The organism is Caballeronia sp. INML3B (assembly GCF_023631305.1).
In the GTDB taxonomy this organism is placed as follows: Bacteria; Pseudomonadota; Gammaproteobacteria; order Burkholderiales; family Burkholderiaceae; genus Caballeronia; species Caballeronia turbans.
In genome coordinates, this window is the sequence record NZ_JALQDI010000041.1 from 1 (window position 1) to 56983 (window position 56983).

The following is a 56983-nucleotide window of genomic DNA, read 5'->3' on the forward strand; positions in this document are numbered from 1 at the left end:
GTGCTTCGATCAGATAAGTGAGGTGGTCGGCAAGCATCGCACCGGAAAGTTAACAGCCCGGCGCTCCGTTTACAACCACTTCTCACCCCATAAACAAAAATGCCGTTCAGCGCTAACTGAACGGCATTAGGGCCTCGCGGCCCTTTTGTCATTTATGCGCCGAAGCCATTGCCGGGCGCATCTGGCCCGCTGCCCTCGCGGATCTTGCCCTGCGACACGTTGCTCCCCGGCGGCACGCTGTGCGTGAGCCACACGTTGCCGCCGATCACCGAGCCTTTGCCGATGGTCACGCGCCCGAGAATCGTCGCGCCCGCGTAGATGACGACATCGTCCTCGACGATCGGATGCCGCGCGTTGCCCTTGACGAGCGAGCCATCGCTCATCGATGGAAAGCTCTTCGCGCCGAGCGTCACGGCCTGATAGACGCGCACATGTTGCCCGATCACCGCTGTCTCGCCGATCACCACGCCCGTGCCGTGATCGATGAAGAAACTCGGCCCGATAGTGGCGCCCGGATGAATGTCGATGCCCGTCAGCGAATGCGCGATCTCGTTGATGAAGCGTGCCAGCAGCGGCACGCCGAGCTTGTGCAACGCGTGCGCGAGGCGATGATGCGTCATCGCCCACACGCCCGGATAGCACAGCAGAATCTCGGTGACGTGCTGCGCGGCCGGATCGCCCGTGAAGGCGGCCTGAATATCGCTGACCAGTAACGCGCGGATCTGCGGCAACTGCGAGCCGAATTCACGCGCGATCGCAAAGGCTTGCGCGGAGAGCGTGGCATCGTCGGTATCGCGATGCTCGGGCAGGAAGCGCAGCGCGCGGCGAATCTGTTCGTGCAGCAGGCGCAAGGTGCTTTCGAGCGTCTGGCCGACGTAGTAATCGACGCTTTCGTCGGTCAGATCCGGCGCGCCGTAATGCGTGGGAAAGAGCGCCGAGCGCAAGCCGTTGACGATCTTCACGATCGCCTCGCGCGACGGCAACTCGCGTATGCCGAGCGGATGCCGTGTGCGATGCAGTTCTTCGCGCGACTGGCGCAGATCCGCGACGATGTGAGCGAGACCCCACTCCTGAGCCGTGTCACGTGTATTGTCTCGGGATGTTTCGAGGGGCGGTACGATGCCGGGCGTGGGCGTGTTCTGCATGTCGGCCATGAAGCAAGAGAAGCGGCCGTCGCACTCGCGCACGACGGGGGAAACTTCAAGAGTAACCGGTTTTGCAGAAGCCTGCCGCCCGGCGGCCCGTGCGTTTGCGTGCACGCGGTTTCATCGGGACATCGCTCAGACGGTTACGTTGCTTGCGTCGATCCAGCGCACGGCCCAGTCGCGCGCGTGCGCGATGGCATCGCCCTCGTTGCAAAATCGCAAGTCGGACGGAAAGAAGCGGTTCGCGACGAGCTCGCCATCGCTCGATCGCGAGATCACCACATACGGCTGGTAGCTGCCATCTCCGGCCCGGGCGGGCGCGCAGTTTAGAAGGTAGCCTCGATGTGAAAAGGCTGCATCGTGTTGCATGAGTCACCTGTGTGAAAGTGCCCTGCTCGTTCGAATCGCATTGCTCTTCTTCGACGGCAACGAAACGCGCCCTCCTTGTTGCTCGCGTCTCCACAGTTGCACTTTGCCGCCGACAGGTTCCAAATAATACTTGCAGGAAATAGGCTTGGGGACGAAAAAAAAACCCGAAATTTTGGGTGTCCGTTAAGGCGCCCTCCGGCAAGGCTCGCGGTTCCGTCGCCAAATATCCGGAACGAGTCTTGCATCGGGGCTTGTCAGTTCATGTCCAACGGAGCAACGCGATGAACAACGCTGAATCGAACCAGACGCAGACGCAGGAGAAGCAAAAGGATCAGGTCGCCGAGAGCCCGATCAAAACGCCCGCTGCCGAAACCGCGCACGTCAAGATGAGCGACGCGACGAAGGCCGCGTCGGGCGGAGAGGCCCACGCGGGCGCGGGCGCGGCCGTGAAAACGGAAAGGACGAAGGAAGGCATGCATGTGGGTCCGCAGGGTTTCTATGAAAAGCCCCCGCGCGGCGTCGATGTCGCCAACGATGACGGGCTCGACGACACCGTCGATGCCGACGCGAAGAGCATTCATGCAAGGCGCGAAGGGGAAATGCTCGCACGCGAGCCAGACACAGTAATCAATTCGAATGCGACGACGGTGAACTTCGTGCCCGAACCCGGCGACGGACTCGGCGGTTTCGACAGCCGTCCGGGGCGCAACGGCGTGCTGCTCGCGCTCGAGCGCGGCTATCACCTGATCGATCGCGGCATGGTTGCGCCGACTGTGCCCGAGGTCGAAGACAAGGTCCGCTTCGAAGCACGCGACGCGCACGGCCATACACTGCGCGGCCGCAAGCACTATGCGCTCAATCACTTGCGCCCCTCGCGGCTATTCGAACTCAAGCGCGGCTGAGGTGTATGAGGGCCGCGCATACATCAAGCAAAGAGCCGCATGGAATATGCGGCTCTTTTTTGTTCAAAGTGCTTTCAGTCTTGCTTTCAGCCTTCCTTCTTTTCGTCCTTGTCCTGATCGGGTTCGATGCGCGTCACGCCGCCCGTCGCGGGCGGATCGCTTGCGGGAAAGGTATCTTCGACAGCCTTGTCGACATCGTCTTCGTCACGTTCCGAATGAGGATGCTGTTCCTTCACGTTGCTCATTGTCGCTCCTGTGGTTGTGCGCCCCGTTCACATGATGCGCAGCAATACGCGTTCCCCGACCTGGCACGGCGTATGCGCATAGGCACCGCCAGCGAAGCGCCGCATTGCGGCACAAGCGATTGCGGGCGACAAGACGACCGACCAAGGTCTCGAATCGATAAAAGGGGAAAGACAAAATGACGACCATTCACGCGTACGACGCCTGTCCGTCAGAATCCGATGAAGGCGCGCCGCTTCCGACCACGACCCGCCACATCGTCACGCCCGAACAGCGCTTCACATCCGCAATCGCATGTCTCGGTGCGGCCTACGCGCTCTCCTGGGCGGAGTTTGCGCTGACGCTCGCGATTGGCCTTCCCGGCGATGCGTCGAGTCATCCGCTCGCGGCATCGATTGCGTCGCGCGTGCTGGTCGGCCTGCTTTACGTGTGCGTCGCGTCGCGGCTGCAATGGGCGCGCTGGCTTGCCATCGCGATCGGTTTCGTTTCGGTCGCGCTCGTTGCGCCCACGCTCGCGTTGCAATGGCATGTGTTCCCGGCGGCCGCGTTCGTGTCCGGCGCGGGACTCGTCTGCAAGTTCGCGGCATCGCTGTATCTCCTTTCGCCGATGCCACCGCGCCTCGCGCCCCGATAGCAATACCGCAGCGTTTCGCTGGCAATTCGAAACGCCCCGTTTGCAATCCTTGAAGCGGGCGCGCCTTTTTCGCGCGTCCGCTCGCTCGCACAATGCAAAGTTCATCAACCGTTGCGAGTCCAGTCATGAAAATCGCTGTCATCGGTGCAACCGGCACGGTCGGCCGGGCGGTCGCCGCCGAACTCAAAGCCCGTCACGAAGTCTTCGAAATCGGCGCCACGCGCGGTGCGCATCGCGTCGATCTGCTCGATCTCGTCAGCATCAAGCGGCTCTTCGATGAAATCGGCCACGTGGATGCGATCGTCGCGACCGCCGGTCACGTGCATTTCGGCCCGCTGATGAAGATGACGCCCGAGCAGTTCCGGCTCGGCCTCGACGACAAGCTGATGGGTCAGGTCAATCTCGTGCTCACCGCGCGCGACTATCTGAACGACGGCGGCTCGTTTACGCTTACGAGCGGCATCGTCGGCGCGGCGCCGATCCGTGAAGGCGCGAGCGCGGCGGCCGTGAACGGCGCGATCGAAGGCTTCGTCCGCGGCGCGGCGATCGAGCTGCCGCGCGGCCTGCGTATCAACGCCGTGAGCCCGACGATGCTCGAAGAAGCGCGCGAAAGCTTCGGTCCGTATTTCCGCGGCTTCGAGGCGGCGAGCGGCGCGCGCGTGGCGCTGGCGTACAGCCGCAGCGTCGAGGGCGCGGAGACCGGGCGTATCTACAACGTGCACTGACACTGACAGACGCGAAGTGTGCATGGAGCGCGGCGCGTCGATCGCTTATGCTCGGCGGATCACGAAGGCCTTGGAGCGGCGCGATGCAGTGGACCCGGGACGAATATCGACTGAGCACGGACATCGACGAGTTCGACTTCGATGTCGTGCACCGTTACCTGAGCGAAGTGGCGTATTGGTCGCCGGGCATCGCGCGTGAGAAGGTCGAGCGCGCCGCGCGTCATTCGCTCGCGTTCGGGCTTTTTCGCGGCGGCGCGCAGATCGGCTACGCGCGCATGATCACCGACACCGCGACCTTCGCCTATCTCGCCGACGTCTTCGTGCTGCCCGAGCATCAGGGCGCGGGCCTCGGAAAGTGGATGATGCAGTGCGTGATGGCGCATCCCGACCTGCAGGGACTGCGCCGCATGATGCTCGTCACATCCGACGCGCACGGGCTCTACGCGCGGCACGGATTCGCCGCGAGCAGGCATCCCGAACGCATCATGGAAAAGATCGCGAAGGCTTAGCCGCCCCTCACGCCCTGTGTGTTGACGTAAAGCGAATAGAGCCCATGGCTCGCCGCCATGAACAGGCGATTGCGATGCCGCCCGCCGAAGCACACGTTCGCGCAGCGCTCCGGTAAATCGATATGGCCGATCGCCTCGCCTTGCGGGGTGAACACGCGCACGCCGTCCAGCTCGGCGTCGCCCATGCCCCAGCCGCACCACAGATTGCCGTGAATGTCGAGGCGAAAGCCATCGGGGGTGCCCGCTCCCGCATCGATCAGCGCACGCGGCTCGCCGAGTTTTCGGCCGCCGTCGAGCACGTCGAACGCGTAGATCTTGCGCGGCGTCGCGCGCGATTCGACGACGTACAGCACCGATTCGTCCGGCGAGAACGCGAGTCCGTTCGGACCGACGAAAGCGTCGATCATCATCGTGATTTCGCCGCTTCGGCCATCGACGCGATACACGCACGGCTTCAACTGCGCTTCGTGCTTCTCGCCTTCATAAAAGCCGTCGATGCCGAAGGTCGGATCGGTGAACCAGATCGAGCCATCCGACTTCACGACGACATCGTTCGGCGAATTCAACGGCTTGCCGTCGTAGCTGTCGGCGATCACGGTGATGGAGCCGTCGTATTCGGTACGCGTCACGCGCCGCGCCAGATGCTCGCAGGTCACGAGCCGGCCTTCGCGGTCGCGCGTGTTGCCGTTCGCGTTGTTCGACGGCTTGCGAAACACGCCGACCTGACCGCTTTCCTCGTCCCATCGCAGGATGCGGTTGTTCGGGATGTCGCTCCAGAGCAGATAGCGGCCGTCGCCGAACCAGACCGGCCCTTCCGACCAGCGCGCGCCCTGATAAAGACATTCCACCGACGCCGATGCGATGCGCAGCGCATTGAAGCGCGGGTCCAGCACGCGCACTGAGGGGTCGGGGTAGCGGCGCGAGTCGCTTGTCATGTGGGTTCATCTCCTTTTATGGATTTTTTGCAAACGCATTCTATTCGCTGCGCGGATCAATTCGGTCCGAGCTGGCCATCGCGCAAGCGCCAGAGCGACAGTGGATTGTCATCTGCCAGCGCCTCGGGCAACAGCGCCGCCGGCAAATCCTGATAACACACCGGCCGCAGAAAGCGTTCGATCGCCATCGCGCCGACCGAGGTCGAGCGGCTGTCGGAGGTCGCCGGATAGGGGCCGCCGTGCACCATTGCGTAGGACACTTCGACGCCCGTCGGAAAGCCGTTCGCGAGAATCCGCCCGGCCTTGCGCTCGAGCACCGGCAAGAGCCGCCGCGCGAGCTCTACATCGTCTTGCTCCATCAGGAGCGTGGCCGTCAGTTGACCCTCGAGACCGCGCGCGACGAGAATCATCTCGTCCTCGTCGCGGCATACGACGATCACCGAGGTCGGCCCGAAAATCTCCTCCGCCAGTTGCGGCTTCGCCAGAAACTCCTCCGCGCTCACGCGATACAGCGCCGGCAGCGCGCCGCTCGACGCCTCGCTCTTTTCACCCGTCGCAATGCGCTTCGCGGACGCATCGCGTTGCTTGACGCCGTCCTCGTAGGCCGCGGCGATGCCCGCCGTGAGCATCGTCTGCGTGCTCTTCTTTTCGATCGCCGCCGCGGCGTTGTCGATGAAGTCATCGAGATCCGGATCCGCGAGCCCGATCACGAGGCCCGGATTCGTGCAAAACTGGCCGACGCCGAGCGTGACCGAATCGATATAGCCCGCCGCCAGCGTATCGCCGCGCGCCGCCAGCGCGCCCGGCAGCGCGAATACCGGATTGACACTGCTCATCTCGGCGAAAACGGGTATCGGCACAGGGCGCTTCGCCGCGATATCGACGAGCGCCAGCCCGCCGCGCCGCGAACCGGTGAAGCCGACCGCCTGGATCGCCGGATGCGCGACGAGCGCCTCGCCGATTGCATTGCCCGCGCCGACGACGAGCGAAAACGTCCCCTCTGGCAAACCGCTGTCCGCGACCGCCTTCTGCACCGCGCGACCGACGAGTTCCGATGTGCCCAGATGGGCCGGATGCGATTTCACGACGACGGGACACCCCGCCGCGAACGCCGACGCCGTATCGCCGCCCGCCACCGAAAACGCCAGCGGAAAGTTGCTCGCGCCGAACACCGCGACCGGCCCGACGGGAATCTTTTGCAAACGCAGGTCCGAACGCGGCAGCGGCTTTCTGTCCGGCTGCGCGGAATCGAGGGTGGCGCAGAGCCATCGGCCCTCGCGCACGAGCGACGCGAACAGGCGCAATTGCCCGACCGTGCGGGCGCGCTCGCCTTCGAGCCGCGCCTTCGGCAGTGCGGATTCGGCCATCGCGCGCTCGATCAGCGTGTCGCCGAGCGCGGTGATGTTGTCGGCGATCGCTTCGAGAAACTGCGCGCGGGTTTCCAACGGTGCGTGGCGATAGTCGTCGAACGCCGCTTCGGCGAGCTCGCACGCGCGCGCGACTTCCGCCGCGCCGCCGCCGCCGAACGCGGGTTCGAGATCGGCATTGCGCGCGGGGTCGAACGCGCGGAGCGTGGCATCGGTGCCCCGCACGGCCGATGCGCCGATCAGCATGTCTCCGGTGATCTTCATGTCAGCTCCTCATCTCTGTTGGCGATGGGCGGCAAGCGCGTCGCGCGGCCGCCCGCACAAGCGAGTGACCCGCGGCCCGCGCAAGCGTTCCGCGCAGGACGTGCGAACCGCCGTCGAGGGAAGTGAAGCAAACGCGGTGCGCGGTCGCGGACAAGGCAGCTTCAGGCTCGAAGCTGTCCGTCCGGCGACGCAAAAACTATAGGCGCGACAAACCGCTTGTCAAAGAACCCGCGTCACGACTTCGGGACGGGCGTCGCGTGCTTCCTGAAGGTAATGTGCGCGATGCGCCGCACCAGCAGCGCGGCCGCGAGCGCCGCGACCGCCGTCAGCATCACGCCGATGTGGATCGACTGCACGAGCGCGTCGCGGGCGGCGTCGAGGAGCGCGGGCGCGTCGAGCCCGGCCGCGTTCAGTTCGGCGAGGATGCGCTCGCGCAGCGCTTCGTCGACGAGAATGCGCGGGTCGGAGAGGCGCGGCAGCCATTGCGTGGACGCCGACGCGCCGAGCACGCTGACCGTGCGCTGCACGACGCTCGCATAGTGATGCGCGACGATCGTCCCGACGATGCTCGTGCCCATCATGCCGCCGACCATGCGCGTCGATTGCAAGAGCGCCGTCGTGATGCCGAAGCGCTCGCGGCCCGCGATTTCCTGCCCGAAGATGTTCATGTTGTTCAGGACGAAGCCGAGGCCGATGCCGGTCGCGGCCATCGGCAGCTCGATCCACAGATGCGGCGTCGTCTCGCGTGCGAACGCCAGCGCGACCGACGCGAACAGGAGCAGCGTGAAGCCGATTGAAAGGATATTCACCGGCTTGCGCATATGAATGACGATGCGCGTATTGATGAAGCTGCCGAGCGCGATGCACGCGGCGATCGGCGTCGCGAGCAGCCCCGCGGCCTGCGGCGAAAGGCCGAAGCCGCCCTGCAGCAGGAGCGGCGCAAAGAAGATCAGCGAGAACATCACGAAGCCCGCCAGGAACGACAGCGTGAAAAGCGTGTTGAGCTGCGCGTCGCGGAAGATGTCGAGCGGGATGATCGGATGCGTCGCACGCCGCTCGCATATCAGGAGTGCCACGGCGCACACCGCCACGCCCGCGCCGAGCGCGAGATTGGCGGTCGTCAGGCCATCCTTCGGCAACGCCTCGATCAGCGCCTGAAAGCCGCCGAGGACCAGCGCGACGAGCGCAGCGCCCGTCCAGTCGATCTTCACGGCGCCTTCGCGCGGCCGGTGCAGGTTGGGCAGATGCGCCCATATGAAGTAGAGGGCGGCCGCGCCGACCGGCAGATTCACGAGGAAGGTCGAACGCCAGCCCCAGTGCTGGCTCATCCACCCGCCGAGCGACGGCCCCGCCGCCGTGCCGATGCCGTACGCCGCCGCGAGCACGACCTGCCAGCGCACGCGGGTGCGCGGATCGGGGAACATATCAGGAATCGCCGCGAACGCGGTGCCAACCATCATTCCCCCGCCGATGCCTTGCAGCCCGCGCGCGAGCACGAGGAACAACATGCTGGGCGCGAGCCCGCACAGCACCGACGCGACCGTGAACGTGATCACCGCCGCGAGCACGAAGGGCTTGCGCCCGAAATAATCGCCGAGCCGCCCGAATACCGGAACCGTGACGACCGACGCCAGCAGATAGGCGCTCGCGATCCACGCGTAGAACTCGAAGCCGTGCAACTCCGCGACGATCGAGGGCAGCGCGGTGCTGACCACCGTCTGGTCGAGGGCGACGAGCATGTTGACGAGACCGATGCCAAGCATCGCGTAGAGCGCTGTTCTGAACGGTAAAGCAGGCGGCGTTTGAGTCACGGTCGGTCGGGCGGGCTGGGTGGAGAAGTGCTAAAAAGAGGTCGCGCCGCCAATTTTTAAGCGGACGCTGATGTCGAAGAACCACGAATTGTACGGCCTGCCTTGCGCCGGATCGACTTATCGCCAAAGAGCGGCGCGGCGATGCAAGGCCCGGGCTCTATCATGCAAACGCATGAATGACAGCGCATGCCGCGCGCCAATCGATCGTTTCATGGGGAAAACCGACATGTTCAAACGCATTTTCGTCGCCATCGACGGCAGCCGGACTTCCGGGCGCGCCTTCACCGCCGCGTTGGATCTCGCCGTCACGCATCAGGCGATCGTGCAGCCGTATTACGTCGTCGAGTCCGGACCGATGTACTTCGACCTGCCCGGCTACGATCCTTCGTCGCTGCATGCGAGCCTGATGGAGCAAGGCGCCTCGCTCGCGCGCGAAGCCGCCGCGCAGATGAAGGCGCGCGGCGTGACGGGCGAAGTCGTGACCGTCGAGGCAACCGCGAGCGACGACGTCGCGACGCTCATCATCGACGCCGCCAACGCCTTCAACGCCGATTTGCTGATCATGGGCACGCATGGGCGCAAAGGCTTCCAGCGCCTGATTCTCGGCAGTGTCGCCGAGCGGTGTCTTCGTCAGGCCACACTGCCGGTGCTGTTGATTCCATCGGCAGCCGGCGAGGCCGTGGAAAAATCAACCCGATAAGGTAAAAAAGCTTGACGGATGCCCTGGCCGCGTCAATTTTTCACGCGGCCGGGCCGAGGGGCTATGGGACAATCGTTTTGTCATTCATCAACAAAACGAAGCCCAAATGACCGCCTTGTCTGACAACTCCCGCGCGCGTCGCAACTCGGCACATTGCTCGACGTGTGCGATGCGGCATCTCTGCATGCCCGAAGGCCTGTGCGCCAACGACATCGCCAAGCTGGAGAACATCATCTCCGTGACGCGCAAGGTCAAGCGCGGCGACGCCCTCTTTCGCGCCGGCGACCGCTTCGATTCCCTGTTCGCCGTGCGCTCCGGGTCGATCAAGACGGTCATCACGCACGACGGCGGCCGCGAGCAGGTGACGGGACTGTTGCTCGCCGGCGACGCGCTCGGCTTCGAAGGCATCGAGGAAGGCGAGCATACGTGCGCCGCGATCGCACTGGAAGACAGCTCCGTCTGCGTCGTGCCCTATTCGCTCTTCGAGCGCATGTGCCGCGAAACCGACGCGCTGCAAAGGCGCCTGCATCGCATGATGAGCCACGCCGTGAACCGCGAGGCGAACCATGTCGTGAGGCTCGGCATGTTGCGGGCGGACGAGCGTGTCGCGCGGCTGCTGCTCGATTTGTCGTCGCGCCTATCGAAGCGCGGGTACGCGTCCTCGGAGTTCACGCTGCGCATGACGCGCGACGACATGGGCAGCTACCTCGGCATGACGCTCGAAACGGTCAGCCGCACGCTGTCGCGCTTCGACAAGGCGGGTTTCATCGAAACGCAGGGCAAGTTCATCCGTATCCGCGACTTCGACGCCTTGCACGCCGTCTGAAGGAACAGCGCCCGCGATTATTGCGCGTGCGGAAATAATCGCCCTCCATATTTCGGTTGGCACGCGGTTCGCTAAGGTTTAGTCTCTTTTGTTCGGCCAAACGGGCGCTTCGGCGCCCTTTGATCGAATGCGAAGCCAACAGGCCAGCCACGGAGATTGGGCGACATGAACCGCGAACCTTCCCTGCGTCATCCGCTGCTCGAGCGCCTCGCCGAAGCGCGGCGCGTGACCGACGAACTCTTCGACGTCGTCAAACCCGAGCATCTCTACGACAGGCCGATCGCCGAGCGCCATCGCATCGTCTTCTATATCGGGCATCTCGAAGCCTTCGACCGCAATCTTCTCGATCAGCGCCTCTTCGACCTGCCGAGCCCGAATCCCGCCTACGACGAGCTCTTCGCCTTCGGCATCGATCCGGTGGACGGGGGGTTGCCTACCGATCAGCCGGCCGACTGGCCCTCGCTCGACGAAGTGCGCGCATACAGGGACGCGGTCCGCGCCGAGATCGACGCGCATTTCGATCCGATCAAAGTCGCCGCCGCGCCCGTGCGCGCTGGCGAATCGCCCGCGCAATTGCTGGAAGTGGCGATCGAGCATCGGCTGATGCATGCCGAAACGCTTGCGTACATGCTGCATCAATTGCCGGTCGATAGAAAAATTGCACCATCCGATGCCCGTTCGGAGCGCGCCTCCGATCGCGTGCCGACGCATGGAACCGTGCGCGTGCCGGCCGGCAGCGTGACACTCGGCCTGACGCGCGAAAGCGGCCGGTTCGGCTGGGACAACGAGTTCGGCGAGGAGCGCATCGACGTGCCCGCGTTCGAAATCGACCGCTTCATGGTGACCAACGGCGAGTACCTGCGGTTCATCGATGCGGGCGGCTACTGGAATCGAGATTACTGGGACGCCGCCGACTGGGCGTGGAAGGAAGAGCAGCGCATCGCGCATCCGGCCTTCTGGATTCCCGGCGCCGATGCGCAAGACACGTGGAAGCTGCGCACGATGTTCGATGAAATCGCGCTGCCGCCCGACTGGCCCGTGTACGTGAGCCATGCCGAGGCAAAGGCCTATGCACGCTGGTCAGGCAAGGCGCTGCCGACGGAGGCGCAGTGGCAGCGCGCCGCGCTCGGCACGCCTCACGTGACCGAGGGCAATTTCGATTTCCGCCGATGGGATCCGTCGCCGGTGCAGGCGCATCCGGAGAATCGAAGCGAGTTCGGCGTCGAAGGACAATTCGGCAATGGTTGGGAATGGACGTCGACCGAGTTCGGGCCGCTGCAAGGCTTCGAGCCGTTTCCGTTCTATCTCGGCTACTCGGCAAATTTCTTCGACGGCAAGCACTTCGTGATGAAAGGCGGCTCGCCGCGCACCGCCGCGTGCATGTTGCGGCCGAGTTTCCGCAACTGGTTCCAGGCGCATTATCAGTATGTCTATGCGGGGTTTCGGCTCGTTTCCTCGTCGTGATTTTTTGCCGAAGCGCCGGCCGATACGACATGCGGCCCCGGCGAGGTCGACGTTCGCGATCTCGTCACGACGATAACGATCCTCCGCGAGCCGCGCGCGCGCTCGCAACGGCCGCCGAATGACGGCGCGCGGAACGCTTCCTGAACCAGATGATGAGGCCCGTCGCGCTGAGCACCGCGACCGCGACGCCCAGCGCGCTCACGAGAATGCGCCCGCCGAGACCGACGATCCGCCCCGAGTGCAACGGAAACTGCGCCTGCATGAAGATGTCGCCGGCCGAGCCGCGGCCGGGAATCGACGAGCCCGCGAGCGTGCCCGTCTGCGCGTTGTAATAAAGCCATGCGTTGCCGAGTCCGACGTCGCCGTGATCGTGGCCGGGCGCGAAGAAGCCGACGCCGTAGGCCTTGAACATCGGCGCGTAGTAGAGCGCGCCCATCGGCTCGGTCAGGTTCTGGTGCTTCGCGTCGCGCGCGGCCATCTCCAGAATCTGCTCGCGCGTGGCGAGCGGCCTGCCCGGCGGACCGGCGCGCACGAGCTCCGCGTTATCGAGAAACGAAGGCGAGAGCTTCGAAAACATCGAAACGACCGGGCGCATCACAGGCTCGGAGAGATTCATCGAAATCGACGTGAGCGCCATCACGAGCAGCAGGCCCCAGATCCACACGCCGCCGGAGCGATGCAGGTCGAACGTGAGCGCATAGCCGCCGCGCTTCACGCGGAATGCGAAAGACTTGCGCCATGCCTTCACGCTCGGGAACGACAGGAACAGCGCGATACCGCTGTCGAAGAACCACAGGATGCCGACGATGCCGATCAGCCACGTGCCGATGTCGAAGCCGCCGACAACGGGCAGATGCAGCGTGTAATGCAGCTTGTAGAGGAACGGCATCAGGTCGATGCGCGCGAGCGACACGGCGCCCCACATGCGCCGCGCCTGCACCTGAGCGGTCGCCGGATCGACGGCGATCTGGTTGTACGCCACCTCGTAGGGCGCGTTCGTCGCCGGGTTCGTGCGCGGCATCACCATCATCTGCGCGGTGTGTCCCGGCTCGAAGCCGAGCGGCATATACGTCACTTCGATGCGCGGATCGGCAGCCTCGACGCGTCGCGCGAGTTCGAGCGGCGGCAGCGCGGGACCATCGGTGCGCGCGTGGAAGAAAGACGGATTGAGGAGCGCATCGATTTCATGGTCCCACGCGATGATCGCGCCGGTGAGACCCGAAACGAACAGAAAGAGCGCCGTCGCGACACCGAGCCAGCGATGCAGGCGAACCAAAACCGGCCTCATGCCGCCGATGCCTGGGTGCGACAGTTTTTTGCAACAGCGATCATTTTCTGGATGCCACGTAAATAGGAATTGTTCGCATTCTATCGACGTCTGACCGCACGCACAAGCTTGCCGTAAGCTGCTTACCTACATCACGATTGAGTGAATCGAGCGGCGCGGGGCCCGACTTCCTATAGCGGCCCTCGCGTCTTGTCCGGAAGCCCCGTCTCGAGCCGACATGCCTTGAAACAACTCCCGCGAATCGCCCGCCCCTTACGCCATAAGGCTTTGCGGCCGGCTCGTGACATTCCATGAAATAGTTTGTGCGTGGTTTTTAACCAGGCCGATCGCCACAATGGGCTCATTCGCAACCACCCACCAAGGCGAACCATCATGGAACTGGAACTGCTTGGAAAAATCTCGCTGTACGCGATGGGCATCGTTCTCACCGCGTCGATGATCGAAGCTGTCGTGCTGCATTTCAAAAACAAGGGCACCGACAAGGCATTCGACTGGCACGAGACGTGGATCTCGCTCGTCGATCTCATCGGCCGCAAACTGCTCACGTTCGTGCCGATCTCGCTCGCGACGCCGGTGTTCAACTTCGCGTGGGAGCATCGCGTTCACACTGTCACGACGAATACGGCGCTGACGCTCTTTCTGCTCTTCATCGGACAGGAGTTCTGCTACTACTGGTATCACCGCGCGTCGCACACGATCCGCTTCTTCTGGGCAAATCACGCGGTCCATCACTCGCCGAACCAGTTGACGCTGTCGTCCGCGTACCGTCTCGGCTGGCTGACCAAGATCGCGGGCTCGGCCATCTTCTTCACCCCGCTCGTGTGGTTCGGCGTGAAGCCCGATGTGGTGCTCGCAGTCGTATCGATCAACCTGCTCTATCAATTCTGGCTGCACGCGACGTGGATTCCGAAGCTCGGCTGGCTCGAATATGTGTTCAACACGCCGTCGTCGCACCGTGTGCACCACGCATCGAACGCGACGTATCTCGATGCGAACTTCGGCGGCGTGCTGATCATCTTCGATCGGCTGTTCGGCACCTACGTGGAAGAACGCGCCGAAGAGCCGTGTGTGTACGGTCTGACGACGCCGGTGACCTCGCATAACCCGATCGTCGTCGAGATGGAGCACTGGGTCAGTCTTGCGAAGGACATGGTCAACGCGAAGAGCGTGTCGGATGCCGCCGGCTTCCTGCTGCGTCCGCCGGGCTGGCTGCCGAACGGCGAAGGCCACACGACCGAAGAATTGCAAAAGCGCGCGAAGGCGATCGAACGACAACCGGCACACGCCGGCCAATAAGAAGCGCATCGAAAGCCGTACTTTCCAATCCCGATGACCGGTCTGGCCGGCATCGGGATTTTTTTATTTCTTGCGACGGATGGTTGCCGCGGCGACGCCCGCAGCCGCAAAGGCGCACACGGCGGACAGCGCGGCGACCGCGCGCAGGGCATCGGCGATGGCATCGGCCTGCGCGCGGGCGAGCGGCGTCGAAGGCGCGGCGGACTGTTCATCCGCATCGAGCACGCGCATGCGCTGGTGCGGCAAGTGCAGGCGATCGAGCCGCGCCGACAAGGCCGCATCGTGCGACCACACGAACGCGATGCCGAGCACCGCGACCGCGAGCAGGCTCGCCACGCGCGCAACAGCGTTGTTGATGCCGGACGCGATGCCCGCGCGTTCGCTGCCCACCGACGCCATCACGGTCGTCGTCAGCGGCGCGACGGTGATCGTCATGCCGAGCCCGAGCACGACGAGCGCGGGCAGGAACCCCGCCCAATAGCTGCCCGCGACGAACGGCAGCGCGAGCATCCCGAAGCCGAGACCCGCGACGCACGGCCCGGCGATCAGCAACGCCCGCGCGCCGAAGCGGCTCGTCAACCCTCCCGTGAAGCGCGACAGCAAGCCGATGATGAGCGGCATCGGCAGCACCGCCGCGCCCGCTTCGGTCGCGCTGAAGCCATACGCGCGGATCAACGTGAACGGCAGAAAGAACAGCACGCCGCCGAGTCCGAAATACAGCAGCAACGTGACGAGATTGGCGCCGCTGAAATCGCGCGAGCGGAAGATGTCGAGCGGGATCATCGGATCGCGGGATTTCGCTTCGATCGCGACGAACGCACCGAGCAGCACCACGCCCGCGCCGATCGTGCCGAGCACGAGCGGATCGGCGAAACCGCGCGACGGCGCCTCGGTGAGACCGTAGGTCAGCGCGGCGAGTCCCGCTGCCGCGCTCGCGGCGCCCGGCCAGTCGAGCGTCTGCGGCGCGTCGGCGTTGTGACTGTCGGGCACGGAGGCGACTGCCAGCGCGATCGTCGCGGCCGCGAGCGGCAGATTGAGGAAGAAGATCGCGCGCCAGGAAAATGCATCGACGAGCCAGCCGCCTGCCGCCGGCCCGACCGACGATGTGATCGCGCCGACGCCCGCCCATGTGCCGATCGCGCGTGCGCGTGCTTCGCCCTCGAACACCGCGCCGATGATCGCGAGGCTGCCCGGCACGAGCAGCGCCGCGCCGACGCCCTGCCACGCACGCGCCGCGATGAGCCAGCTCGTATTCGGCGCGAAGCCGCACGCCGCCGACGCGACCGTGAAGAGCGCGATGCCCGCGATGAACACTTTGCGCCGGCCGAGCTTGTCGCCCATCGAGCCGCCGACCAGCACGAGCGCACCCAGAAACAGCAGATACGCGTTGACGACCCATTGCATCGCCGCGATGCTCGCGCCGAGCTCGTTCTGGATCGACGGCAGCGCGACGTTGACGACCGAGCCGTCGATGAACGCCATGCTCGAACCGAGGATCGTCGCCGACAGAGCGAGGCGCTTGCGCCGGCACGGTGCGGCGACGGCGACGGGCTGCGCGCGAATGACGAGCTCATCGCAAGGACTGGCCTGAGCAGCGACGGCATGTGCGCGTTGCTCGTTGTCGAAATATCGGCTGGGCAATGTCGCTTCCTTGTCGTCGACGAAAGGCTTAAGTAGAGGCCAATTGCGTCCGCATGTCCACGCCCGGGACGTGGCAGGCGATCGAATGCCGGCCCGGCGCCCCGGGTCACGCGCACTTCGGGTGCGCGAGTTAAGCCGGACGCTTCCGGTTCGCATCGAGACGACGCAATGAGACCAGCAGACCGACTCGCGCAAAGCCGATGGCTCGCCGATGCGCGCGAGGAAATCGCCGCCGCGATTCGAACGTCCGATGAAACGTGGCTCCATGACATGAGCATGCGCTGGCGATGCCGCCTCGCGATGCTCGTCGCCGATTTCAGCGTGCGCGTGATGCTCCGCGAAGAAGGCATTGTCATGAAGCTGGAGCCGCCATCGGCCATGGATGGCGCGCTCATCGACGGCGACGACGGCAGACCGGATTCCCTTGCCCGCGCCGCCTGGATCAAGCTGTCGAAATTCGAAGAGCACGCGACCGCCGTTCTCGAAGCGAGCGCGCTCATTCAGGGCGACGCGCAATGCAACGCCTGCCACGAAACCGTTCTCGCGTGGCGTCAGATGCTCATTGCGGCGAACGAGTGGCCGAGAGAGGAAGCCGACCCTTACATCAGCCACGCATGCCGGCCGATATTGAAGCGGTTCATGAAGCTCGCTTCGTGCGCGACCGGCGGAAAGCAATTCGATCTCGCACGCGAAGGTGACTACGATGAGGCGTGGCGAGAGTTCGAAAACTTCTGCACCGACGAACGCGCTTTGGCCGTGACAGAATGGGGCCGCAAATATCGGCATCGGCAAGATGCGCCAGTCGAAAGCGCGTCGATGCCGCCTTCATACGCGACTGACAAAGGCATTCGGCCTGCTGCCTGATCGACGGTAAAGCGCCGGCGCTCAGAAGCGATGGCGCAGGCCGACCGTCGCTTCGACCTGGTTGCTCGTGGATGACGGCGCCGTGAGACCGTTGATCCACGCGACGCCCAACGGCGAGTTGCTGCTCGCGCTCACGCCTTGCCAGACACCTTGCACATAGACATCGGTGCGTCGCGAGAAGCTATAGCCCGCCATCGCGCTGACCTGGTTCCAGTGCGGATTGCCCGCGCCCGCGAGGCCGCCCGCGCGCGAATACGTGTAGGCGGCGGACAGTTCGACCGCCGGGGTCAGCGCATAGCGCAAATTGCCTTCGAAGTTTTGAACGTGCGTGCTCAAACCGGTCTGGAACAACTGCGTCAGATTGGTTTGCGTGTAGACGAAGCCCGCCACCGCCGGGCCGAACGCATAGTTCACGCCCGCGCCCCACGTCTGCTGGCGGCTCGACAGCGCGCCCAGCGGTACGGCGGTCGTCGTGAGCGCGCCGATCAGCGAGGAGCCGGTCGTATCGGTGACGGCGCCGTTTGCGTTGAGTTGTCCCGGTGTCGCGGCGTCGCTGTTGAGCTGCAGGAAACCCGCGCCGAAATTGAGCGGTCCCCACAAATACGAAATGCCGAGGCTGTATGCGCGATTGTTCGAAAAACCGCCAGACTGATTGGAGAATCCATATAACGCCCCGAGTTTGAATCCCGCAAAATCCGGGCTCTGATACTTCACGGCGTTGTTGATCTGAAATGAATCGTTGAGATTATCGATATCGAACGGATGCGCGAAGTGCGTGCCGCCATACTCGGTGCCCGTCAATGAAAGCGGCGCGACAAAGTCCACCATGTCGTCGGTCTGGCGGCCGAACGTGAGCACGCCGTAATCGCGGCTCGACAAACCGACATAGGCCTGACGATTGAAGATGCGGTTGCTCGACGTGTACTGGCCATTGTTAAGGTTGAAGCCGCTTTCCAGATTGAAGATGGCTTTCAATCCCGCGCCCAGATCTTCCGCGCCGCGCAAACCCCATCGGCTGTACTGGACCGGGCCGCTTTTCAATTCCCAGTTGCTGTGCCCGCTGCCGGTCGTGTTGATCTGACTGTTCGAATAAGTAATGCCCGCGTCTATGAGACCGTAGAGCGTGACGCTGCTTTGCGCATGGGCCGCGCCGGCGAGCGTGAACATCGTCGTCGCGCCGGATATAAGCAACTTGTTCATTTGCCTGGGCTCCATCGATCACGAGAAAACACGCAGTGCTTCCCCCACTTTATGCGACTGAATCGGCAACCGGCAACCTCAAAATTTCGCGCGGGAAAGTGAAGTATGCGAACGCTCAGAAATCGCGGCGCACGGAAAAAGTCATGGCCTTTTCGTGCTCGTGATTCACACCCAATTGCGGGTTGGCGGAAAAATGCCAGTCGTCGTCAGGCGTGGTGTCGTCGCGCGGACGCACCGGAACAGGAACCGAAGTCGGCGAAGAGGGCAGCGGCGAAACGCGGGCGAGTTGACTCAGATCAGGATGGACGCTTTTGTCGTACTTCGACAACGTTACGGCGTCCAGCGCGTCCTGAGTGCCTTTGAAACCATATCGCGAATGATGAGGCTTGGCGGCAGTATGAGCGCCTGCGGTCGAGACGACGGCCGGATAGGGAAAGAACAGCACATCCGCAGCGACTCGCTGAATAGGGTTCAATCGAGTTTGTTCACTGGCTGATGCAAAGTTGCCGACTAGAAAAGCCACGATGCCGGCGACCCAATATCTACTGATATGGCGTGTCATCGAATGCCTGCAAGACGCTACGGTGGTAAGAAAGCCCAGCGTTGTTAAATCATTTTAATTCATTTGACGGCGTACTGGATGGCAATACTGTCATTGAAGAAATAGTGTCTCGGGAATGAGTCACCTCGATTGCGCGCATACGCACGGCACCGACAAGCCGGAAATCGCGCAATGGCTATGGCCGTTCCGATTCAGGGCGATTCCCGGAGCACACGGAGTTCCGGCTGCACGGCGCCGTCGGTTGCATGTCGGGCTTGCGCCTGAGCGCGCTCGTCGGGGCGTGTGCGCGCGTCGCGTGCGTCCGGCGACGCATGAAGCTGCATCTGCGGCAACAGCATTTCGATGCCTGCTTCATCCATCTTGAGCTTGAGCCTTGCATTGAACGCACGCGCCACGCTCCATTGCTGTAGCGGCCGCGTCTTGATCTGCCCTTTCACCACGATGCAGTTCGCCTCGAAACGATCGAGGCCCCACACGTCGACCGGCGCCAGTATCTCGTTGCGAAAGCGAAAGTCGCTGCTCAGATCGGCGCCAACTTCGGCGATCATGCGCGTGATGTCGTCCAGTTTCGCGGAGAACGGTACGCGGACCTCGAATACCGCATTGGCGAAATCGCGCGACAGGTTCTTCACGATCTTGATCTGCGAGAACGGAATGGTGTGAACCGCGCCTTGCCCGTCGCGCAGGCGAACCGTGCGGATCGTGAGGTCCATCACGGTGCCGGCATGGCCGCCGTCGATATCGATCCAGTCGCCGACCGAGATCGTCTCCTCGACGATGATGAAGAGCCCCGTGATCAGATCGGTGACGAGCGACTTCGCGCCGAAGCCGACCGCGAGACCGATCACGCCCGCGCCGGCGAGCAGCGGCGTCAGATTGATGCCGAGACTCGCGGCCGCGACGATGGCCGCGAGGCTCGCGACCGTCACGAAGATCGCGTTGCGCACGAGCGGCAGCATGGTGCGTGCGCGCACGCCGGGACTGAGCGCCTTGTTGCGCGAGCTATTCGGGCCGAGCGCTTCGAGAATCACCGTGTCGATGATGATCCAGATGAACCACGCGCCGAACACTGTCGCAACGACCGCGATCAGCGCGTGTCTGAAACCGGGTGTCATCGCGCTGTGCTTGATGAGCCGCGCGATCGGTCCGCTCCAGAGTTCCAGTTCGAAACGCAGGTAGGCGAGCCAGATCAGGAGCACGACCAGCGTGCACCCAAAGTGCAGGAGCCGCGTCAGATGCGGCGCGCGGCGGCGCGCACGCGTGTCGCGCCGGCGCGTCAGATGCAGCAGCAGCGCGGAGGCGAACAGCGTGAGCACGAGCAGCGCCGCGCTGAGCAGCGACGGCCGCAGCACGTCGCCTTCGGCACCGCGTCCGTCGATGATCGCGACGACCGACGCGACCGCGATCAGCAGTATCGGGATATGCCACAGCGACGCGAGGATATCGAGCGCTTCGGTTGCGAACTGATGATCGCGTCTGCGTGCATACGGGCGATTGCGAATCAGATGCGTGACGGGCCGCCTGTAAGCGAGCGCGAAATAGCCGGAGAGCAACGCCGCGGCGAGACTGGCGAAGGTCGACACGATGCCCGCGAGATTCGGGCCGAGCTGGCGCATGACATCGGCGTTGGCGGTCGCATCGCCGAGCGCGCCGCATGCGCCGATCACGAAGAGCGGCCAGGTTGTGCGCGCAAGCAGTTGCTGCACGGCGACGCGACGATGCGCCGTGCTGAACACCGAGAATACGATCATGCAGATTGCCGAGAAGATGGCGCCCGCGACGATCGCATAAGCAATGACGAGCCCGAGCGTGCGGCCGAGCGCATCGGGCATCGAGTGCCCGAAGATCAGCACCGCGAGGAATGCGACGAACCACGGCCCGGTCTGTCGCAACGCGAAAGCGAGCAGTTGCGTCGACGTAGGATTCGGCGCAAGCGTGACGTTCCTGCCGAAGCGCGCGAAGATGCGCCGCTGAATGCGAATCAGCACGAACGCGCACAGCCCCCAGCCCGCGAGCGTCGCGCCCATTGCCGCAAGGATCTTGCCGAAGCTCTCGCCTCGCGCACCCGTGACGACGGCCCGCAACTCGCTTGCAGCGGCGCTCGAACGGACCGTCCAGGCACGCAAGGGCGTGAGGCCTCCACTCAGATTCGTTTCGACCGATGCAATGCCCGATGCGATCGCGCCGAGCAGATCGGTATTGGCGGGTGCGGGCGTGGCCGGCGCGGCCTTCTGCGTCGCGTCACGCAGCATCTTCAGTTGCGCGACGAATGCGCTGCGTTGCGCATCGTTGTCGAGCGTGCCGATGAGGCTGTTCAGCGAACGCACCATTTCGGCCTGACTCGCGGGTGAAGGCGCAGAGGCAGCCGGCGCTTCGGAGGCCGGCTGTGGCGAGATGAACTTTTGCATCGCGGCAGGCAGCGGCGCGGCCATTGCGGGCGAGGGGCACGCCGCGCATCCGATGCAGACTCCGAGCGCGATCATCCATGCTCGAGCGCCAGTCAGGACATGCCCCGCTCTTACGCGCCGCGCGAATGCGCTCATGGAGATTCCCTCCAGGATGTCATCCCCGTTCCGCGAGATCGCAAGCGAACTCGAAACACTGCAAGCGCGGCCTCTGCGGCTCTCGCGCAAAGATTAGCGTATCGAGCTCATCCGTGCCACGGGCGATGCATGCTGGCAAAAAGCGCGTTCATCGCGATCTCGCCAGCAAGTCGAGCCGTCTTAGTCGGCTGCGGCGCTCAACACGACGCGCCGGAAGAACTGCGCAAGCACGTCCTCGGCGAATTGCGCCGGCACCGATTGCGGGTCGGAGGAATAGAAGAACTGCACGCCGTCGCACAGCGCGATGAGGCCGAGCGCCATCTGTTCCGGCGGCATCGTGAGCGGCGTGCCCACGCGCTCGGAGAATGCCCTGATGTAATCGGTCGTGGTCTGCCGCAGCTCGCGCATCAGCGCATTGAAGCTCGCGCGGAATTTGGCGTCGCGGCTCGCGTGCAGCTTCGCTTCGACCCACAGCAGGAAACACGCGTTGTTCTGATAGCACTCGCTGTAGTACTGCAGCACGCGCGCTTCCATGTCGGCGCGTGAGGCCTCGCCATCCTCGAAGATCGTGGAGAGGCGCTGCATGATGGTGTCGTGATCGCGCTTGAGCACTTCGAGCAACAACTCGGCCTTGCTCGAAAAGTTCGAATAGAACGCGCCGCGCGTATAGCCCGCGTCGGCAGCCACATCCTCGACGCTCGATGCACCGAATCCTTTCTGCGTGAAAACCGTCTGCGCAGCGTCGAGCAGACGCTGGCGCGTCTGGTCACGGCTCTGCTCGCGAGTGAGACGTACAGGTTTCATGCGCGAAGTGTAGCATCGCGCGCCTTACAAATCCGTCTTTGCATTCGAATACATGGCTGTATTAGAATTCACTTCGTATTCGCGTCCGGGTCTTCGAAACCCTTGCCGGGCGGGGCTTACAAGTCGATGTCTTGAACCGCCCCGCTTCCGCTCGGTTCTCTGAATTATCGCCGGATCACCCTTTCCCTTGCTTCGCCCATGAGCCGCGCGCAGCCGTTTCGAGCTCGCGGCACCATGCCCTTGCGGGCGCCGAGGTTCCTGTGAAGCTCTTGCACTCACCCGCGTCGGCCGTGGCGCGCGCGGCATTCGTTCCTATCGTCTGTGTAATGCTCTTCGCCTGCAAGCGGCATGAAGCGCCCGCACCCGCGCCGCGCCCGGTCGTCGCCGTCGCGGCGCAAGCGGACGGTCACGCGAATGCATCCAGCTTGCCCGGACAGATCCAGTCGCGCTATTCGACGCCGCTTTCCTTTCGCATCAACGGCAAGATTCTCGAGCGGCGCGTGCGCCTCGGCGACAGCGTGAAGGCAGGGCAAGTCGTCGCCCGGCTCGATCCCGCCGACGTCGAGAAGAACAACGCGAGCGCCCGCGCGCAGCTCGACGCCGCCGAACATCAGCTCGTTTATGCGAAGCAGCAACTCGATCGCGATCGCGCACAGGCCGCGGAGCATCTCATCGCGCCCGCGCAGCTCGAACAGACGCAGAACGCCTATGCCTCCGCGCTCGCGCAGCGCAATCAGGCGCAGCAGCAGGCGGGACTGTCCGCCGATCAACTCCGCTACGCGACACTCGCCGCCGATCACGCGGGCGTCATCACCGCCGAGCAGGCCGACACCGGCCAGAACGTCACGGCGGGCCAGGCCATCTACACGCTTGCCTGGAGCGGCGATATCGACGTGATCTGCGACGTGCCCGAAGCCGCGCTCGGCGCGTTCGCCATAGGCAAGGAGGCCAGCGTGCGGCTCGCGGCATTGCCCGGGCAAACCTTCAGGGCGCGCGTGCGCGAGCTCTCGCCCGCCGCCGACACGCAAAGCCGCACCTGGCGCGCGAAGCTCACGCTCGAAGCACCGACACCCGACGTGCGCCTTGGCATGACCGCGGATATCGCGTTCGCCGGGTCCAATGGCGCGAAGGGCGCATTCACCATTCCATCGACGGCGCTGTTCCACGACAACGGCCATCCCGCCGTATGGATCGTCAAACAGCCGGGCGATGCGCTCGAACTGAGGCGCGTCGAAGTCGCGCGCTACGGCGAGCGCACGGTGACGCTCGCGGGCGGCATCGAAGCGGGCGAGCGCATCGTGTGGCAAGGCGTGCATACGGTGTCCGCGGGAGAAAAAGTGCGCGTCGTCGCGCCGCTGCATCCCGAGGACTTCGCGTCATGAGCGACACTCGCGAAGACGACAACGCGCATCGACACGAGGAAGGCCGCTTCAATCTCTCGGCGTGGGCGCTGCGACATCGCGCGCTCGTCGTGTTTCTCATCGCGATGGCGACAATCTTCGGCATCCTCGCCTACACGCGGCTCGCGCAGTCGGAAGATCCGCCCTTCACCTTCCGCGTGATGGTGATCCGCACGTTCTGGCCGGGCGCGACCGCGCGTCAGGTGCAGGAAGAAGTGACGGACCGCATCGCGCGCAAGCTGCAGGAAACGCCGTACACCGATTTCATGCGCAGCTATTCGCGCCCCGGCGAATCGCTCATCTTCTTTCAGATGAAGGATTCCGCGCCCGCGAAGGACGTGCCCGAAGAGTGGTATCAGATCCGCAAGAAAGTGGGCGATATCGCCGCGACCTTGCCGCCCGGCGTGCAAGGCCCGTTCTTCAACGACGAATTCGGCGACGTCTACACCACCATCTACGCGCTCGAAGGCGACGGCTTCTCGCCCGCGCAACTGCACGATTACGCCGATGCCTTGCGCACGGTTCTATTGCGCGTGCCGGGCGTCGCGAAGATCGATTACTTCGGCGATCAGGAAGAGCGCATCTACGTCGAGCTTCCCAACACGACGCTCACGCGCCTGAACATCTCGCCGCAGCAGATCGCGCAGGCCGTCGACGGGCAGAACGCCGTCTCGGCCGCAGGCGTGCTGACGACGCCCAACGACCGCGTGTTCGTGCGCCCGAGCGGGCAATTCAAAAGCGTGGACGCGCTCGCCGATACGCTCATCAACGTGAACGGCCGCTCGTTCCGACTCGGCGACATCGCGACGATCAGGCGCGGCTACATCGATCCGCCCGCCACCCAGATGCGCTCGGCGGGCACGCCCGTGCTCGGCATCGGCATCACGATGCAGCCGGGCGAGGACGTCGTGCGTCTCGGCAAGTCGCTCGACGAAGCGATGATCAAGTTGCGTGCGCAACTACCCGCGGGACTGAAGCTCACCGAAGTCTCCAGCATGCCGCACGCGGTCTCGCATTCCGTCGACGACTTTCTCGAAGCCGTCGCCGAAGCGGTCGTCATCGTGCTGATCGTGAGTCTCGTTTCGCTCGGCGTGCGCACGGGCATGGTGGTCGTGATCTCGATTCCGATCGTGCTCGCCGTCACTGCGCTCTTCATGTATCTGTTCGACATCGGCCTGCACAAGGTCTCCCTCGGCACGCTGATTCTTGCGCTGGGTCTTCTCGTCGATGACGCGATCATCGCCGTCGAGATGATGGCCGTGAAGCTCGAACAAGGCTGGAGCCGCGCGCGCGCCGCCGCGTTCGCCTACACGAGCACCGCGTTCCCGATGCTGACCGGCACGCTCGTCACCGTCGCGGGCTTCCTGCCGATCGCGCTTGCGAAATCGAGCACCGGCGAATACACGCGTTCGATCTTCGAAGTGTCGGCAATCGCGCTGATCGCTTCGTGGCTCGCGGCAGTCGTGCTGATTCCGTTGCTCGGCTACAAGCTCCTGCCCGAACGGAAGAAGGAAGCGCATTTGCCGGACGACCACGAACACGATATCTACGACACGAAGTTCTACGGACGCCTGCGAGGCTGGGTCGGCTGGTGCGTGAAGCGGCGTTTCATCGTGCTCGCGATCACGGTCGTGCTCTTCGTCATCGCGATGGCCGGCTTCACGATCGTGCCTCAACAGTTTTTCCCGAGCTCGGACCGTCCCGAACTGCTGATCGACGTCAGATTGCAGGAAGGCGCATCGTTCGAAGCGACCTTGCGCGAAGCGAAGCGGCTCGAAGAAGCGTTGAAGGGACGCGAAGAAATCGACCATGTCGTGAGCTTCGTCGGCACCGGCGCGCCGCGATTCTATCTGCCGCTCGATCAGCAATTGCCGACGCCGAACTTCGCGCAGTTCGTCGTCACCGCGAAGTCGGTGCAGGCGCGCGAGGCGCTCGCGCGCTGGCTCAATCCGATGTTGCGTGAGCGCTTCCCTGCCGTGCGCACGCGTTTGTCGCGGCTGGAGAACGGTCCGCCCGTCGGCTATCCGGTGCAGTTTCGCGTGAGCGGCGACGATATCGGCACCGTGCGTCACATCGCCGAACAGGTTGCCGCCGACATGCGCGCCGATGCGCGCACGGCCAACGTGCAGTTCGACTGGGACGAGCCTTCGGAGCGTTCGGTGCGCTTCGAGATCGATCAGCAGAAGGCGCGCGATGCGGGCATCTCGTCGCAGGACGTCGCGAGCTTTCTCGCCATGACGCTGACCGGCACCACGGTCACGCAGTATCGCGAGCGCGACAAGCTCATCAGCGTCGATTTGCGTGCGCCGCGTGCCGAGCGCGTCGATCCCGCGCGGCTCGCCACGCTCGCGATGCCGACGCCGCACGGGCCGGTGCCGCTCGGCGCGCTGGGACGCGTCGTCGATACGCTCGAATACGGCGTGATCTGGGAACGCGACCGCCAGCCGACCATCACCGTGCAATCGGACGTGAAGGGCGATGCGCAGGGCATCGACGTGACGCACGCCATCGACACGAAGCTCGACGCGATGCGCCGCGCGCTGCCGGTCGGTTATCGCGTCGAAGTGGGCGGCTCGGTCGAGGAAAGCGGCAAGGGCCAGGCTTCGATCAACGCGCAGATTCCGGTGATGGTGATCGTCGTGCTGACGCTTCTGATGATCCAGTTGCAGAGCTTCTCGCGCGTGATGATGGTCGTGCTCACCGCGCCGCTCGGACTGATCGGCGTCGTGGTGACGCTGCTCGCATTCGGCAAGCCGTTCGGCTTCGTCGCGATGCTCGGCGTGATCGCGATGTTCGGCATCATCATGCGCAACTCGGTGATTCTCGTCGATCAGATCGAGCAGGACATCGCGTCCGGACACAAGCGTTTCGATGCGATCATCGGCGCGACGGTGCGACGTTTCCGGCCCATCACGCTGACGGCCGCGGCCGCCGTGCTCGCGCTGATTCCGCTTCTGCGCAGCAACTTCTTCGGCCCGATGGCGACCGCGCTGATGGGCGGCATCACGAGCGCGACCGTGCTCACCCTCTTCTATCTGCCCGCGCTCTACGCCGCGTGGTTTCGCGTGAAGCTCGACGAACGCGAAGGAGCATCGACATGAATCGCCGGCTTGTGATGACTGCGGCGTGCATCGCGCTCGGCGCATGCGCGTTAAGACCCGATGGCAAGCCGCCCGCGATGCCGCAACCCGCGCATTACGGCGCGCAGCCGCAAGCGCAAGCGAGCGTCACGGCCGAAGGCGCGTCTCAGCGCTTCGTCGCGGGCGCGCCGCCCGTGCCCGCATGGTGGAAGCTGTATCGATCGGATGCGTTGAATGCGCTCGTCGATGAAGGTTTGCGCGCGAGCCCGAATCTCGCGGCGGCCGACAAGAGCCTCGTCGCCGCGCGCGAACAGTTGCGTGCGCAAGTAGGTTCGTCGCTGTTGCCGCAGATCGACGCGGGCGCGCAAGCGACGCGGCAACGCGGCTTCGGCATTCCCGAAGCCGGCCCGCCGACCGTGCTCTACAACCTCTTCGTCGGGCAGATTCAGGCGCAATACACGTTCGATCTCTTCGGCGCAGCGCGTTTTGCGAATGCGGCGCTTGCCGCGCAGGTCGATCAACAGGCCTTTCAGCTCGACGCCGCACGTCGCGCGCTTGCGGCCAACATCGTGACGGGCGCGATCGGCGCGGCGGCGTTGCATGCGCAGATCGACGTGACCGAACGCCTCGTCGCGCTCGCCAACGACGATGCGCATGATGCGCAGCGCCGCTATGCGCTCGGTTCCGCGTCGCGTGCCGAGATGCTCAATGCGCAGCAGAACGCTGCGTCGCTCGCATCGCAATTGCCGGGCTTGCGCGCGCAATGGCTCGCGACGCGCCACGCGCTCGCGGTGCTGCTTGGACGCACGCCCGATCAGGCGCCCGGCGATCTCGATCTCGCGAGCCTCGCCGTGCCGTCCGATGTGCCGGTCGTGCTGCCATCTACGCTGTTGCAGACACGCCCCGACATCCAGGCCGCCGATGCCGCAGTGAAGGCCGCCGCCGCGCAAGTCGGCGTCGCGACCGCGCAGATGTATCCGAGCCTCTCGATATCCGCGTCGATGGGCAAAGGCGGCTTCGACTGGCCGACCGCGCTGTCAGGCGCGGGCGCGTTGTGGAGCGTGGGCGCATCGCTGTCGCAGCCGATTTTTCATGGCGGCGCGCTGCTCGCGCAACGCCGCGCGGCCATCGCCACGTATGACGCTGCCGTCGCGCAATACAAGCAGACCGTGCTCTCGGCGTTTCAAAACGTCGCGAACACGCTGGCGTCGCTCGAAACCGACAGCGAAGCGCTCGCCTTCGCCGACAGCGCGAGCAACGCGGCGCGCGATGCATCGGCGGATGCGGCGGCGCGTGTGCGGCTGGGCGCAATCCCGCCGCGCGCCGCACGCGGCAGCGAGCAGCAGTATCTCGACGCGCGCCTCTCGACGATCCGCGCGAGCAGCGCGCGCCTGAGCGACACCGCCGCGCTCTTTCAGGCGATGGGCTCGTCCGTTGCGCCGGGTGCGAGCGTCGCGCGTGCCGATAACGCGACGCGCGAGTAGAGCTCGGCCATCGCGCCTGGGTTTTGTCACCGCGATATCGAAAGGGCGCTCGTCGGTCACGGTGCCGTGGGCAACGCTGCTCGTCCCGGTCGGTCTGTACATCATCATTCACGTCATGCTCGCCCAATGGCTGCGGCGGCGACCATCCGCAAGGATTTGTTTCGATGCCCGGCATTGGGCGATCAGCACGGCTGCGGTAAATGCCGCAAGGCCCGCCATGACGAGACCGAAGCCGTGCGCATAACCCGCGTCAGTTCTTCTCCGCCACCACCTGATCGAACGTCCCGCCATCGGCGAAATGCGTCTGCTGCGCCTTTTGCCAGCTTCCGAACATCTGCTCGACGGTGAAGGTCTTCATCGGCCTGAACTCGGCCGCATGCCTGGCGAGCACGTCCGCGTTACGCGGCCGCAGATGATGCTGCGCGATGATCTCCTGCCCCGCGGGCGTGAACAGGAAGTCGAGATACGCCTGGGCTTCCTTGCGCGTGCCGCGCTTGTCCACCACCTTGTCGACGATCGATACCGGCGGCTCCGCGAGCAGACTCACCGACGGATACACGGCCTCGAAGTCCTTCGCGCCCGGCCCCGCGCTCATCAGACCGACTTCGTTCTCGAAGGTGACGAGCACATCGCCGATGCCGCGCTGCGTGAAGGTCGTCGTCGCGCCGCGCCCGCCCGTATCGAGCACGGGCACGTTCCTGAAGACGGCCTTCTCGAAGTCCTGCGCCTGCGCGTCCGTTGCGCCCTGCTGCTTCTTGTAGCCCCACGCCGCGAGATACGCGTATCGCCCGTTGCCCGATGTCTTCGGATTGGCGATCACCGCCTGCACGCCGGGCCGCGCGAGATCGCTCCAGTCCTTGATGTTCTTCGGATTGCCCTTGCGCACCAGAAAGACCATCGTCGTCGTGTAAGGCGCGCTGGCATCGGGCAGGCGGCTGCGCCAGTTGGCGGGCACGAGTTGCCCGCGCTCGGCGAGCAGGTCGATGTCGTTGGGCTGGTTCATCGTGACGACGTCGGCCTGCAATCCCTGCGTCACCGACAACGCCTGCGCGCTCGATGCGCCATGCGACTGCCGCACCGATACCGTCTCGCCCGTCTTCTTCTTGTAGTCCGCGACGAAGGCCGCGTCGATGTCCTTGTACAGCTCGCGCGTCACGTCGTAGGACACGTTGAGCAGCGTCGTGTCCGCCTGCGCGATGCTCGCCGCGATGCCGAGTGCAACGGTGATGACCAGCTTGTTATAGACCGCCATTTTTTCTCCAGAGACAGGGTTCGAATCACACCAACGAACAAAGGCCGCCCGAAGGCGGCCATGCATCCTACACACATCCTTGCGCTGCGGTATCAGCCGTAGGCGCGCGCTTCCTCTTCTTCGAATTCGGGCGCGGCACGGCGCGCGAGCGTTTCGACGAAATGCTTCGCGAGCGGCCACGGTCCGAATCCCGCCGATGTATTGATATGCCCCGCGTCGCCGAGATTCACGAACGCGCTGTTCCAGCGCTGCGCGAGCGTGCGCGCGTCGTCGAGCGGCATCCACGGATCGGTCTCGCTGCCGACGACGAGCGAAAGCGTATCGAGGCGGCGCGCGGTGAACGCGCCCGCGAAACGGAACTTCGCGGGGCTCGCGGGCGCAACGAACAGCACGCCCTTCACGTTCGCGGCATGCGCATCGAACGCGCCTGCGTGGGACAGCGCATGCGCCGTCGCGAGACACCCGAAGCTATGCGCCGCGATGACGACAGGACCGTCGATGCTCGCGAGCACGTCGCGAACGGCGTCGCTCCAGATGGCGAGATTCGGCGTACTCCAGTCGCGCTGCTCGACCCGCCGCGCGCCGGGCGTCTCGCGCTCGAGCCAGCTCTGCCAGTGCGCGTCCTCGCTGCCGTGCAGTCCCGGCACGATCACGAGCGTCACCGGCGGCAACGACGAAAAACCTGACGTTCCTGCGTCCCGCGCGTTGCGCTCATTCATCTTCGGTCCTCGCTCGCCTCGAACTAGCCAGACTCCATTCTCGGGCAGCGCAAGGGTGCGGCTAACCAATATTTCGTCATTTGTTTATGGCGATGACGTCGGGGGCGCGCCGCTATAATCGCAACTCGCCGCGACCGCCTCTTGCCCTTCCATTCTCATGTCCACTCGTCGCCCGTCCATTTCGCCCGATTCACACGTTCCGCTCTACACGCAAATCAAGGACGTGTTGCGCACCGGCATTCTCGATGGCCGCTATGAACCGATGAGCCGCATGCCTTCGGAAAGCGAGCTGATGGCGATGTTCGACGTCAGCCGCATCACGATCCGGCAGGCGCTAGGCGACCTGCAAAAGGAAGGGCTGATCTTCAAGGTGCACGGCAAAGGTTCGTTCGTGTCGCAGCCGAAGACGTTCCAAAACGTGACATCGTTGCAGGGTTTCGCCGAGGCGATGTCGGAGAGCGGACACGAGATCATCAACCGCGTCGTGCAACTGCGTTTCGTGCCCGCGCCCGCGGAAGTCGCGGCGCGGCTCGGTCTCGCTGAAGGCAGCAGCGTTGCCGAGATTCATCGTGTGCGTCTGCTCAATCGCTCGCCGGTTTCGTACGAAGTGACGTTTCTGCCCGAAGCCATCGGGAAACGCCTGAAACGCGCGGAGCTGGCGACACGCGATATCTTCCTGATGCTGGAAAACGACTGTGCCGTGCCGCTCGGTCACGCGCAACTCGCAATAGACGCCATCGCAGCCGCACCCGATATCGCCGATGCGCTCGATGTCAAGAAAGGCGCGCCGCTCCTGCGCATCGAGCGTCTCACGCACGATGCAGAGGGCAAACCCATCGACTTCGAGTACCTCTATTTTCGCGGCGATACATTTCAGTACCGGCTGCGCATCGATCGCGAACGAGCGGCCGCCGGCGCGCCGCGCGTTATTCGAAGCAGGCAGAAGCAAAGCAAAAACAATTGATTCCCACGCGGTTCGCGTGCTCCTAGAATCTGATCCTGACTTGTCATAACAAGTAGAGATTCCAGATCATGCAGACTCACGAACTCGAATACGACATCGTCGTCGTTGGGGGCGGCACGGCCGGCCCGATGGCCGCCATCAAGGCGAAGCAGCACGACCCGAGCCTGCGCGTGCTGCTCATCGACAAGGCGCACGTGAAGCGCAGCGGCGCGATCTCGATGGGCATGGACGGCCTGAACAACGCCGTCATTCCCGGCCACGCGACGCCCGAGCAGTACACGAAGGAAATCACCGTGGCGAACGACGGCATCGTCAATCAGGCCACGATCTACGCCTATGCACGCCACAGCTTCACGACGATCGAGGAACTCGACCGCTGGGGTGTGAAGTTCGAGAAGGATCACACCGGCGACTATGCGGTGCGCAAGGTGCATCACATGGGCGCCTACGTGCTGCCGATGCCCGAAGGCCACGATGTCAAGAAGGTGCTCTACCGGCAGTTGAAACGCGCGCGTGTGGACATCACGAATCGCATCGTCGCAACGCGCTTGCTGAATAGCCCCAACGGCGAGATCGCGGGCGTGATGGGTTTCGATTGCCGCAGCGCCGATTTCTACGTGATTCGCGCGAAAGCCGTGATTCTCTGCTGCGGCGCGGCCGGGCGACTGGGCTTGCCCGCATCGGGCTATCTGATGGGCACCTACGAGAATCCGACCAATGCCGGCGACGGCTACGCGATGGCCTATCACGCGGGCGCGGAACTCTCGAACCTCGAATGCTTCCAGATCAATCCGCTCATCAAGGACTACAACGGTCCGGCGTGCGCGTATGTGACGGGCCCGCTCGGCGGCTATACGGCGAACGGCAAGGGCGAGCGCTTCATCGAATGCGATTACTGGAGCGGGCAAATGATGTGGGAGTTCTATCAGGAACTCCAGAGCGGCAACGGCCCGGTGTTCCTGAAGCTCGATCATCTCGCGGAGGAAACGATTCAGACGATCGAGACGATCCTGCACACCAACGAGCGGCCGAGCCGCGGACGCTTTCACGCGCGACGCGGCAACGACTATCGCACGCGCATGATCGAGATGCATATCTCCGAGATCGGCCTTTGCAGCGGACACAGCGCATCGGGCGTATGGGTCGACGAACACGCGCGCACATCCGTGCAAGGGCTTTACGCCGCGGGCGACATGGCCGCCGTGCCGCATAACTACATGCTCGGCGCGTTCACCTACGGCTGGTTCGCAGGTGTCGACGCGGCCTCGCATGTCGCGGGCCGCGCATTGCCCGCGCTCGATGCATCGCAGATCGAGCGCGAACGTGTTCGCATCTTCGCGCCGCTGTCGCGCGCACACGGCCTGCCGCCCGGGCAGGTCGAATACAAGCTGCGCCGCTTCGTCAATGACTATCTGCAGCCGCCGAAGGTCACGCGGCGCATGGAAATAGGCCTGCAGCGTTTCGCCGAAATCCGCGAGGACGTCGATCGTCTCGCCGCCGCCGATGCGCATGAACTGATGCGCGCCGCCGAAGTCGCCGCGATTCTCGATTGCGCCGAAATGGCCGCGCGTGCATCGCTCTTTCGCACCGAGAGCCGCTGGGGTCTTTATCACCATCGCGTCGATTATCCCGAGCGCAACGATGACGAATGGTTCTGCCATGCGCATCTGAAGAAGGATGCAGCCGGGCGCATGATCTCGTTCAAGAAACCCGTGGAACCGTATGTGGTTCCCGTCGACGAGTCCGAGCGCGGCGCGTATTCGCGTTTGCGTGTGGCTCGCGCGTCGCAGCCCGTCGCTGCATAGGAGAAAGAAAATGGCCCTCGTGCCCCGCGAAGCGCGTCTGCGCTCGAGCCTTCCCGTGATGATCGACGAAGAGAAGTGCATCGCCGACAAGGGCTGCACGGTCTGCATCGACGTCTGTCCGATGGACCTGCTCGCGATCGACCCCGAAACCGGCAAGGCGTTCATGAAGTTCGACGAATGCTGGTACTGCATGCCCTGCGAGCGCGATTGTCCGACCAATGCCGTGCATGTCGACATTCCGTATCTTCTTCGATGATGACGCGCCCGCGCGCTTCGACTTCTCATACGGTTTTTTTTCATGACACTTGCCAGCACCCTCTCCGACCGCCTCGCGCATGACGACGCGGCCGTGCGCCGTCTCGCCGTGATCGAAGCCGCCGATCTCGAAGACGAAACGTGGCTGCCCTCGCTTGCCCATGCCTTGCGTCATGACGCGGATGCCAACGTGCGCCGCACGGCCGCGCAACGTCTCGGCGCATGGGATACGAACGAAGCCGTCGATGCGCTGTGCGCCGCGCTCACCGATATCGACACGGACACGCGCGAAGCCGCCGCCGAAAGCCTCGCCGCGCTGAAGGATCCGGCTGCGGGCGCCCGCCTGCTGCCGCATCTCGTTCATGCCGATGCCGATGCATACACGCGCGCAGCGCTTCTGCGTGCACTGCGCGAATTGCGCCTGCCGGAAGCGGCCGGGCCTGCGTTGAAGGCTTTGTCGGATGCGTCGCCGGTCGTAAGGCGCGAAGCTGTCGGCGTCCTCGGCTGGCTGCGTCATGCGCATGCACTGGAGCGATTGACGCAGCTTGCGCGCAGCGATACCTCGGTCGATGTGCGGCATGCCGCCGTCGGCGCGCTCGGCTTAGCCACGGACGACAGCGTGCTCGCCACGTTGACGCACGCGCTATCGGATGAAGCATGGCGCGTGCGGGAAGAAGCCGCCGCGACGCTCGGCAAACTGCGTCTCGTCGGCGCGCGCGATGCGCTCGAACGCGCGCTCGCCGACGACTACTGGCAAGTCGCGCTGCAGGCCGTGCGCGCGCTCGGACGTCTGCGCGATGTGGCGAGCACGCACGCGGTGTCACAGTTGCTCGTCTTCCCGATCAGCAACGTGCGCAAGGAGGCCGCACTCGCGCTCGGCGAACTCGGCAATGCCGATGCGCTGGCCGTCCTCGAAGCCGCGCTTCAGGACGGCGATCCGGAAGTGCGCAAGGCGGTGCGAATTGCGATCGCGCAGATCGGGGAACGATAAGCCGCACATCGCGAACCGACTGATCATTCACGGACGAGCGACTCGCGCGCAATATCAGGGTAAACATCCACTACAAGAACGTATCCAAATAGTTGGTGTACGGAGTATATTCCTCATCACACTGACGCACCGAGGAATGGAGGTCCACACCATGCAATTTCATCTGAACGGTTTCCGCGCTGGCGATCCGATGATCGAGCCCGCCGCCGAGGGCGCACCTCGGATCGGGATGCCCGACGCCGTCGACGTGCTCATCGTCGGAAGCGGGCCGGCCGGGCTCGTGCTGGCAGCGCAACTGTCGCAATTCCCGACGATTCGAACGCGCATCGTCGAACGTCGCAGCGGTCCGTTGCGCATGGGGCAGGCGGATGGCGTCGCGTGCCGCACCGTCGAGATGTTCAATGCATTCGGCCTCAGCGACCGCCTGTTGCGCGAGGCCTACTGGGTCAATGAGACGGTCTTCTGGCGGCCCGATGCGCATGATCGCGACGCAATCAGCCGTACCGGACGCGTTCAGGATACCGAAACAGGTCTCTCGGAGTTTCCGCATGTCATCGTCAATCAGGCGCGCGTGCAGGACTACCTGCTCGATGTGATGCGTCGTTCCGCGGAAAGGATCGAGCCGGACTACGATCTCGAAGCCATCGACATTCAACGCGACGAGACTGGAGAATTCCCGGTGCGGGTCACCTTGCGCCGCACCGATGCATCGCGGCTTGGCGAGCAAGTGACCGTGCGTGCGCGCTATGTCGTCGGTTGCGACGGCGCCCGCAGCGCCGTGCGCACGGCCATCGGACAAACGCTGCGCGGCGATGCCGCCAATCACGCGTGGGGCGTGATGGATGCGCTCGCTGTCACCGACTTTCCCGACATCCGGCTGAAGGCAGCGATCCAGTCCGCGAGCAAAGGCAATCTGCTCATCATTCCGCGTGAAGGCGGATATCTGGTTCGCTTCTATGTCGATCTCGGGGAGGTCACGCCGGAGAACCGCGACGGCATCAAGCAGATTTCCGTCGATCGCATCATCGAGACGGCGCAGCACATTCTGCATCCGTATTCGCTCGATGTGAAAGAAGTCGCGTGGTTCTCGGTTTATGAAGTGGGACAGCGTCTGACCGACCGTTTCGACGATGCGCTCACGGCCGACGGCACCGCTCGCGAACCGCGCGTGTTCATCGCGGGCGATGCGTGCCATACGCATAGCGCGAAAGCCGGCCAGGGCATGAACGTGTCCATGCAGGACGGCTTCAATCTCGGCTGGAAGCTCGGCGCCGTTTTGCAGGGCCAAAGCGACGCAGGCTTGTTGCGCACGTATTCGGATGAGCGCCAGCCCATCGCGAAAGCGTTGATCGACTTCGACAAAGAATGGTCGGCGATGATGGCCGCGCCGCCCAAGGATCCGAACCGGCCGGAAGCGGGCGGCGTCGATCCCGCGGAGCTTCAGGCGTATTTCGTGCGTGCGGGCCGCTACACGGCGGGCCTTGCGACCCATTACCGGCAGGGCGTGCTGACGGGCGCCGCGACTCATCAGGCACTCGCCGGGGGATTCGTGATCGGGACGCGCTTTCACTCATCGCCCGTCGTTCGCATCGCGGATGCCAAGCCGGTCCATCTCGGACACGCGGCCCGTGCGGACGGCCGCTGGCGCCTGTACGCGTTCTCGGATGCGAAGCGCAGTGCGCTTCAGGCGCTGTGCGCGCATCTCGCCACGTCGCCCGATTCCGTCTTGCGGCGCATCACACCAGAGAACGCCGATATCGACAGCGTGCTCGACTTGCGCGCGGTGCTGCAAGAGCCTCATCGTGACGTGCGTCTCGAAGACCTGCCCGCGCTTCTGCTGCCGCGCAAGGGACGGTACGGTCTCATCGACTACGAGAAGGCATTTACGAACGACGCAGCGACTGATATCTTCGGCGAGCGCGCCGTCGATCGCGAACGGGGCGCACTCGTGGTGGTCCGTCCGGATCAATACGTCGCTCATGTTCTTCCGCTGGATGCCTACGACGAACTGGCCGCGTTCTTCCGGCCGATATTCCGCATGCACTAACCCACTCCGACACTGCGAAATTGCCGATTAAAAAAGACGAGCCGCAAGCGCGCTCGACATTCACGGGCAGCCTCGTGCGCCGCGCCCAGCAGCGCCACGTAGCGGTGTGGCTCAGCGAAGTCTCCACCGAGATCACGAGCGTCCAGTACGCGGCGCTCGAAATCCTGCACAGGACGCCCGGCGTCAATCAGCGACAACTCGGCGATGAACTCGACGTGGACCGTTCGACGATCGCCGATCTGGTCGCGCGCATGGTGCGCAACGGCCTGATCGAGCGCTCCGACGATCCCGTCGACAAGCGCAGTTATGTGCTGTTCCTCACCGCAGCCGGCAAGAAACAACTGGCCGCCTTGCGCCCGCGTGTCGAGGAGGTCGAGCGCATCCTCACGGCCAGGCTGACCGCGCGCGAATGTGTGGAGTTGCGACGGTTGCTGTCGGCGCTATTGCCGCCGCGGGAATAGTGCCCGCCGGCGCGTCGCGGCGCCGGCCTCAGGGCCGGCCGTCGTGCTGAGGTGCGCGGACGTTGGCTTTCGTCACCGAACGCGATTCGGTCTTCCGCCAGCGCCGGGACGCGTTGAATTCTCACGCGGACCGGATGATTCGCGAAGATTCGGCCGACCGGCCGGGCCGTGATCCTCGCAGATCGTCGATATCGCGTGCTTGAACAGCACCTGCGACCCGCTGCTCGAATTGAGGTAGACCATGTACGTGTCGAACGACTGAATATGGCCGGTCAGCTTGATGCCGTTGACCAGAAAGATCGCGACGCGTTTGCGCTCTTTTCTGAGTGCGTTCAGAAAATCGCCTTGGATACCGGGAAGACTGTTGGACATTGATGACTCATGTTTGAACCGTACAAGAACCGTTAGCCGACGAAACTTCGTCAGCAGAGCCTGCGTCCTCGTCCGGTTGTATTTGCTCGATGAGCCATTATCGCCTTTCCGACGCGCCCGTCACCGAAAAAGAAAATCTCCGTCGTCACGAAAAGGCAAAGCGGCGCATGGCGTGACATGCGTAGGCGGCCCGTTCGGCCCGATTTTCCGCGTGCAGGCCGACGCGGCCGACACCGCGCCGAAAATCCCGCGCCGAGGCGTCAAACGACTACATTTTGTCGCCAGTCCAGTAAATTTTTCTGACAATCGACGCTTCGCACCACTTTTATCGCAGGCCGATCCGCACTAGAGCCGGTCACTCAATCGGCAGCCGTCAGTTCATCCGCTCTGGACAGAAACATTTTCAACACCGGCGATGTGTTCGACCGGCTATAGCCGATGGCGAGCTCGACGGTCGGCGCTTCGCCTTCCAGCGGGCGGCTCGCCACCGACCACGGCAGCAGATTGTTCGCGTACTCGGGCATCAGCGAAACCCCGCGCGTAGAAGCGACGAGCGACATGGCCATCGCCAGGTTGTCGACGCCATGCGCAGGCTTCGGGTCGATGCCGCTTTCCCGCAGATATTTCACGACCACATCGTGCAGCACGCGCGCCTTGTTCGATGCCATGACGAACGTCTCGCTCCGCAGGTCCGACGGACTGATCGCCGTTTTCGCCGTCAGCCGGTGGTCGCTCGGCATCAGCACGACGAGCTTCTCGCGATGGACCACGTGATAGTCGAGGTCGAGCCCCGGCTCCTTGCGCACGAACGCAAGGTCCAGCTTGCCGCGCGCCACGGCGTCGGCGAGATCGGGCGAGTAGCCGCTCGATATCGTGACGTCGATGTTCGGCAATTCATCGCGCAATACGCGCATGGCGCGCGGCAGCCACGTCATTTCCTGGCCGGTCAGAAAGCCCAGCGCGAAGACCTGCTTGGCGGGGCTCGCCGCGCGGCGCGCCGCCTCGACGGCCGCGTCGACCTGCGCAAGCGCAAGCCGTGCATGGTCGAGAAACGCCTTGCCGGATGCCGTGAGCTCGACCCCGCGCGCACTGCGGCTGAAGAGTTCCGCCCGCACTTCGTCCTCGAGATCGCGGATCTGCCTGCTGAGCGATGGCTGCGACGTGAACAGCCGCTGCTCGGCGGCGACCGTGAGGCTGCCCGTTTCCGCGACGGCAACGAAATAGCGCAGATGGCGCAGCTCCATCCTTTCTCCTGTCTTGCTCGTTCACGGGCCATGCTTTAAAGGCATGCCGGCCAGCCTACAAAGTCTTTTTTCTTTGTGCAAGCGAGGGCTAGATTCGCTGTCAGCAGTCGCATGGAGCGCGGCGAGCGCCAGCGAGGCGGTTTTGCCGCCATACGTGAAGGTTATTGCCGCGCGTCACCACAAGCCGATCAAGGAGTCTAGCCATGAATGACCTCGCCGGAAAAACCGCGCTCGTTACGGGCGCATCCCGCGGCATCGGCCGCGCCATCGCGCTCGCGCTGGGCAGCGCCGGTGCACGGGTGCTCGTGCACTACGGCAGCAACGAGGCGGCCGCCGACGCGACCGTCGCCGACATCATCGCGAGCGGCGGTCACGCGCAGAAGGTCGCCGCCGATCTGCGCAGCGCCGACGGCCCGCGCACGCTCGCCGGCCACGTGCGCGCCGCGGTCGGCGGACGGCTGGACGTGCTGGTTGCGAACGCGGGCATTGCGAAAGCCGCGAGCATCGAAGATACGACGGTCGAAGACTTCGACGCGCTCTTCGCCGTCAACGTGCGCGCGCCGTTCTTTCTTGTCCAGCAACTTCTGCCGATGCTGCGCCAGGGCAGCAGCGTCGTGCTGCTTTCGTCGCTGGCGGCGCGCGCGTCGGTCGGTGAACTGGCCGCGTATGCAGCGACGAAAGGCGCGGTCGATACGCTCGTGCGCCACTTCGCGTCCGCGCTCGGCGAGCGTGGCGTGCGCGTGAACGCGGTGGCGCCCGGCGTCGTCGAGACCGACATGTCGAGCTTCGCCAAAACCGATGAAGGACGCGACTACACGCTGAGCCTACAGGCTCTGAAGCGCGTCGCGCAACCCGATGACATCGCCGGTGCCGTGACCTTCCTCGCTTCGGACCGGGCGAGCTGGATCACGGGCGATACGCTGCGGGTCGATGGAGGATCGAAGCTCTGATCCGCGCATCCTGCTTTCATACGTTATCCGAACTATATATTCGCTAGTGAAAGTACGAGACGCCCTATCACGCGGTCGAGCCGATCCGCGATCACCTCGCGTTCTGCCCCGACCGCGTCGATTCGATCGAAGAACGTGCCTGAGAAACCGACACGAACCGTCAAATCTTGAAACTTTCCAGCGTGGCGGGATGAAACAATTCCTCCGGCTGGAGCAGGCGGCTCGACAAACCTTCCTCGTAGTGCCGCTTCAGAAAGCGCGACAGCACATGCCGGTTCGGCTCGAAACCGTACGACCAGAAATCGTGCCCCATGAGCCGCCGCGCATTGCGCAACTGTTCTTCCACGAAAGGAAGCGTCACCTTGGTCGCGGACGTGTCGCTCAGTTTTGCAAGCGCAACCGCCTTGCTCTTTTCGAAGGCTTTCGCCACCGCGCCCGGGAGCCACGGATGCTGCTCGGCGAGCGTGCGCCGCACGCCCAGCAGGTGCATGATCGGGAACAACTTCGTTCGCGTGTACCAATCGGCCGCGGCCTTCTGCGGATCGTCGTAGAGATACTTCACATTCGGATGGCCGTTCGTGAAGCACGAGGGCGCGCGCGGGCCGATCAGTGCATCGATTTCCCCGGATGCGAGCATGCCGGAGATCGTCGCGTTGTCGGGTGCATTTTCGAGTCGCACGTCGTCGGGCAGCTTGAGACCGATCTTCTCCAGACGGCCGGTTTCTTCATAGCCGCCGCGAACCCACGTCACGTCCGACGCCTTCACGCCATGATCTTCCTCCAGAAAGAGACGCGCCCACACGTTGGCCGTCAACTGGTACTCGGGCACGCCGATGCGCTTGCCCTTGAGATCGGCGGGCGTTTCGATGCCACGATCGTTGCGAACGTAAATAGAGGTATGGCGAAACGCGCGCGACGGAAAAATCGGCACGCCGATATACGGGCTCGTGCCCGCCGCCGTCTTTACGCTATAGCTCGACAAAGACAGTTCGCAGATGTCGTAATCGGCGTGACGGAACGCGCGAAAGAAGATCTCCTCCGGGTCTTGCAGCATGAAGAGCGGATCCACACCGTCGATCTGCACTTCACCGTCCACGAGCGGTCGCATGCGATCGTAGTTGCCCACCGCGACCGATAGATTGAGCTTGCCCATATTCAACTTTCCCTTGTGATTGACGTTTCTTCGCCGATGAGCACGTCGCGCTGCTCCGCGCTCGAACGCAACATCGCGAGACAGATTTCAAGCGTGCCGCGCGCCCATGCGCCGTCGTGCAGCGCAGCGGCGTTACCGCGCACGGCGGCAAAAAGTTCGTCGATGACTTCGGCGCGCGCAACCGCCGGCGCGTCGAGTTCGACACGTTCGCGCCGTTCGTCTCCGTACACGACGATGCCGTCCGGCATCGGCCGCAAATCGGCACGCTCGCATGAAACGATCAGCGGACCGAAATGCTGGTGCCTTCGCACGCCGCGGGTTTTCGACGCGGGCGTGTACGCGTCTCCGCCGTAGGTCCCTGCGGCCTTGAGCCGTGCCTCTTCTTCTCTCGACACGACCTGAGACAGCTTTCGACGGGCGGCGCCATATTCGTCCGCGCTGCGCGCCTGACCCATCTCACCGATCCAGCCGGTCCACTCGTCGGAATCGAAATGCGCATAACCGTTGTAGGAGAGCGTCGCGAATGCGCCGTTTTCGAACCACAGCGTGGCGGTGTAGGCGCCTTCGGTCGGACGCTGTGCGTCCCAGTTGCCCACTACGGCGCGGATGCGCGTCGCGCGGCTTCCCGCGAGCAGGCGCACGATGTCCACCTGATGCGCCGCCTGACTGAACACCGCGCCGCCGCCCTCGTCGGTCTTCAGTTCCTCCGGGCGTCGCGGCCGGTACAGATAGTCGGTGTAGTTGAGCGCGTGGATCATCTTCACGTCGCCGAACGCGCCCGATGCGATCAGTTCGCGCGTACGCAGATACGGCGTATCGAAGCTATGGCAATGGCCGACGATCAGATGCACGTTCGCTTCACGGCACGAGTCGATCATGTCGTCGCATTCGGCGAGCGACAGCGCCATCGGCTTTTCGACGAGCACGTGCTTGCCGTGCGATGCCGCGATCCGCGTATGCGCCGCATGAAACTGATGAGGGCTCGCGATATAGATCGCATCGATGTCAGGCCGCTGCGCGAGCGTGTCGATGTCGCGGTAAGCGGGCGCGTCGAAGTCGGCTTCGAATTGCGCGCGCGCCGTCTCGCGTGGATCGCAGGCCGCGACGAGCTGCACGCGCGCGTCGCCGAGAAACGTCGGCAGCATCAGCGAGAATGCGCGGCCCAGCCCCGCGATGCCGAGTCGGATTTTCTCCATCAGACCTGAACCTGATAGTTCGACTCGAGTTCCGTCGCAGTCTCGACCCACACCGGCTGCGCGGCGAACTGCTTCCAGTCGGTATCCTTCGGCACCATCGCCTGGAACGAGCACACGCTGCGCGGAATCGCGTTTTCGCCCGTACCGATCGCCTCTTCGCCCGCCTGGAACGCCTTCAGCGCGTCGAGCATGCGCCGGCGGAATTCGACCACGGCGACGTCGCTCGCGCCGAGCCGCTCTTCGGTGCGATCCGCGATCGGGCCCATCGTCACCCACATCGCGATGTCCTGATTTGGAAAGCCCTTGATGCCGGTGAAATTGCCCGCCTTCATGGCTTCGCGATCCTGCCAGAAACGGTTGTCGTGCGTGCGCAGCGGCCGGTAAGACGCATCGAGATCGATGCCGACCTGCTGCCCGAGAAACTTGCGCCACGTTTCGGTTTCCGGCGTCTTGTCGGGATGTCCCCACGCCATGAAATAGAACGCGGTGCTGGTGTCGTCGCACGGCACGTTGATGTTGGCGACGTTATACAGGTTGTTCGGCGGAATCAGCGCGGTGGCCGGCGCGACGAACACGGTCGAGCGCACGTAATCGTGCGTGGCCGCGTTTTGAATCGGGCGGCGCAGGGCGGCATAGCGAAAGCCGTAGCTCGTGCGATGAACCTGCAGGCGCGGCGCCTTGTCGGTCGATGGACGCAGCCAGTTCTTCGATGTCGCTTCCGCGCCGCCGACGCGCGCCGGCACGAAGTCCGACGAATGCAGGCTCGAGCTGTGCGCGGAATCGATCGCGCCTTCGAGAATCTGCGCCCAGTTGCACGGAAGAATCGCCTTCGCGATGCTCACACGCGTGTCTTCGGTCGGCGCCCACGCGGGCGGCACGAACTCGGGAATCGCGTCCTGCGGACCCATGTACGCCCAGACGAAGCCGCCCCATTCCTTCGTTTCATAGGCCTTGTGCTTCACCTTCTTCGTCATGTCGCTGCACGATGGCTCGGAAACCATTTCGATCACGTTGCCCTTCACGTCCATCTTCCAGCCGTGATAGAGGCAGCGCAGGCCGCAATCCTCGTTGCGCCCATACACGAGCGATACGCGCCGATGAGGACAGTATTCGTCCATCACGCCGACGTTGCCGTCGGTGTCCCGGAAGACGACGAGGTCTTCCCCGAACACGCGCGCCTTCACCGGTGCGCCGTCCGGCTCGCTGACTTCCTCGATGAGGCACACGGGCGTCCAGTGACGGCGCATTAGCTGACCCATCGGTGCATCGCCTTCGACACGGCACAGCAATTCATTTTCTTCATGCGTGAGCATTTACGCTTCTCCTGACCAACGTATTCAATGAGGATGTATTCAGAGGTCCAGCACGAGTTCTTCGCTCTTCGCACGCGACACGCAGATCATGATCTGGTCGCGCTTCTCGTCTTCGCCCAGCACCATGTCGCGGTGGTCCGCCACGCCCGCGCACAGCGTCGTGCGGCACGATCCGCATGTACCGCTCTCGCATGAACTCGGCGCGCGGATGCCGTTGTCGCGCAGGATTTCGAGGATCGAGCGGTCCTTCGGAATCTCGAACGAGCAACCCGAGCGCTCGAGCTTCACGCTGAAAGGCGTGTTCTGCGCCGCGCGCGACTGGTCCACGCCGAAGCTCTCGAAATGCACGCTGCCAGTCGGCCAGTGACCGGTCATGTCGCGCACGCCGTCCATCAGCGCACGCGGGCCGCAGCAGTAGACATGCGCGCCGCTGCCGGGCTTCTCGAACACCGGCCAGAAATCGAACGCGTTGGCGAGATCGCCATGATCGTGATGAATGACCACATGCGGCTTCCATTCCGCACTCGACAATTCATCGAGGAAAGCCGTCGTCTCCGGGCTGCGTGAAACGTAATAGAGCTTGAAACGCGGGCCGGCGGTGGCTTTGAGGTGACGCATCATCGACAGGACCGGCGTGATGCCGATGCCGCCCGCAACGAACACGAAGCTGCGCGCGCGCTCGCTCAGTTCGAACTCGTTGCGCGGCTCGGAGACTTCGATACGGTCCCCTTGCGCGACCTCGTCCGTCATGCTGACCGAACCGCCGCGACCCGCCGCGTCGCGCTTTACGGCGATCACGTAGCGGTCGGTTTCGGCCGGGTCGTTGCAGAGCGAGTAGTTGCGATTCGCGCCGCTCGGCACTCGCACCGTCAGATGCGCGCCCGCCGTGAAAGGCGGCAAGTCGCGCCCTGCCTCATCGCGCAGCTCGAAACGGAAGATGCCTTCCGCCACCGGGTCCTTCTTCGTCACCACGAGCGTTCTGAATGACACCTCGTTGCTGGCCGACTCGTTCATTGCACTTGCTCTCCGCTTGTCGCTCAATCGATCATCATGCCGTTTATATTAGATATCTAATCATTTAGACGCAAGCGGGTTTTCCCTGAAACGCTTTTTGCGTGAAGTGAAGCCAATGCCGCAAATGAAAACGGCGCCTTCATGACGAAGGCGCCGCCCCTGCTGCGAGAACCGATGCTTACGAATGCTTTTCCGCGTGCTCGCGCAGCGTGTTGGCCGGCACGCCGATCAGCACCGCGAGACCGCCGAGCAGTACGATCGCGGCGATGGCGGACAGACCGATGGCGAGACTGCCCGTCATCGTCTTGATCCAGCCGAGCGCGATCGGCCCGCAGAACGCGCCGACCTGACCCAGGCTGCTGATTGCACCGATGCCCGCGGCGGCTGCGTCATCGGAGAGATAGGCAGGCGGAATCGACCAGATGATGGCCGCGGCGCCGAAATATGAAATGGAGATCATGCCGAGACACACGATGGCGGCCGCGGTATTGCCCGACAGCACGGGCAGCAGAAAGCCGCCCAGCGCGCCGACGGCGGTGCACAGGAAGAAGTGCCAGCGCCGCTCGAGCGTCACGTCCGAACTGCGCGCCACCGCGAACATCCCGAGCGCGCCGATGATGTACGGCAGCGCCGACAGCAGCCCCACGTTGAGCACGTCCGACACGCCCGCCTGACGGATGATCGTCGGCGTCCAGTAGTTGAGGATCGTGCCGCACAGAGGCACCGTTCCCCAACCCGCCGCGAGGATATACACGCGAGGGTCTTTCAACGCGACGAGCAACTGGTGACTCGTGTGCTTCGCGGGTTTCTTTTCGGCGCGGTCGGCGGCGAGCGCATCGAGGATGATTTGCTTCTGCTCGTCGTCGAGCCAGCGCGCGTCTTGCGGACGATCGACGAGATAGAAGAACGCGACGATGCCCATCACCAGCGCGGGGAGGCCTTCGAGGAAAAACAGCCACTGCCAGTTCTTGTAGCCGAGCACGTCGACGAAGTTATGCAGGATCCAGCCCGACAACGGCCCGCCGATGATGCCCGCCGCGGCGATCGCCAGCAGAAAGCGCGACGTGATGCGCGCGCGCCGCGCGCCCGGATACCAGTACGTCAGGTACAGAATGATGCCGGGCCAGAAACCGGCCTCCGCCGCGCCGAGCAGAATCCGTGCGACATAGAATTGCGTCGGCGTGGTCATGAACGCCATCGCCGTGGAAATACCGCCCCACAAAATCATGATGCGCGAGATCGTCAGGCGCGCGCCGATCTTTTTGAGCCATAGCGTGCTCGGCACTTCCAGCGAGATATAGCCGATAAAAAAAAGACTCACGCCGAGCCCATATGCTGCATCGGACAAACCGAGATCCTGTTTCAAATGCAGCTGCGCGAAGCTGACGTTCACGCGGTCAAGATAGTTCAGCACCCAGCAGACGAAGATGAACGACATCAGCCGCCAGGTGACCTTGTGATACGTGGCCTCGACGCGCGCCGCGGCGGCGTCCGATTCCGACATGAATTGCGTGACTGTGGATTTGGCCACCAAACGTCTCCGATTCCCGTGCTCAAGAGGACGATGCGCCGGCGCGTGCGGTTGGACCGCGCATTCCGGGCATCTGCGCTTTTTTATTCGATATCTAATCATAATGGTAAGGAGACGAGCGGGCGGGAACAAGCTCGGGTTTGCACGGAGACGCCTGCCCGAACGCCGGACAGCAGGACGATCGGCCCAACGGCTATCATGTCGGGAATGGACCTGCTCTACTGAAAAGACACTGTCATGACACGAAAGAAGACTGTGGAAGGCGCGCCGGGAGAAACCGCGCAGATGCTGCGCCACTGGCACGAGTCCGTGCCGAACGACCGTCTTGCGCACCTCGTCAAGGACGCCGCCCGTTCGATGGTCCGTGCATTGCAGATGCGGCTCGCGGAGCATTCGGTGTCATTCGGGCACTGGACGTTCCTGCGCATCCTGTGGGAAACCGACGGCCTCACGCAGCGCGAACTCAGCGAGCAGGCGGGCGTGATGGCACCGACCACGTTCGCCGCCGTGACTGCCATGGAAAAGCTCGGGCTGGTCGAGCGTCAGCAGCGTCCCGAGAACAAGAAGAACACGCACGTGTACCTGACTGCCGAAGGCCGCGCGCTGAAAGACAAGCTCGTGCCGCTGGCGGAGGAAGTCAACGAGATCAGCGTGACGGGGCTGAGCGAACGCGATATCAAGGTCGCGCGCAAAGTGCTGCTCACGATCATCGAAAATCTGGCGGACGACGAGTCCGGCTCGACAAATCCGATGCGACGTGTGCTGTCGACTCGTGAACTCGGCAAGCTGATTGCCGAGCGTGGTGAAAGCCTGGAAGACGCTTGAGCGCGCTGTTGCGTGGCGCTTTCACGCGTTGAGGTCGCGCGTTGATCCCATGACTTGCGCCGTGCTTGCGCAACGTATCTTCGAAGAACGCAAGCGGCATCGGTTGCGGCGAACTATGTTGCGGTCCGAGTTCCGCGAGCGCCCGATCGAATCGCACGATGGTCGCCAAGTCACGCGGATAGCGCCGCGCATCGAAGCCGAGAAGGCGCCATTCGCGCGTCGCCCCGTCGAGCGACGCTCGTCGATCCGACGCCTTCGGTGCCGTGCGAGAACAGCATGTCGATTTCATCGAACGGGGCCATGCAGGCCGCGCGGCATTCACGCGGCGGGAGTCAGTGCGACCTTATCCATCCCGGCTGCCTGTGATCGAATGCAACGGGTCGAACGAGCCGTTGCGCACGCGCTCGATGAGCGCGGGCGTGATCGCACGATGGTTGGAGTTGCCCATCTTGACGGTGAGATTCTTGTTCATCGCGGCCTCGAGCAGAAAGAAGCGATCGTTCGGCGGATATACGCCGACCACCCCCAGCGTGCCCGCCTTCGCTCGTTCTGTAACGAGGTTCGCGTGGGATTCGAGCAATAGCCGCGCCCGCCTTGCGCCAGTTTTCATCGCGATGTCGGTCGCGCATGACCCTTTTTCCCTGACGATATCGCCTTCTTTTCGCATAGCAGGCCCGCTACGTGCGCGAGCCTGATGCAGTTGTCGAGTACATCACAGTACGACGTAACACCCGCTCGCGCATGGCGACCAAACCCCTGGGCGACGAAGCGGGCGGTACGTGTATTGCTCATATCACGCATCGCTCACGTTGAAGGACACAGCTCATGAAAGCGCTCATCTGGCAAGGCAAGAAAGACATCCGCTACGAAACGGTGCCCGATCCGCGCATCGAGCATCCGCGCGACGCGATCATCAAGGTGTCAACGTGCGCGATCTGCGGCTCGGATCTGCATCTGTTCGACGGCTTCATGCCCGGCATGACGTCCGGCGATGTCATGGGCCACGAATTCATGGGCGAAGTCGTCGAGGTGGGCAGCGAGAACTCCGCGCTCAAGATCGGCGAGCGCGTGGTGGTGCCGTTCACCATCATCTGCGGCGAATGCGATCAATGCAAACGCGGCAACTTCTCCGTCTGCGAGCGCAGCAACCGCAACAAGGACGAGGCCGACAAGGTCTTCGGCCACGCGACGGCGGGCCTCTTCGGCTACACACACCTGACGGGCGGCTATGCCGGCGGACAGGCCGAATATGTGCGCGTGCCGTTCGCGGACAAGACTCACGTCAAGATTCCCGATGGCCTTTCCGACGAGCAGGTGCTCTTTCTCGGCGATATCTTCCCGACCGGCTGGCAGGCGGCCGTGCAATGCGAAATCGAACCGACCGATACGGTCGCGATCTGGGGCGCGGGCCCTGTCGGACAGATGGCCGTGCGCAGCGCCATTCTGCTCGGCGCGAAGCAGGTCGTCGTGATCGATCGCGTACCGGAGCGTCTGGCGATGGCGCGCGCAGCGGGCGCCGTCACGATCGACTTCAAGGAAGAGAGCGTGCTCGATCGCCTCAAGGACCTCACGCAGGGCAAGGGACCCGAGAAGTGCATCGACGCGGTCGGCATGGAGTCGCATGCGACGCGCTCCTTCGATGCCCTCTACGATCGCGCAAAGCAGGCCGTGATGCTCGAGACCGACCGTCCGCACGTGCTGCGCGAGATGATCTATGTGTGCCGTCCCGCGGGCACGCTCTCAGTGCCCGGCGTCTATGGCGGGCTGATCGACAAGATCCCGTTCGGCGCGGCGATGAACAAGGGACTCACATGGCGCATGGGCCAGACGCACGTGAACCGCTGGACCGACGATCTCCTGCACCGCATTCAGGAAGGCCAGATCGATCCGTCCTTCGTCATCACGCACCGTGTTTCGCTCGCCGATGGCCCTGAAATGTACAAGACATTCCGTGACAAGGAGGATGGCTGCATCAAGGTCGTGCTCAAGCCGTGAAGGTCGCGCACCGCCGGGGCACGGCCATTGCGCAACGCTGCGCAGCCAACCACGGATGCGACCCTCATGCTGGTGATTTCTCCTCATCTCGACGACGCCGTGTTCAGTTGCGGCGCGGCGCTCGCCGCCTCGCCGGGCGCGGTGGTCTGCACCGTCTTCGCAGGCGCGCCCGGCGAGGCAGTCGTAACCGACTGGGACACGCAATGCGGCTTCGCCAACGCGCATCAGGCGATGCATGAGCGCCGCGCAGAAGATGCCGCCGCGCTGGTCGCGCTCGGCGCGCGTCCAGTTCATCTGAACCTTCTGGATTCCCAGTACGCGGGCGATGCCAGCGCGTCACCCGAGGAAATCGCATCGGCGCTGGCCGGCGTGATCCGCGCGAAGGCGTTGCCGACGCTTTATATACCGCTCGGTCTCTTTCATTCCGATCACCGTCTCGTGCATGACGCGTGCCGCGAGGCTTGGCGCGCCGACCCTGCGCTAACGTGCATCGCTTACGAAGACGCGCTCTATCGGCGCATGAACGGCCTCGTGCAGTCGCGCCTGGCTGAGTTGGCGCAAGACGGCATCACCGCGACGCCCGTTTCCGAGCGCATCGACACCAACGCGCTCGCACGCAATCTCGCAGCGAAGCAACGCGCTGTAAGCCGCTACGCGAGCCAGCTCCGCGCTTTCGGACCGAACGGCTACGACGACGTCTTCGCCCCCGAGCGCTGCTGGACACTTCAACCCGTGCGCCATGACCGCTGAACGAGCCATGCGTTTGGAGGGAAGTCCCGCTCGGATTTCGGTCGTCGTCCTGACTTACAACCGTGCCGATCAGGTGCTCGACACCCTTGCAAGACTTGCCGCGCTTCCCGATCGCGTCCATATCGTCGCGGTAGACAATGCCTCCACGGACGGGACAGCCGCCCGCATCGCGGCACGATTTCCCTTCGTCGAGCTCGTCGTCGCACCGGCGAACCTCGGCGCGGCCGGGCGCAACCTCGGCGTTGCGCGCGTCAGGACGGAATACGTTGCGTTCTGCGACGACGACGTCTGGTGGAGCGCAGGCTCGCTCTCGCGCGCGGTCGAGATACTCGATGCCGCGCCGCGCGTCGCGGTGTTGAATGCGCGCGTCGTCGTCGGCGCACAGGGCGCGGTCGACGAGACCTGCGAGCGTATGCGCGAAAGCCCGCTTCGCAGCGCCGTGCTGCCCGCACCCGCGCTCATCGGGTATATGGCGGGCGCATGCGTCTTTCGAACGGACGTTTTCCGGCAAGTGGGCGGCTACGAGCCAAGGCTTTTCATCGGAGGAGAGGAAACGCTCGTTTCACTCGATGTGCTATCGGCGGGCTACGAGATGATCTATATCGAGGAACTGGTCATTCACCATCACCCGTCTGCGCTGCGCGACAGCGCACAGCGGCGCAGGCTGCTCGCGCGCAACGCCGCATGGGTGGCCTGGATGCGTCTGCCGCTGCCCGAAGCACTGAGCGCCACGCTCGACGCGCTCCAGACGATGCTCACCGAACGCTCGCCGTTGCGTGACGTGCCTTTGCTCATCGCCAGCATTGCATGGGCGCTGAGCAAGCGGCGTGTGATCGGCGAACGCGTGCGGTCCATGCGGCAACTCGTCCTCGACGACGACGCGCGCCGCGAGGCAGAGACAGACGAGCCACGCCCTTTCCGTTCTACACGCATCGAGTAAAAGCGTCCATGTCTCGCGCGTCGGACCAAACGATATTTGGTTCGTCTCGCAACGAACCGCAAATCGTTTCGTAGTTCTTTCGACCAGCACAACGAGTGGCACGTCGAATGCTGAAAGCCGATGACTGATCCACGCGATTGTGCACCGTGCACGCGCGCCGATGGGGATCGTATGACAAGGGGGCTCCCGTGAAAATCGCATTGATCAGTGAACATGCTTCGCCGTTGGCTGTTGCCGGCGGCGTGGACAGTGGCGGCCAGAACATCTATGTAGCGAATGTCGCGCGCCAGCTCGTGCGCATCGGTCACGATGTCGACGTGTTCACGCGCTGCGATCGCTCCTTATTGCCGCTCGTCTCACGCTTCGAAAACATCCGCGTGATAAACGTACCGGCAGGGCCGCCCGTGCAACTGCCAAAGGAGCAGCTTCTACCGTACATGGACGCGTTCGCGAGCTTCATGATCGACTTCATGAAGAAAGAAGCGCAGCCGTATGCGATCGTGCATGCGAATTTCTTCATGTCGGGCGTCGTTGGTTTGCGCATCAAGGATGCGTTAGGCATTCCGCTCGTCACGACGTTTCATGCGCTCGGGCGCGTGAGACGGCTGCATCAGGGCCAATCGGACGGCTTTCCGAATGCCCGCTTCGAGATCGAGGACGAACTGGTAAGGCGTTCCGACTCGGTGATTGCCGAATGCCCGCAGGACGAAAACGACCTGATCCATCTCTACGATGCCGATCCCGCCCGCATCGATCTCGTGCCGTGCGGTTTCGACCGTGTCGAGTTTCACCCGCTGGACAAAGCAGCGGCAAGAGAACGTCTCGGCTGGCCGCAGGACCGCTTCATCGTGCTGCAACTCGGGCGCATGGTGCCACGCAAGGGCGTCGACAACGTAGTGCGCGCGCTCAGCGTGTGCCGTTCGGAACATGGCGAAAGCGCCGAACTTTACGTGGTCGGCGGCAATTCCGACGAGGCCAACGAGATCGCGACACCGGAGATCGTTCGTCTGCGTGGCATCGCGCGCGAATGCGGCGTCGAGACGCATGTGCATTTCGCCGGCCGTCATGGACGCGCCGAGCTGAAGCACTTCTATAACGCGGCCGACGTATTCGTGACGACGCCGTGGTACGAGCCCTTCGGCATTACGCCGCTGGAGGCGATGGCGTGCGGCAGGCCGGTCATCGGCGCGGACGTGGGCGGTATCCGCTATTCGGTTGCGCACGGTGAAACGGGTTTGCTCGTCCCGCCGAAAGATCCCGCCGCGCTCGCACATGCGATCGCCGTGCTCAAACGCGATCCGGCGCTCGCGCGCCGCATGGGCGAAGCGGGCCTTGCACGCGCCAGCGCGATGTTCACCTGGTCGAATGTCGCGCAGGCGCTCGCGGACGTCTATGCGCGCGTGAGCGGCGAGGACGCGCAGGCCGCGGCGCGCGTGGCAATGGGCGGAGCGTCGCGATGACGTCCTTGCCCCCGATGCCGCGCGCCGCCATCTTCATCGACAAGGACGGCACCCTGCTCGAAGACGTGCCCTGGAATGTCGATCCCAAGATGATGCGTCTTGCCCCCGGCGCGTTCGATGCGCTGCGTCTGTTCGCCTCGCGCGGCGTGCCGCTTTTCGTCGTCAGCAACCAGAGCGGCGTGGCACTCGGCAAGTTCGAACGGCATGCGCTCGATGGCGTCGAGACCCGTATGCACGAACTCGCAGCCGAAGCGGGCGCCGCAATCGAGGGCGTCTATTGGTGTCCGCACCATCCGCAAGGCATCGTCGCTGAATTCACGCGTGTTTGCGAATGCCGCAAGCCCGCGCCCGGCATGCTGCTGCGCGCGGCGCGCGAGCATCGCCTCGATTTGTCGCGAAGCTGGTTCATCGGCGACATACTCGATGACGTCGAAGCGGGCAGGCGCGCGGGCTGCCGCAGCGTGCTCATCGATAACGGCAACGAGACCGAATGGCTGCGCGGCCCGGGACGCGAGCCGGATATCGTCGTGAGGGACATGCACGAAGCTGCGATAGCCATCGTCAACGCGGAGTGTCCGGCATGAAGCGCGACCCGGTAGATTCATCGACGTTGCCTCCGGTCGTCGCGGCGCATGCGCGCAAAAGCGCGGCGAATCAGGCGCGTGACTGGGGCGCGGACGTGAAGCGCATTCTTTGCATCCGGCTCGACAACCTCGGCGATGTGCTGATGACCACGCCCGCGCTGCACGCCTTGCGCACGGCGCAGCCCGGGCGCCATCTGACCTTGCTCGCATCGCGCGCGGGCAAGGCGGCAGCGCCCTTCATCGATGCGATCGACGACGTGATCGAATACGACGCGCCGTGGGTCAAGCAGGATGCGCCTATCGACGCCCTTGTGGATCTCGCGATGCGCGCGCGTCTCAACGCGGCGCATTTCGATGCAGCCGTGATCTTCAGCGTATACAGCCAGAACCCGCTGCCCGCCGCGATGCTGTGCCATCTCGCCGGCATTGCGCTGCGGCTCGCGCATTGTCGCGAGAACCCCTATGGACTTCTGACCGACTGGGTGCCCGAGACCGAGCCGCAGCAAGGCACGCGGCATGAAGTCGAACGTCAGCTCGCGCTCGTCGAACGAGTCGGCGCGCGCACGTCGGATACGCGCATGCGCTTCAACGTGCGGCCCGAGGATGCGATGTCGCTTGCACAAAAGCTGCGCGCGCGTGATGTCGATCTCCATGCGCCATTCGTCGTGGTGCATCCGGGCGCAAGCGCTGCATCCCGTCGATATCCGGTCGAGCGTTTCGCGCAAGTGATCGAGCGATTGCGCACGCAGCTTCAATGGCCGGTGCTCGTCACCGGCTCACGCAGCGAAGGCGCGCTGTGCCGCGATGCATGCGCTGCAAATCCAGGCGCGATAGACCTGTCGGGCGCGCTAGAACTCGGCGAACTCGCCGCATTGATTCAACGCGCGCGCGTGCTCGTATCGAATAACAGCGGCCCGGTGCATCTTGCGTCGGCGCTCGGCACGCCCGTCGTCGATCTGTATGCGCTCACGAATCCGCAGCACATGCCGTGGCAAACGCCGCATCGCGTGCTCTATCACGACGTGCCTTGCCGCTGGTGCTATCGCAGCGTGTGCCCCGAAGGACATCACGCGTGCCTCGCAGGCGTCGGCGTGGATGAAGTCGTGTCGGCGGTGCTCGAACTGATCGAAACACATCCCTTGCATATCAACTCGTCAATACGGACCGGCTAACCATGTACACACTTGGAATCAATGCCGTTTATCACGACAGTGCGGCTGCGCTCGTCAAGGACGGCGTCGTCGTCGCGGCGGCCGAGGACGAACGCTTCACGCACGTCAAGCATGCCAAGCGCCCCGTGCCGTTCTCGACGTGGCAGCTTCCATTCGATGCAATCGACTATTGCCTGAAGGAAGCGGGCATCGAACTGGCCGATGTCGATCACGTCGCGTATTCATACGATCCGCAACTGTTTTCGGGCATGCCGAAGGAGGTGAAAGCGAGCATCGCGTTACCGATGATGCCGTCGGCTCAGCCCAGCAACAATCCTTCTGAATCGCCGTGGGACCCCTTGTTTCTCAGCTATATCGTCAACGCGAAGGCGCAGTTGCTCGACGGCGCGCCGCATCATCTGAAACGGCGCTTTGCAAGCGGCGGACGCGCGCCGCGCTTTGCATGGCACCACGTCGATCATCATCTCTGTCATGAAGCCAGCGCGTTCCTCGCGGCGCCCTTCGACGACACCGCCGTCCTCACGATGGACGGACGCGGCGAAGGCGTCACGACGAGCCTCGGCCAATTCGTGAACGGCGAGTATCGGCGGCTGAAGCAAGTGGAGCTGCCGCATTCGCTCGGCTTGCTTTATGAAGCCGTGACGGGCTATCTCGGCTTTCTTCACTCGTCCGACGAATACAAGGTAATGGCGCTCGCGTCGTTCGGCAAGCCCGCTTACGTCGACCAGTTTCGGGAAATCGTGAAGTATCGGCACGATGGCAGCTATACCGTGGATGCACCGCGTCTCGTCGAACGATTCGGTCCTCCGCGCGAACGTGGCGGCCCGCTCACACAGCATCATTTCGATATCGCGCATTCGCTGCAAGTGGTGCTCGAAGAAACCGCGCTCGAACTCGCGAAGTGGCTTCATGAGCGCACCGGTTTGCCGAATCTCGCGATGGCGGGCGGCGTCGCGCTCAACTGCGTGATGAACGCGCGGCTGCGCGATCGCGGACCCTTCGAGGAAATCTGGGTACAACCCGCCGCCGGCGACGCCGGCACGGCACTCGGCGCCGCGTTGTGGACCGACTATCGCGAGCGTGCCAAAGCGGGCGATGTCAGCCGCAAGTGGCGCATGGACCACGCTTATCTCGGCCCCGAATACGGCGATGAAGAGATCGAAGCGTTCCTGAAATGGACGCGCGCACCTTATCGCAAGCTCACGAACATCGCTGAAGAAACCGCCGACATTCTCGCGCAGAACCGCGTGATCGGCTGGTATCAGGGTCGCACGGAGTTCGGGCCGCGGGCGCTCGGCGCGCGCTCGATTCTCGCCTCGCCGCTCGACGCGTCGATGCAGGCGCGTCTCAATGAAATCAAGGACCGCGAGGATTTTCGTCCGGTGGCGCCCGTCGTAATGGAAGAGCATGCGGCCGACTGGTTCGTCGATGCGCGCGTCGCACCGTTCATGCTGTTCGTGTTCGACGTGCGTGACGAGATGAAAGCACGCATACCGGCCGTCACGCATATCGACGGCACGGCCCGTGTGCAGACCGTCAATCGTGCGCAGCATGCGCTCTATTACGACCTGATCGCCGCGTTCAAGGCGCGCACCGGCGTGCCGGTCCTCGTCAACACGTCGTTCAATACGCGCGGCGAGCCGATGGTAAACACACCGCGCGATGCGCTCGAATCGTTCTGGACGTCACCGCTCGATGCGCTCGTGATCGGTTCATTTCTCATCGAGAAGCCGGGGGCGCGCGCATGAGCACGTATGCCGGTCTGTTCGAAAACGCGGAGATGAACGCGACGGCGGCGCCCGTTCCATCACGCGACGGTTTCATCCCCGACGTGTCGGTGATCGTGCCGACCTATCGCCGTCCCGCGATGCTCGAGCGCTGCGTGTGCGCCATTGCCGCGCAAACATACGATGCGTCGCGCTACGAGATCATCGTATGCGACGACGGACCCGACGAAGCAACGAAGGCATGCGTGCAGCGTCTTGCCGCCTTGCATGCGCCAAGCGGGCCGAAAATCCGCTATGTACCGGTGACGGCGACGCAAGGCCCGGCGGGCGCACGCAACGCGGGCTGGCGCGCATCGCTTGCAAGACGCATCGCGTTCACCGACGACGACACCATCCCCGATCCGCAATGGCTCACGAACGGCATGCGCGCGCTCGATGCCGGCGCGGACGCCGTCTCAGGGCGTATCGTCGTGCCGCTGCCGAAGCGCCCGACCGACTACGAACTCGACGCGGCCGGACTCGCGAACGCGGAGTTCGCGACCGCCAATGCGTTCGCAACACGCGCCGCACTCGAACGCACGGGCGGATTCGATGCGCGCTACACGTCCGCATGGCGTGAAGACTCCGATCTGCACTTCGCGTTGATGCGAGCGGGACTCGTCATCGCACGCGCCGACGATGCGATGGTGCTGCATCCCGTGCGGCCCGCGCGCTGGGGCGTGAGCCTGTCGCAGCAGAAGAAGAGTCAGTTCGACGCATTGCTCTACAAGAAACATCGCACGCTGTTTCGCGAGCGGATACGGCGCCATCCGCCGCTTCTCTACTATGCGATGCTCGCGGCACTCGTGGCGGCGGTCGTATCGCTGGCGGCGGGCGCATCGCAAGTTGCAATCGTCGCGGCGCTCGCATGGATCGCGATGACGATCTGGTTCTGCATGCAACGCCTCAGGACTACCGCGCGCACGCCAGCGCACATCGCGGAGATGTTTTGCACGTCGGCGATCATTCCGTTTCTGTCGATCTACTGGCGCATTCGCGGCGCGTTCAAGTTCAGGGTGTTCTTTTTATGAACATCGAGCCGGTCGAACGCATCGTCGTTTTTCGCGCGCTGCAACTCGGCGACATGCTGTGCGCCGTGCCGGCGTTGCGCGCGTTGCGGCAGGCGTTTCCGCATGCTCGTATCGCACTGGCCGGCTTGCCCTGGGCCGCGCGTTTCGTCGAGCGGTACGGGCATCTGCTCGATGAGCTGATCGTGTTTCCCGGTGCCATCGGCTTTCCCGAACAGGAAGAGACCGATGCGCATCTTCCCGCGTTTCTGCACGCGCTGCGTGAGCGGCGCTTCGATCTCGCGATTCAGTTGCACGGCAGCGGCGGCGTCGCGAACGACATCGTCGAGGGCATGGGTGCACATCTGAACGCGGGCTTTCGGAAGCCCGATGAAGCCATGCGCGAAGGCGTTTTCATGCCGTGGCCCGATGACTTGCCCGAGCCCGCGCGATACACCGCCTTGATGGAACGTCTCGGCATCGACGTTCGCACGCTCGATCTCGAGATCCCGCTGACCGATGACGACGAACGCGAATGCAATGCGCTCGTCGATGCCTGTGCGATAGACCAGGACAAGCTCATCGTCGTGCATCCGGGCGCGCAGTTGCCTTCGCGCCGATGGCCCGTCGAACGCTTCGGCGAAGTGGCGCGCGCGCTATCGGACGCGGGCTGGCAGGTTGCCATCACCGGCAGCGCGGGCGAAGCGCATCTCACCGCATGCGTGACACGCGACGCCGGCGCGCATGCCATCGATCTCGCCGGGCGGACGTCGCTCGGAGCGCTGGCCGCGCTAGTCGCGCGGGCAAGGCTCATCGTCTGCAATGACACAGGGCTCTCGCATGTCGCCGCGGCGATGCGCACGCCGAGCGTCGTGATTGCATCGGGCAGCGATACGCGGCGCTGGGCACCACTCGATCACACGCGTCATCGTGTGCTCGCAGACTGGCCCGCATGTCGGCCCTGTGCCTTCCGCGAATGCCCTTACCACCACGAATGCGCGCTGAACGTAAGCGTGCAAAGCGTGCTCGATGTCGCATTCGCACATCTGCAGGAGGCGGTTTTTCATGCCCACGACTAGTTCACGGCGCCTGCGAGTGCTCACATGGCATATCCACGGCAATTACCTGTATTACCTGAGCCAGGCGCCGCACGACTTCTAT

At 64.0% G+C, this 56983-nt stretch carries 51 protein-coding genes and 1 pseudogene (1 of these 52 cut by a window edge); 30 read left to right on the forward strand and 22 right to left on the reverse strand.

Features of this window, described 5'->3' with window-relative positions; translation table 11 throughout:
* Window positions 1-152: 152 nt before the first annotated feature.
* The gene (gene epsC / locus NCS58_RS19425; RefSeq protein WP_250538858.1) at window positions 153-1154 is read right to left on the reverse strand and encodes a serine O-acetyltransferase EpsC; all 1002 of its coding nucleotides are present in this window, start codon (window positions 1152-1154) and stop codon (window positions 153-155) included.
* 126 nt (window positions 1155-1280) lie between these two features.
* Window positions 1281-1514 carry a hypothetical protein gene (locus tag NCS58_RS19430; protein ID WP_061118025.1) on the reverse strand — a complete coding sequence of 78 codons (234 nt, stop codon included), beginning with the start codon at window positions 1512-1514 and terminating at the stop codon, window positions 1281-1283.
* 281 nt (window positions 1515-1795) lie between these two features.
* On the opposite strand from NCS58_RS19430, the gene NCS58_RS19435 reads away from it, so the two are divergent.
* Window positions 1796-2416, forward strand: a complete 621-nt coding sequence (locus tag NCS58_RS19435; protein ID WP_061118024.1) for a DUF3005 domain-containing protein — start codon at window positions 1796-1798, stop codon at window positions 2414-2416.
* A gap of 86 nt (window positions 2417-2502) precedes the next feature.
* On the opposite strand, the gene NCS58_RS19440 is transcribed toward NCS58_RS19435, so the two are convergent.
* Window positions 2503-2661 carry a hypothetical protein gene (locus tag NCS58_RS19440; RefSeq protein WP_250477461.1) on the reverse strand — a complete coding sequence of 53 codons (159 nt, stop codon included), beginning with the start codon at window positions 2659-2661 and terminating at the stop codon, window positions 2503-2505.
* A gap of 176 nt (window positions 2662-2837) precedes the next feature.
* Here NCS58_RS19440 and NCS58_RS19445 point away from each other — a divergent pair, with 176 nt between their 5' ends.
* From NCS58_RS19445 to NCS58_RS19455, 3 genes are all read left to right on the forward strand, one after another.
* Window positions 2838-3293, forward strand: a complete 456-nt coding sequence (locus tag NCS58_RS19445) for a hypothetical protein (protein ID WP_061118023.1) — start codon at window positions 2838-2840, stop codon at window positions 3291-3293.
* A 125-nt stretch (window positions 3294-3418) separates the two neighbouring features.
* Window positions 3419-4018 (forward strand): short chain dehydrogenase, encoded by a 600-nt coding sequence (locus NCS58_RS19450; RefSeq protein ID WP_061118022.1) that lies wholly within the window; start codon window positions 3419-3421, stop codon window positions 4016-4018.
* An 83-nt stretch (window positions 4019-4101) separates the two neighbouring features.
* Entirely contained in the window at window positions 4102-4527 is a 426-nt protein-coding gene (locus NCS58_RS19455) for a GNAT family N-acetyltransferase (protein ID WP_061118021.1), read from the forward strand.
* Here the strand turns inward: NCS58_RS19455 and NCS58_RS19460 are convergent.
* The 3 genes from NCS58_RS19460 to NCS58_RS19470 form a co-directional block, all read right to left on the reverse strand.
* On the reverse strand, window positions 4524-5462 hold the full coding sequence (locus NCS58_RS19460; protein WP_061118020.1) for an SMP-30/gluconolactonase/LRE family protein: 939 nt from the start codon (window positions 5460-5462) through the stop codon (window positions 4524-4526). The two genes, NCS58_RS19455 and NCS58_RS19460, sit on opposite strands and share 4 nt — an antisense overlap.
* A gap of 56 nt (window positions 5463-5518) precedes the next feature.
* A complete protein-coding gene (locus NCS58_RS19465; RefSeq protein WP_250477462.1) occupies window positions 5519-7093 on the reverse strand; it encodes an aldehyde dehydrogenase (NADP(+)) in 1575 nt (524 codons plus the stop codon).
* A 233-nt stretch (window positions 7094-7326) separates the two neighbouring features.
* On the reverse strand, window positions 7327-8856 hold the full coding sequence (locus NCS58_RS19470; RefSeq protein ID WP_061118018.1) for an MFS transporter: 1530 nt from the start codon (window positions 8854-8856) through the stop codon (window positions 7327-7329).
* Window positions 8857-9130: 274 nt separating this feature from the next.
* On the opposite strand from NCS58_RS19470, the gene NCS58_RS19475 reads away from it, so the two are divergent.
* The 3 genes from NCS58_RS19475 (at window position 9131) to NCS58_RS19485 (ending at window position 11894) form a co-directional block, all read left to right on the forward strand.
* Window positions 9131-9604 carry a universal stress protein gene (locus tag NCS58_RS19475; RefSeq protein ID WP_061118139.1) on the forward strand — a complete coding sequence of 158 codons (474 nt, stop codon included), beginning with the start codon at window positions 9131-9133 and terminating at the stop codon, window positions 9602-9604.
* A gap of 106 nt (window positions 9605-9710) precedes the next feature.
* Window positions 9711-10430 carry a helix-turn-helix domain-containing protein gene (locus tag NCS58_RS19480; protein ID WP_086960996.1) on the forward strand — a complete coding sequence of 240 codons (720 nt, stop codon included), beginning with the start codon at window positions 9711-9713 and terminating at the stop codon, window positions 10428-10430.
* Window positions 10431-10595: 165 nt separating this feature from the next.
* Complete coding sequence (locus NCS58_RS19485; protein WP_061118138.1) at window positions 10596-11894, forward strand: SUMF1/EgtB/PvdO family nonheme iron enzyme; 1299 nt, start codon at window positions 10596-10598, stop codon at window positions 11892-11894.
* Between the two features lie 64 nt (window positions 11895-11958).
* Here NCS58_RS19485 and NCS58_RS19490 read toward each other — a convergent pair whose 3' ends face one another.
* Window positions 11959-13182 carry a PepSY domain-containing protein gene (locus NCS58_RS19490; protein WP_061118016.1) on the reverse strand — a complete coding sequence of 408 codons (1224 nt, stop codon included), beginning with the start codon at window positions 13180-13182 and terminating at the stop codon, window positions 11959-11961.
* A 372-nt stretch (window positions 13183-13554) separates the two neighbouring features.
* Here NCS58_RS19490 and NCS58_RS19495 point away from each other — a divergent pair, with 372 nt between their 5' ends.
* The gene (locus tag NCS58_RS19495) at window positions 13555-14478 is read left to right on the forward strand and encodes a sterol desaturase family protein (RefSeq protein ID WP_250477463.1); all 924 of its coding nucleotides are present in this window, start codon (window positions 13555-13557) and stop codon (window positions 14476-14478) included.
* A 63-nt stretch (window positions 14479-14541) separates the two neighbouring features.
* Here the strand turns inward: NCS58_RS19495 and NCS58_RS19500 are convergent, their stop codons facing one another.
* Window positions 14542-16119, reverse strand: coding sequence for an MFS transporter (locus tag NCS58_RS19500; protein WP_061118015.1), 1578 nt, complete (start codon window positions 16117-16119; stop codon window positions 14542-14544).
* Between the two features lie 168 nt (window positions 16120-16287).
* On the opposite strand from NCS58_RS19500, the gene NCS58_RS19505 reads away from it, so the two are divergent.
* Window positions 16288-16983: a hypothetical protein gene (locus NCS58_RS19505; protein ID WP_061118014.1), complete on the forward strand. Its 696-nt coding sequence runs from the start codon at window positions 16288-16290 to the stop codon at window positions 16981-16983.
* A gap of 21 nt (window positions 16984-17004) precedes the next feature.
* Here NCS58_RS19505 and NCS58_RS19510 read toward each other — a convergent pair whose 3' ends face one another.
* From NCS58_RS19510 to NCS58_RS19525, 4 genes are all read right to left on the reverse strand, one after another.
* Window positions 17005-18183 (reverse strand): porin, encoded by a 1179-nt coding sequence (locus tag NCS58_RS19510; protein ID WP_061118013.1) that lies wholly within the window; start codon window positions 18181-18183, stop codon window positions 17005-17007.
* A 115-nt stretch (window positions 18184-18298) separates the two neighbouring features.
* Window positions 18299-18745 (reverse strand): hypothetical protein, encoded by a 447-nt coding sequence (locus NCS58_RS19515; RefSeq protein ID WP_250490476.1) that lies wholly within the window; start codon window positions 18743-18745, stop codon window positions 18299-18301.
* Between the two features lie 191 nt (window positions 18746-18936).
* Complete coding sequence (locus NCS58_RS19520) at window positions 18937-21228, reverse strand: mechanosensitive ion channel family protein (protein ID WP_409241432.1); 2292 nt, start codon at window positions 21226-21228, stop codon at window positions 18937-18939.
* Window positions 21229-21468: 240 nt separating this feature from the next.
* The gene (locus tag NCS58_RS19525) at window positions 21469-22092 is read right to left on the reverse strand and encodes a TetR/AcrR family transcriptional regulator (protein WP_061118011.1); all 624 of its coding nucleotides are present in this window, start codon (window positions 22090-22092) and stop codon (window positions 21469-21471) included.
* A gap of 260 nt (window positions 22093-22352) precedes the next feature.
* On the opposite strand from NCS58_RS19525, the gene NCS58_RS19530 reads away from it, so the two are divergent.
* The 3 genes from NCS58_RS19530 to NCS58_RS19540 are packed head-to-tail and all read left to right on the forward strand — an operon-like array spanning window position 22353 to window position 28056.
* A complete protein-coding gene (locus tag NCS58_RS19530) occupies window positions 22353-23474 on the forward strand; it encodes an efflux RND transporter periplasmic adaptor subunit (protein WP_061118010.1) in 1122 nt (373 codons plus the stop codon).
* Entirely contained in the window at window positions 23471-26593 is a 3123-nt protein-coding gene (locus NCS58_RS19535; protein WP_250477465.1) for an efflux RND transporter permease subunit, read from the forward strand. The genes NCS58_RS19530 and NCS58_RS19535 overlap by 4 nt, the downstream gene beginning before the upstream one ends.
* Entirely contained in the window at window positions 26590-28056 is a 1467-nt protein-coding gene (locus tag NCS58_RS19540) for an efflux transporter outer membrane subunit (protein WP_061118008.1), read from the forward strand. The genes NCS58_RS19535 and NCS58_RS19540 overlap by 4 nt, the downstream gene beginning before the upstream one ends.
* Window positions 28057-28306: 250 nt before the next feature.
* Here the strand turns inward: NCS58_RS19540 and NCS58_RS19545 are convergent, their stop codons facing one another.
* On the reverse strand, window positions 28307-29308 hold the full coding sequence (locus NCS58_RS19545; protein WP_061118007.1) for a sulfate ABC transporter substrate-binding protein: 1002 nt from the start codon (window positions 29306-29308) through the stop codon (window positions 28307-28309).
* Between the two features lie 92 nt (window positions 29309-29400).
* Window positions 29401-30027: an alpha/beta hydrolase gene (locus NCS58_RS19550; RefSeq protein WP_061118006.1), complete on the reverse strand. Its 627-nt coding sequence runs from the start codon at window positions 30025-30027 to the stop codon at window positions 29401-29403.
* A gap of 157 nt (window positions 30028-30184) precedes the next feature.
* Here NCS58_RS19550 and NCS58_RS19555 point away from each other — a divergent pair, with 157 nt between their 5' ends.
* From NCS58_RS19555 to NCS58_RS19580, 6 genes are all read left to right on the forward strand, one after another.
* Complete coding sequence (locus NCS58_RS19555) at window positions 30185-30991, forward strand: GntR family transcriptional regulator (RefSeq protein ID WP_061118005.1); 807 nt, start codon at window positions 30185-30187, stop codon at window positions 30989-30991.
* A gap of 68 nt (window positions 30992-31059) precedes the next feature.
* On the forward strand, window positions 31060-32796 hold the full coding sequence (locus tag NCS58_RS19560; protein ID WP_250477466.1) for a fumarate reductase/succinate dehydrogenase flavoprotein subunit: 1737 nt from the start codon (window positions 31060-31062) through the stop codon (window positions 32794-32796).
* A 10-nt stretch (window positions 32797-32806) separates the two neighbouring features.
* Complete coding sequence (locus NCS58_RS19565; RefSeq protein WP_061118003.1) at window positions 32807-33052, forward strand: ferredoxin family protein; 246 nt, start codon at window positions 32807-32809, stop codon at window positions 33050-33052.
* 42 nt (window positions 33053-33094) lie between these two features.
* Complete coding sequence (locus NCS58_RS19570) at window positions 33095-34042, forward strand: HEAT repeat domain-containing protein (RefSeq protein ID WP_061118002.1); 948 nt, start codon at window positions 33095-33097, stop codon at window positions 34040-34042.
* Between the two features lie 151 nt (window positions 34043-34193).
* Window positions 34194-36089, forward strand: coding sequence for an FAD-binding monooxygenase (locus NCS58_RS19575; RefSeq protein ID WP_061118135.1), 1896 nt, complete (start codon window positions 34194-34196; stop codon window positions 36087-36089).
* A gap of 20 nt (window positions 36090-36109) precedes the next feature.
* A complete protein-coding gene (locus NCS58_RS19580) occupies window positions 36110-36550 on the forward strand; it encodes a MarR family winged helix-turn-helix transcriptional regulator (RefSeq protein ID WP_061118001.1) in 441 nt (146 codons plus the stop codon).
* 72 nt (window positions 36551-36622) lie between these two features.
* Here the strand turns inward: NCS58_RS19580 and hfq are convergent, their stop codons facing one another.
* Together hfq and NCS58_RS19590 are read right to left on the reverse strand one after the other, a co-directional pair.
* On the reverse strand, window positions 36623-36922 hold the full coding sequence (hfq, locus tag NCS58_RS34490) for an RNA chaperone Hfq (RefSeq protein ID WP_061118000.1): 300 nt from the start codon (window positions 36920-36922) through the stop codon (window positions 36623-36625).
* Between the two features lie 359 nt (window positions 36923-37281).
* Window positions 37282-38166 (reverse strand): LysR family transcriptional regulator, encoded by an 885-nt coding sequence (locus NCS58_RS19590; RefSeq protein ID WP_061117999.1) that lies wholly within the window; start codon window positions 38164-38166, stop codon window positions 37282-37284.
* A 203-nt stretch (window positions 38167-38369) separates the two neighbouring features.
* Here NCS58_RS19590 and NCS58_RS19595 point away from each other — a divergent pair, with 203 nt between their 5' ends.
* Window positions 38370-39116: an SDR family NAD(P)-dependent oxidoreductase gene (locus NCS58_RS19595; protein WP_061117998.1), complete on the forward strand. Its 747-nt coding sequence runs from the start codon at window positions 38370-38372 to the stop codon at window positions 39114-39116.
* A gap of 160 nt (window positions 39117-39276) precedes the next feature.
* Here the strand turns inward: NCS58_RS19595 and NCS58_RS19600 are convergent, their stop codons facing one another.
* The 5 genes from NCS58_RS19600 to NCS58_RS19620 all read right to left on the reverse strand — a co-directional run bounded on the left by NCS58_RS19600 (window position 39277) and on the right by NCS58_RS19620 (window position 45296).
* Window positions 39277-40269, reverse strand: coding sequence for an ABC transporter substrate-binding protein (locus NCS58_RS19600; protein ID WP_250477467.1), 993 nt, complete (start codon window positions 40267-40269; stop codon window positions 39277-39279).
* Window positions 40270-40271: 2 nt separating this feature from the next.
* Complete coding sequence (locus NCS58_RS19605) at window positions 40272-41465, reverse strand: Gfo/Idh/MocA family protein (RefSeq protein WP_061117996.1); 1194 nt, start codon at window positions 41463-41465, stop codon at window positions 40272-40274.
* On the reverse strand, window positions 41465-42778 hold the full coding sequence (locus NCS58_RS19610; RefSeq protein WP_061117995.1) for a Rieske 2Fe-2S domain-containing protein: 1314 nt from the start codon (window positions 42776-42778) through the stop codon (window positions 41465-41467). The genes NCS58_RS19605 and NCS58_RS19610 overlap by 1 nt, the downstream gene beginning before the upstream one ends.
* A gap of 39 nt (window positions 42779-42817) precedes the next feature.
* A complete protein-coding gene (locus NCS58_RS19615; protein WP_061117994.1) occupies window positions 42818-43792 on the reverse strand; it encodes a PDR/VanB family oxidoreductase in 975 nt (324 codons plus the stop codon).
* Window positions 43793-43970: 178 nt separating this feature from the next.
* Window positions 43971-45296, reverse strand: a complete 1326-nt coding sequence (locus NCS58_RS19620; protein WP_061117993.1) for an MFS transporter — start codon at window positions 45294-45296, stop codon at window positions 43971-43973.
* 264 nt (window positions 45297-45560) lie between these two features.
* Here NCS58_RS19620 and NCS58_RS19625 point away from each other — a divergent pair, with 264 nt between their 5' ends.
* Window positions 45561-46148: a MarR family winged helix-turn-helix transcriptional regulator gene (locus NCS58_RS19625; protein ID WP_061117992.1), complete on the forward strand. Its 588-nt coding sequence runs from the start codon at window positions 45561-45563 to the stop codon at window positions 46146-46148.
* 361 nt (window positions 46149-46509) lie between these two features.
* Here NCS58_RS19625 and NCS58_RS19630 read toward each other — a convergent pair.
* A pseudogene (locus NCS58_RS19630) lies at window positions 46510-46692 on the reverse strand (glutathione-dependent formaldehyde dehydrogenase); the annotation flags it as partial.
* Between the two features lie 281 nt (window positions 46693-46973).
* On the opposite strand from NCS58_RS19630, the gene NCS58_RS19635 reads away from it, so the two are divergent.
* The 10 genes from NCS58_RS19635 to NCS58_RS19680 form a co-directional block, all read left to right on the forward strand.
* Window positions 46974-48143 (forward strand): zinc-dependent alcohol dehydrogenase, encoded by a 1170-nt coding sequence (locus NCS58_RS19635; protein ID WP_061117990.1) that lies wholly within the window; start codon window positions 46974-46976, stop codon window positions 48141-48143.
* 66 nt (window positions 48144-48209) lie between these two features.
* Complete coding sequence (locus NCS58_RS19640) at window positions 48210-48893, forward strand: PIG-L deacetylase family protein (RefSeq protein ID WP_250538859.1); 684 nt, start codon at window positions 48210-48212, stop codon at window positions 48891-48893.
* Between the two features lie 7 nt (window positions 48894-48900).
* Entirely contained in the window at window positions 48901-49833 is a 933-nt protein-coding gene (locus NCS58_RS19645) for a glycosyltransferase family 2 protein (RefSeq protein WP_061117988.1), read from the forward strand.
* A 188-nt stretch (window positions 49834-50021) separates the two neighbouring features.
* Window positions 50022-51293, forward strand: a complete 1272-nt coding sequence (locus NCS58_RS19650; RefSeq protein WP_061117987.1) for a glycosyltransferase family 1 protein — start codon at window positions 50022-50024, stop codon at window positions 51291-51293.
* A gap of 14 nt (window positions 51294-51307) precedes the next feature.
* Window positions 51308-51877 (forward strand): HAD-IIIA family hydrolase, encoded by a 570-nt coding sequence (locus NCS58_RS19655; protein ID WP_061117986.1) that lies wholly within the window; start codon window positions 51308-51310, stop codon window positions 51875-51877.
* The gene (locus tag NCS58_RS19660; protein ID WP_250538860.1) at window positions 51874-53049 is read left to right on the forward strand and encodes a glycosyltransferase family 9 protein; all 1176 of its coding nucleotides are present in this window, start codon (window positions 51874-51876) and stop codon (window positions 53047-53049) included. The genes NCS58_RS19655 and NCS58_RS19660 overlap by 4 nt, the downstream gene beginning before the upstream one ends.
* A gap of 2 nt (window positions 53050-53051) precedes the next feature.
* Window positions 53052-54797 (forward strand): carbamoyltransferase C-terminal domain-containing protein, encoded by a 1746-nt coding sequence (locus tag NCS58_RS19665; RefSeq protein WP_061117984.1) that lies wholly within the window; start codon window positions 53052-53054, stop codon window positions 54795-54797.
* A gap of 32 nt (window positions 54798-54829) precedes the next feature.
* Window positions 54830-55846, forward strand: coding sequence for a glycosyltransferase family 2 protein (locus NCS58_RS19670; RefSeq protein ID WP_061118134.1), 1017 nt, complete (start codon window positions 54830-54832; stop codon window positions 55844-55846).
* Window positions 55843-56901 (forward strand): glycosyltransferase family 9 protein, encoded by a 1059-nt coding sequence (locus NCS58_RS19675; RefSeq protein WP_250538861.1) that lies wholly within the window; start codon window positions 55843-55845, stop codon window positions 56899-56901. The genes NCS58_RS19670 and NCS58_RS19675 overlap by 4 nt, the downstream gene beginning before the upstream one ends.
* Window positions 56888-56983, forward strand: partial view of a glycosyltransferase family 4 protein gene (locus NCS58_RS19680; RefSeq protein ID WP_061117982.1) — the 5' end (the start) only. Its footprint extends 864 nt past the window's final position; 96 of the gene's 960 nt are visible here — the first part of the coding sequence; it begins with the start codon at window positions 56888-56890; its stop codon lies off the right edge, out of view. Before NCS58_RS19675 ends, NCS58_RS19680 begins: the two co-directional genes overlap by 14 nt.

What these genes read in the sequence shown, in the direction of transcription:
- NCS58_RS19560 (WP_250477466.1), top strand. Translation starts at nt 31,060, where the DNA reads ATGCAGACTCACGAACTCGAATACGACATCGTCGTCGTTGGGGGCGGC.
- hfq (WP_061118000.1), bottom strand. Translation starts at nt 36,922, where the DNA reads ATGTCCAACAGTCTTCCCGGTATCCAAGGCGATTTTCTGAACGCACTC.
- NCS58_RS19450 (WP_061118022.1), top strand. Translation starts at nt 3,419, where the DNA reads ATGAAAATCGCTGTCATCGGTGCAACCGGCACGGTCGGCCGGGCGGTC.
- NCS58_RS19635 (WP_061117990.1), top strand. Translation starts at nt 46,974, where the DNA reads ATGAAAGCGCTCATCTGGCAAGGCAAGAAAGACATCCGCTACGAAACG.
- NCS58_RS19620 (WP_061117993.1), bottom strand. Translation starts at nt 45,296, where the DNA reads ATGTCGGAATCGGACGCCGCCGCGGCGCGCGTCGAGGCCACGTATCAC.
- NCS58_RS19565 (WP_061118003.1), top strand. Translation starts at nt 32,807, where the DNA reads ATGGCCCTCGTGCCCCGCGAAGCGCGTCTGCGCTCGAGCCTTCCCGTG.
- NCS58_RS19525 (WP_061118011.1), bottom strand. Translation starts at nt 22,092, where the DNA reads ATGAAACCTGTACGTCTCACTCGCGAGCAGAGCCGTGACCAGACGCGC.
- NCS58_RS19675 (WP_250538861.1), top strand. Translation starts at nt 55,843, where the DNA reads ATGAACATCGAGCCGGTCGAACGCATCGTCGTTTTTCGCGCGCTGCAA.
- NCS58_RS19550 (WP_061118006.1), bottom strand. Translation starts at nt 30,027, where the DNA reads ATGAATGAGCGCAACGCGCGGGACGCAGGAACGTCAGGTTTTTCGTCG.
- NCS58_RS19505 (WP_061118014.1), top strand. Translation starts at nt 16,288, where the DNA reads ATGAGACCAGCAGACCGACTCGCGCAAAGCCGATGGCTCGCCGATGCG.
- NCS58_RS19645 (WP_061117988.1), top strand. Translation starts at nt 48,901, where the DNA reads ATGCGTTTGGAGGGAAGTCCCGCTCGGATTTCGGTCGTCGTCCTGACT.
- NCS58_RS19490 (WP_061118016.1), bottom strand. Translation starts at nt 13,182, where the DNA reads ATGAGGCCGGTTTTGGTTCGCCTGCATCGCTGGCTCGGTGTCGCGACG.
- NCS58_RS19670 (WP_061118134.1), top strand. Translation starts at nt 54,830, where the DNA reads ATGAACGCGACGGCGGCGCCCGTTCCATCACGCGACGGTTTCATCCCC.
- epsC (WP_250538858.1), bottom strand. Translation starts at nt 1,154, where the DNA reads ATGGCCGACATGCAGAACACGCCCACGCCCGGCATCGTACCGCCCCTC.
- NCS58_RS19555 (WP_061118005.1), top strand. Translation starts at nt 30,185, where the DNA reads ATGTCCACTCGTCGCCCGTCCATTTCGCCCGATTCACACGTTCCGCTC.
- NCS58_RS19625 (WP_061117992.1), top strand. Translation starts at nt 45,561, where the DNA reads ATGACACGAAAGAAGACTGTGGAAGGCGCGCCGGGAGAAACCGCGCAG.
- NCS58_RS19515 (WP_250490476.1), bottom strand. Translation starts at nt 18,745, where the DNA reads ATGACACGCCATATCAGTAGATATTGGGTCGCCGGCATCGTGGCTTTT.
- NCS58_RS19590 (WP_061117999.1), bottom strand. Translation starts at nt 38,166, where the DNA reads ATGGAGCTGCGCCATCTGCGCTATTTCGTTGCCGTCGCGGAAACGGGC.
- NCS58_RS19640 (WP_250538859.1), top strand. Translation starts at nt 48,210, where the DNA reads ATGCTGGTGATTTCTCCTCATCTCGACGACGCCGTGTTCAGTTGCGGC.
- NCS58_RS19600 (WP_250477467.1), bottom strand. Translation starts at nt 40,269, where the DNA reads ATGGGCAAGCTCAATCTATCGGTCGCGGTGGGCAACTACGATCGCATG.
- NCS58_RS19510 (WP_061118013.1), bottom strand. Translation starts at nt 18,183, where the DNA reads ATGAACAAGTTGCTTATATCCGGCGCGACGACGATGTTCACGCTCGCC.
- NCS58_RS19575 (WP_061118135.1), top strand. Translation starts at nt 34,194, where the DNA reads ATGCAATTTCATCTGAACGGTTTCCGCGCTGGCGATCCGATGATCGAG.
- NCS58_RS19470 (WP_061118018.1), bottom strand. Translation starts at nt 8,856, where the DNA reads ATGCTTGGCATCGGTCTCGTCAACATGCTCGTCGCCCTCGACCAGACG.
- NCS58_RS19430 (WP_061118025.1), bottom strand. Translation starts at nt 1,514, where the DNA reads ATGCAACACGATGCAGCCTTTTCACATCGAGGCTACCTTCTAAACTGC.
- NCS58_RS19485 (WP_061118138.1), top strand. Translation starts at nt 10,596, where the DNA reads ATGAACCGCGAACCTTCCCTGCGTCATCCGCTGCTCGAGCGCCTCGCC.
- NCS58_RS19655 (WP_061117986.1), top strand. Translation starts at nt 51,308, where the DNA reads ATGCCGCGCGCCGCCATCTTCATCGACAAGGACGGCACCCTGCTCGAA.
- NCS58_RS19570 (WP_061118002.1), top strand. Translation starts at nt 33,095, where the DNA reads ATGACACTTGCCAGCACCCTCTCCGACCGCCTCGCGCATGACGACGCG.
- NCS58_RS19665 (WP_061117984.1), top strand. Translation starts at nt 53,052, where the DNA reads ATGTACACACTTGGAATCAATGCCGTTTATCACGACAGTGCGGCTGCG.
- NCS58_RS19520 (WP_409241432.1), bottom strand. Translation starts at nt 21,228, where the DNA reads ATGATCGCGCTCGGAGTCTGCATCGGATGCGCGGCGTGCCCCTCGCCC.
- NCS58_RS19615 (WP_061117994.1), bottom strand. Translation starts at nt 43,792, where the DNA reads ATGAACGAGTCGGCCAGCAACGAGGTGTCATTCAGAACGCTCGTGGTG.
- NCS58_RS19435 (WP_061118024.1), top strand. Translation starts at nt 1,796, where the DNA reads ATGAACAACGCTGAATCGAACCAGACGCAGACGCAGGAGAAGCAAAAG.
- NCS58_RS19610 (WP_061117995.1), bottom strand. Translation starts at nt 42,778, where the DNA reads ATGCTCACGCATGAAGAAAATGAATTGCTGTGCCGTGTCGAAGGCGAT.
- NCS58_RS19660 (WP_250538860.1), top strand. Translation starts at nt 51,874, where the DNA reads ATGAAGCGCGACCCGGTAGATTCATCGACGTTGCCTCCGGTCGTCGCG.
- NCS58_RS19605 (WP_061117996.1), bottom strand. Translation starts at nt 41,465, where the DNA reads ATGGAGAAAATCCGACTCGGCATCGCGGGGCTGGGCCGCGCATTCTCG.
- NCS58_RS19495 (WP_250477463.1), top strand. Translation starts at nt 13,555, where the DNA reads ATGGAACTGGAACTGCTTGGAAAAATCTCGCTGTACGCGATGGGCATC.
- NCS58_RS19445 (WP_061118023.1), top strand. Translation starts at nt 2,838, where the DNA reads ATGACGACCATTCACGCGTACGACGCCTGTCCGTCAGAATCCGATGAA.
- NCS58_RS19475 (WP_061118139.1), top strand. Translation starts at nt 9,131, where the DNA reads ATGTTCAAACGCATTTTCGTCGCCATCGACGGCAGCCGGACTTCCGGG.
- NCS58_RS19540 (WP_061118008.1), top strand. Translation starts at nt 26,590, where the DNA reads ATGAATCGCCGGCTTGTGATGACTGCGGCGTGCATCGCGCTCGGCGCA.
- NCS58_RS19455 (WP_061118021.1), top strand. Translation starts at nt 4,102, where the DNA reads ATGCAGTGGACCCGGGACGAATATCGACTGAGCACGGACATCGACGAG.
- NCS58_RS19595 (WP_061117998.1), top strand. Translation starts at nt 38,370, where the DNA reads ATGAATGACCTCGCCGGAAAAACCGCGCTCGTTACGGGCGCATCCCGC.
- NCS58_RS19440 (WP_250477461.1), bottom strand. Translation starts at nt 2,661, where the DNA reads ATGAGCAACGTGAAGGAACAGCATCCTCATTCGGAACGTGACGAAGAC.
- NCS58_RS19535 (WP_250477465.1), top strand. Translation starts at nt 23,471, where the DNA reads ATGAGCGACACTCGCGAAGACGACAACGCGCATCGACACGAGGAAGGC.
- NCS58_RS19545 (WP_061118007.1), bottom strand. Translation starts at nt 29,308, where the DNA reads ATGGCGGTCTATAACAAGCTGGTCATCACCGTTGCACTCGGCATCGCG.
- NCS58_RS19465 (WP_250477462.1), bottom strand. Translation starts at nt 7,093, where the DNA reads ATGAAGATCACCGGAGACATGCTGATCGGCGCATCGGCCGTGCGGGGC.
- NCS58_RS19460 (WP_061118020.1), bottom strand. Translation starts at nt 5,462, where the DNA reads ATGACAAGCGACTCGCGCCGCTACCCCGACCCCTCAGTGCGCGTGCTG.
- NCS58_RS19480 (WP_086960996.1), top strand. Translation starts at nt 9,711, where the DNA reads ATGACCGCCTTGTCTGACAACTCCCGCGCGCGTCGCAACTCGGCACAT.